The 41924-nt window shown below is 59.4% G+C and carries 39 protein-coding genes and 4 tRNA genes; 13 read left to right on the plus strand and 30 right to left on the minus strand.

Annotated elements, in window-relative coordinates:
- Positions 1-299: 299 nt before the first annotated feature.
- Positions 300-698, plus strand: coding sequence for an EF-hand domain-containing protein (locus tag NTD84_RS28420; RefSeq protein WP_262172378.1), 399 nt, complete (start codon positions 300-302; stop codon positions 696-698).
- A 254-nt stretch (positions 699-952) separates the two neighbouring features.
- Here the strand turns inward: NTD84_RS28420 and NTD84_RS28425 are convergent.
- The 7 genes from NTD84_RS28425 to rluD form a co-directional block, all read right to left on the minus strand.
- Positions 953-1029, minus strand: a tRNA-Pro gene (locus NTD84_RS28425).
- Positions 1030-1124: 95 nt separating this feature from the next.
- Positions 1125-1200, minus strand: a tRNA-Lys gene (locus NTD84_RS28430).
- Between the two features lie 5 nt (positions 1201-1205).
- Positions 1206-1282 (minus strand) — tRNA-Pro (locus NTD84_RS28435).
- 9 nt (positions 1283-1291) lie between these two features.
- A tRNA-Asn gene (locus NTD84_RS28440) sits at positions 1292-1367 on the minus strand.
- Positions 1368-1757: 390 nt separating this feature from the next.
- Complete coding sequence (clpB, locus tag NTD84_RS28445; RefSeq protein ID WP_262172379.1) at positions 1758-4322, minus strand: ATP-dependent chaperone ClpB; 2565 nt, start codon at positions 4320-4322, stop codon at positions 1758-1760.
- A 130-nt stretch (positions 4323-4452) separates the two neighbouring features.
- Entirely contained in the window at positions 4453-5178 is a 726-nt protein-coding gene (pgeF, locus tag NTD84_RS28450) for a peptidoglycan editing factor PgeF (protein WP_262172380.1), read from the minus strand.
- Complete coding sequence (gene rluD, locus NTD84_RS28455) at positions 5175-6137, minus strand: 23S rRNA pseudouridine(1911/1915/1917) synthase RluD (protein WP_140681055.1); 963 nt, start codon at positions 6135-6137, stop codon at positions 5175-5177. Before rluD ends, pgeF begins: the two co-directional genes overlap by 4 nt.
- Positions 6138-6288: 151 nt before the next feature.
- On the opposite strand from rluD, the gene NTD84_RS28460 reads away from it, so the two are divergent.
- The 4 genes from NTD84_RS28460 to NTD84_RS28475 all read left to right on the plus strand — a co-directional run bounded on the left by NTD84_RS28460 (position 6289) and on the right by NTD84_RS28475 (position 10603).
- Positions 6289-7311 carry an outer membrane protein assembly factor BamD gene (locus tag NTD84_RS28460; protein ID WP_262172381.1) on the plus strand — a complete coding sequence of 341 codons (1023 nt, stop codon included), beginning with the start codon at positions 6289-6291 and terminating at the stop codon, positions 7309-7311.
- A gap of 145 nt (positions 7312-7456) precedes the next feature.
- Positions 7457-7690, plus strand: a complete 234-nt coding sequence (locus NTD84_RS28465) for a PP0621 family protein (RefSeq protein ID WP_262172382.1) — start codon at positions 7457-7459, stop codon at positions 7688-7690.
- The gene (locus tag NTD84_RS28470; protein ID WP_262172411.1) at positions 7680-9269 is read left to right on the plus strand and encodes a sensor histidine kinase; all 1590 of its coding nucleotides are present in this window, start codon (positions 7680-7682) and stop codon (positions 9267-9269) included. The genes NTD84_RS28465 and NTD84_RS28470 overlap by 11 nt, the downstream gene beginning before the upstream one ends.
- Before the next feature lie 2 nt (positions 9270-9271).
- A complete protein-coding gene (locus NTD84_RS28475; RefSeq protein ID WP_262172383.1) occupies positions 9272-10603 on the plus strand; it encodes a sigma-54-dependent transcriptional regulator in 1332 nt (443 codons plus the stop codon).
- Positions 10604-10669: 66 nt separating this feature from the next.
- On the opposite strand, the gene thiO is transcribed toward NTD84_RS28475, so the two are convergent.
- Genes thiO through NTD84_RS28510 form a run of 7 tightly spaced genes read right to left on the minus strand, consistent with a single transcriptional unit; the run spans position 10670 to position 17470 of the window.
- The gene (thiO, locus tag NTD84_RS28480; RefSeq protein WP_262172384.1) at positions 10670-11770 is read right to left on the minus strand and encodes a glycine oxidase ThiO; all 1101 of its coding nucleotides are present in this window, start codon (positions 11768-11770) and stop codon (positions 10670-10672) included.
- 55 nt (positions 11771-11825) lie between these two features.
- Entirely contained in the window at positions 11826-12227 is a 402-nt protein-coding gene (locus tag NTD84_RS28485; protein ID WP_262172385.1) for a type IV pilin protein, read from the minus strand.
- 14 nt (positions 12228-12241) lie between these two features.
- Positions 12242-15361 carry a pilus assembly protein gene (locus tag NTD84_RS28490; protein WP_262172386.1) on the minus strand — a complete coding sequence of 1040 codons (3120 nt, stop codon included), beginning with the start codon at positions 15359-15361 and terminating at the stop codon, positions 12242-12244.
- Positions 15348-15830: a PilX N-terminal domain-containing pilus assembly protein gene (locus NTD84_RS28495; protein ID WP_262172388.1), complete on the minus strand. Its 483-nt coding sequence runs from the start codon at positions 15828-15830 to the stop codon at positions 15348-15350. Before NTD84_RS28495 ends, NTD84_RS28490 begins: the two co-directional genes overlap by 14 nt.
- Positions 15831-15840: 10 nt before the next feature.
- Positions 15841-16554, minus strand: a complete 714-nt coding sequence (locus tag NTD84_RS28500; RefSeq protein ID WP_262172389.1) for a PilW family protein — start codon at positions 16552-16554, stop codon at positions 15841-15843.
- On the minus strand, positions 16551-17000 hold the full coding sequence (gene pilV / locus NTD84_RS28505) for a type IV pilus modification protein PilV (RefSeq protein ID WP_262172390.1): 450 nt from the start codon (positions 16998-17000) through the stop codon (positions 16551-16553). Before pilV ends, NTD84_RS28500 begins: the two co-directional genes overlap by 4 nt.
- Positions 16997-17470: a GspH/FimT family pseudopilin gene (locus NTD84_RS28510; protein WP_262172391.1), complete on the minus strand. Its 474-nt coding sequence runs from the start codon at positions 17468-17470 to the stop codon at positions 16997-16999. Before NTD84_RS28510 ends, pilV begins: the two co-directional genes overlap by 4 nt.
- Positions 17471-17600: 130 nt before the next feature.
- On the opposite strand from NTD84_RS28510, the gene NTD84_RS28515 reads away from it, so the two are divergent.
- Entirely contained in the window at positions 17601-18119 is a 519-nt protein-coding gene (locus NTD84_RS28515; RefSeq protein WP_262172392.1) for a GspH/FimT family protein, read from the plus strand.
- A 2-nt stretch (positions 18120-18121) separates the two neighbouring features.
- Here NTD84_RS28515 and ispH read toward each other — a convergent pair whose 3' ends face one another.
- The 6 genes from ispH to murJ form a co-directional block, all read right to left on the minus strand.
- Positions 18122-19069 carry a 4-hydroxy-3-methylbut-2-enyl diphosphate reductase gene (gene ispH, locus NTD84_RS28520; RefSeq protein ID WP_262172393.1) on the minus strand — a complete coding sequence of 316 codons (948 nt, stop codon included), beginning with the start codon at positions 19067-19069 and terminating at the stop codon, positions 18122-18124.
- Between the two features lie 143 nt (positions 19070-19212).
- Entirely contained in the window at positions 19213-19650 is a 438-nt protein-coding gene (gene fkpB, locus NTD84_RS28525) for an FKBP-type peptidyl-prolyl cis-trans isomerase (protein WP_262172412.1), read from the minus strand.
- A gap of 7 nt (positions 19651-19657) precedes the next feature.
- Positions 19658-20170 carry a signal peptidase II gene (gene lspA, locus NTD84_RS28530; RefSeq protein WP_262172394.1) on the minus strand — a complete coding sequence of 171 codons (513 nt, stop codon included), beginning with the start codon at positions 20168-20170 and terminating at the stop codon, positions 19658-19660.
- Complete coding sequence (gene ileS, locus NTD84_RS28535) at positions 20163-22994, minus strand: isoleucine--tRNA ligase (protein ID WP_262172395.1); 2832 nt, start codon at positions 22992-22994, stop codon at positions 20163-20165. Before ileS ends, lspA begins: the two co-directional genes overlap by 8 nt.
- The gene (gene ribF / locus NTD84_RS28540; RefSeq protein WP_262172396.1) at positions 22995-23945 is read right to left on the minus strand and encodes a bifunctional riboflavin kinase/FAD synthetase; all 951 of its coding nucleotides are present in this window, start codon (positions 23943-23945) and stop codon (positions 22995-22997) included.
- 129 nt (positions 23946-24074) lie between these two features.
- Positions 24075-25613, minus strand: a complete 1539-nt coding sequence (murJ, locus tag NTD84_RS28545) for a murein biosynthesis integral membrane protein MurJ (RefSeq protein WP_262172397.1) — start codon at positions 25611-25613, stop codon at positions 24075-24077.
- Positions 25614-25865: 252 nt separating this feature from the next.
- Between murJ and rpsT the strand changes: the two genes are divergently transcribed.
- On the plus strand, positions 25866-26141 hold the full coding sequence (gene rpsT, locus NTD84_RS28550; RefSeq protein WP_008028826.1) for a 30S ribosomal protein S20: 276 nt from the start codon (positions 25866-25868) through the stop codon (positions 26139-26141).
- Positions 26142-26247: 106 nt separating this feature from the next.
- Here the strand turns inward: rpsT and NTD84_RS28555 are convergent, their stop codons facing one another.
- The 5 genes from NTD84_RS28555 to rplU all read right to left on the minus strand — a co-directional run bounded on the left by NTD84_RS28555 (position 26248) and on the right by rplU (position 30008).
- Positions 26248-26712: a CreA family protein gene (locus NTD84_RS28555; protein ID WP_262172399.1), complete on the minus strand. Its 465-nt coding sequence runs from the start codon at positions 26710-26712 to the stop codon at positions 26248-26250.
- A 12-nt stretch (positions 26713-26724) separates the two neighbouring features.
- Positions 26725-27843: a glutamate 5-kinase gene (gene proB, locus NTD84_RS28560; RefSeq protein WP_262172400.1), complete on the minus strand. Its 1119-nt coding sequence runs from the start codon at positions 27841-27843 to the stop codon at positions 26725-26727.
- A gap of 138 nt (positions 27844-27981) precedes the next feature.
- Positions 27982-29205, minus strand: a complete 1224-nt coding sequence (gene cgtA / locus NTD84_RS28565) for an Obg family GTPase CgtA (RefSeq protein ID WP_008028831.1) — start codon at positions 29203-29205, stop codon at positions 27982-27984.
- 195 nt (positions 29206-29400) lie between these two features.
- Positions 29401-29658, minus strand: a complete 258-nt coding sequence (rpmA, locus tag NTD84_RS28570) for a 50S ribosomal protein L27 (protein ID WP_003205738.1) — start codon at positions 29656-29658, stop codon at positions 29401-29403.
- A 35-nt stretch (positions 29659-29693) separates the two neighbouring features.
- Positions 29694-30008, minus strand: coding sequence for a 50S ribosomal protein L21 (gene rplU / locus NTD84_RS28575; RefSeq protein ID WP_003176051.1), 315 nt, complete (start codon positions 30006-30008; stop codon positions 29694-29696).
- A gap of 239 nt (positions 30009-30247) precedes the next feature.
- Between rplU and NTD84_RS28580 the strand changes: the two genes are divergently transcribed.
- From NTD84_RS28580 to NTD84_RS28590, 3 genes are all read left to right on the plus strand, one after another.
- Positions 30248-31216 (plus strand): polyprenyl synthetase family protein, encoded by a 969-nt coding sequence (locus tag NTD84_RS28580; protein ID WP_262172401.1) that lies wholly within the window; start codon positions 30248-30250, stop codon positions 31214-31216.
- Positions 31217-31398: 182 nt separating this feature from the next.
- Positions 31399-31740 (plus strand): zinc ribbon domain-containing protein YjdM, encoded by a 342-nt coding sequence (locus NTD84_RS28585; protein WP_262172403.1) that lies wholly within the window; start codon positions 31399-31401, stop codon positions 31738-31740.
- Between the two features lie 205 nt (positions 31741-31945).
- Entirely contained in the window at positions 31946-32203 is a 258-nt protein-coding gene (locus NTD84_RS28590; protein WP_262172404.1) for a hypothetical protein, read from the plus strand.
- Positions 32204-32355: 152 nt separating this feature from the next.
- On the opposite strand, the gene NTD84_RS28595 is transcribed toward NTD84_RS28590, so the two are convergent.
- The 3 genes from NTD84_RS28595 to NTD84_RS28605 all read right to left on the minus strand — a co-directional run bounded on the left by NTD84_RS28595 (position 32356) and on the right by NTD84_RS28605 (position 34083).
- Entirely contained in the window at positions 32356-32973 is a 618-nt protein-coding gene (locus NTD84_RS28595; RefSeq protein ID WP_017340863.1) for an FKBP-type peptidyl-prolyl cis-trans isomerase, read from the minus strand.
- A gap of 121 nt (positions 32974-33094) precedes the next feature.
- Positions 33095-33406, minus strand: a complete 312-nt coding sequence (locus NTD84_RS28600) for a DUF6482 family protein (protein WP_262172405.1) — start codon at positions 33404-33406, stop codon at positions 33095-33097.
- Between the two features lie 188 nt (positions 33407-33594).
- A complete protein-coding gene (locus NTD84_RS28605; protein WP_262172406.1) occupies positions 33595-34083 on the minus strand; it encodes a TIGR00645 family protein in 489 nt (162 codons plus the stop codon).
- A 169-nt stretch (positions 34084-34252) separates the two neighbouring features.
- Between NTD84_RS28605 and NTD84_RS28610 the strand changes: the two genes are divergently transcribed.
- The gene (locus tag NTD84_RS28610; protein ID WP_262172407.1) at positions 34253-36082 is read left to right on the plus strand and encodes a hypothetical protein; all 1830 of its coding nucleotides are present in this window, start codon (positions 34253-34255) and stop codon (positions 36080-36082) included.
- Positions 36083-36087: 5 nt separating this feature from the next.
- On the opposite strand, the gene NTD84_RS28615 is transcribed toward NTD84_RS28610, so the two are convergent.
- Complete coding sequence (locus tag NTD84_RS28615; RefSeq protein ID WP_259155894.1) at positions 36088-36429, minus strand: hypothetical protein; 342 nt, start codon at positions 36427-36429, stop codon at positions 36088-36090.
- Positions 36430-36746: 317 nt separating this feature from the next.
- Complete coding sequence (locus NTD84_RS28620; RefSeq protein ID WP_262172409.1) at positions 36747-39185, minus strand: Lon protease family protein; 2439 nt, start codon at positions 39183-39185, stop codon at positions 36747-36749.
- A gap of 276 nt (positions 39186-39461) precedes the next feature.
- On the opposite strand from NTD84_RS28620, the gene NTD84_RS28625 reads away from it, so the two are divergent.
- Both NTD84_RS28625 and NTD84_RS28630 read left to right on the plus strand, forming a co-directional pair.
- The gene (locus NTD84_RS28625) at positions 39462-39950 is read left to right on the plus strand and encodes a DUF3015 domain-containing protein (RefSeq protein WP_041065261.1); all 489 of its coding nucleotides are present in this window, start codon (positions 39462-39464) and stop codon (positions 39948-39950) included.
- A 93-nt stretch (positions 39951-40043) separates the two neighbouring features.
- Positions 40044-41897, plus strand: coding sequence for a DUF4105 domain-containing protein (locus tag NTD84_RS28630; protein ID WP_262172410.1), 1854 nt, complete (start codon positions 40044-40046; stop codon positions 41895-41897).
- The last annotated feature ends 27 nt before the right edge of the window (positions 41898-41924 follow it).

The following is a 41924-nucleotide window of genomic DNA, read 5'->3' on the forward strand; positions in this document are numbered from 1 at the left end:
TTTGGAGGTTTATTTTTTTTATAGATCGCCGGCGGGGCCCCCCCCCCCCCCCCCCCCCCCCCCCCCCCCCGCTCCCACATTCTTTTCATCATTGACCTGGATATCTGTGTCGAAGTGTATCCCGCCCCGGCAATACGCCCCTTCGCTTACAAACTCCCCCCTTGCGCGACACAGTAGCGATACACCCCGCCCTTTAAATGGCCACATCCGAGCAAGGCACCCCGCCCGCTCCGGTTATCGCCGCACTGACGTGGCGTCCTTTATCGAATGGTTGTGTCGTACAACCCAGGAGTATTGAAATGTCCCGTACCACCAAAAACACTATCGGTCTGCTCGGCGCTGTTCTGGCTGGCGGCATGATGTTGACTGGCTCCGTTTTCGCTTCGCAGCCGCTGACCCAGGGCTACCTGTTGGCCTCGGCCGAACAGGTGGTGAAAACCCCTGAAGGCAAATGTGGCGAAGGAAAATGCGGTGACGCGTCGATGGCCAAAACCGACACCGATGGTGACGGCAAAGTGTCCCGCGCTGAATTCCAGAAAGTCGCGCCGAAGTCCGACTTCGACAAGATCGACACTAACCACGATGGGTTCATCGACGAGCAAGAGGCTTACAACAACGTGAAAGCCAACTTCGAAGCCAACGGCAAGAAAATGCCAAAAGGCCTGTTCGAGCACCTGAAAGACCAAGACGGCGCCTGAGTCTCAAAAAACAAAGCCGCGCTTTCCCTTCGAAAAGCGCGGCTTTTTTTCGTCTGCAATGTTTCACCCGCTCGCTCGGCCAGCATCAACGTATTCGTGGCACGGGACGCGCTGGCGTTCATCAAGTCCAGCGCAAGGCTCGAACCGTTACGCATGCCATGGGCCCTCCGATCGATCTCGATGACTTGAAAGGATTTGGTTTTTTTTGAAAGCAAAAAAAATCCCCGTATCTTTCGATACGAGGATTTTCAATATGGTCGGGGTAAGGGGATTCGAACTCCTGACATCCTGCTCCCAAAGCAGGCGCGCTACCGGACTGCGCTATACCCCGGTAAAAAAAAGGCACCTTTGAAAGGCGCCTTCTTCGATCAGCGCTTTTGGCCTCTGATCTTAAGATTCGATTCCAGCGCTAACTGGTTTCAAAAATGGTGGGTCGTGTGGGATTCGAACCTACGACCAATTGGTTAAAAGCCAACTGCTCTACCAACTGAGCTAACGACCCAAAAATGGTCGGGGTAAGGGGATTCGAACTCCTGACATCCTGCTCCCAAAGCAGGCGCGCTACCGGACTGCGCTATACCCCGGTTTGAAATTGGCTCCGTGACCAGGACTCGAACCTGGGACCCAATGATTAACAGTCATTTGCTCTACCGACTGAGCTATCACGGAACTACATATTTCAATTTACAACGATAAAGCTTTACTGCGTTCTCTTCGACCCGTTCGCATCGCTGCGTTCGTGTGTCTGAGGCGCGCTATTCTACAATCTTAAGCACCTCTGTCAACCCCTTAAATTGCCTTCAAGTTAATGATTTGCAACTTATTTCAGATTCCTGCTTGGGGAGCAGAAACCCTTCCGGGTGACTTACTGCGGGGCGCACTTTACAAGCCTTTTCCTTTCAGTTCAACAACCTGACGGAAAAAACCTTCGGCCCGCTCACCGCTGCAGGAGCGAGCCTGCTCGCGATGGACTTGAATACAACGCGGGCATTCAGAATGCCCGCGTCATCGTTGACGACCATCGCGAGCAAGCTCGCTCCTACAGGTGAGGGGGTTGTATCAGACGAAGACGATTTCGTCGTTTTCCACCACACCTTTGGCAATATCGCCGGGCATGAAGCGACCCGACAGAATCAGCTGTGCCAGCGGGTTTTCGATCCAGCGCTGGATCGCTCGTTTCAGCGGTCGTGCGCCGTAGACCGGGTCGTAACCCACCGCAATCAGCTTGTCCATCGCCTCTGGGCTGAGCTCCAGTTTCAGCTCGCGCTCGGTCAGACGGCTGCGCAGACGGCCCAGCTGGATCTCGGTAATGCCAGCGATCTGATCCCGCGCCAATGGCTCGAAGATAACCACTTCATCGACCCGGTTGATGAACTCCGGCCGGAAGTGCGTAGAAATCGCATCCATCACCGCAGCACGCTGCGCCTCACGATCGCCCACCAGCTCCTGGATCTGTACCGAACCCAGGTTGGAGGTCATGACGATCACGGTGTTCTTGAAATCCACCGTGCGGCCATGACTGTCCGTCAGGCGGCCATCTTCCAGTACTTGCAGCAGGATATTGAACACGTCCGGATGGGCCTTCTCGACCTCGTCCAGCAGGATCACCGAATAAGGCTTGCGACGCACCGCCTCAGTCAGGTAACCGCCCTCTTCATAGCCTACATAGCCTGGTGGCGCACCGATCAGCCGAGCCACGGAGTGTTTCTCCATGAACTCGGACATGTCGATTCGCACCATCGCCTCTTCGGTATCAAAGAGGAATTCCGCCAAAGCCTTGCACAGCTCGGTTTTACCGACACCGGTCGGGCCGAGGAACATGAACGAACCGCTCGGGCGATTCGGGTCGGACAACCCGGCCCGCGAACGCCGCACCGCGTTGGAAACCGCAATCACCGCTTCGTCCTGGCCGATCACGCGCTGGTGCAACAGGCTTTCCATCTTCATCAGCTTGTCGCGCTCGCCTTCGAGCATTTTCGACACCGGAATGCCGGTCCACTTCGACACAACTTCCGCGATCTCTTCCTCGGTCACCTTGCTGCGCAACAACTGGTTTTCGCTTTTGCCGTGCTGATCGACCATTTGCAGGCTGCGCTCCAGGTCCGGGATCACCCCGTATTGCAGCTCGGCCATGCGGTTCAGGTCGCCTTTACGGCGGGCCGCTTCCAGTTCCTGACGGGACTGTTCAATTTTCTGCTGGATCTGTGCAGAACCCTGGACCTCGGCCTTTTCCGAGTTCCAGATTTCTTCGAGGTCCGAATACTCGCGCTCAAGGCGAACAATTTCTTCCTGGAGTTTCTCCAGGCGCTTGATCGCCGCTTCGTCGCTTTCTTTCTTCAGCGCCTGGGATTCCACCTTCAGCTGAATCAGACGGCGTTCCAGGCGGTCGAGCACTTCCGGCTTGGAGTCGATCTCCATACGGATGCGGCTGGCCGCCTCGTCGATCAGGTCGATGGCCTTGTCCGGCAACTGACGATCGGTGATGTAACGGTGGCTAAGCTTGGCCGCCGCGATGATCGCGCCGTCGGTGATCGCCACTTTGTGGTGAACTTCGTAGCGTTCTTTCAGGCCACGCAGAATGGCGATGGTGTCTTCTTCGCTCGGCTCGTCCACCAACACTTTCTGGAATCGCCGCTCAAGGGCCGCGTCCTTCTCTATATATTGGCGGTATTCGTTGAGCGTGGTCGCGCCGACGCAATGCAGCTCGCCGCGCGCCAAGGCAGGCTTGAGCATGTTGCCCGCATCCATCGAACCTTCGCCTTTACCGGCACCGACCATGGTGTGCAGTTCATCGATGAACAGGATGATCTGCCCTTCCTGCTTCGACAGCTCATTGAGCAGGGATTTCAGGCGTTCCTCGAACTCGCCACGGTACTTGGCACCGGCAATCAGCGCGCCCATGTCCAGGGACAACAGGCGCTTGCCTTTCAGACCGTCCGGCACTTCGCCGTTGATGATGCGCTGGGCCAGGCCCTCGGCGATGGCGGTTTTACCGACGCCGGGTTCACCGATCAGCACCGGGTTGTTCTTGGTACGGCGTTGCAGGACCTGAATAGTGCGGCGAATTTCATCGTCACGACCGATCACCGGATCGAGCTTGCCGTCCTCGGCGCGCTTGGTCAGGTCGACGGTGTATTTATCCAGCGCCTGCCGCGATTCTTCGTGGTTGGCGTCGTTGACAGCCTCACCTCCGCGCAGGTTGTTGATCGCGTTTTCCAGGGCTTTCTTGCTCACGCCCTGACCGAGCAGCAACTTGCCGAGCTTGCTGCTCTCGTCCATGGCGGCGAGCAACACCAATTCGCTGGAAATGAACTGATCGCCCTTCTGCTGGGCCAGGCGGTCAGCCTGGTTGAGCAGGCGCGCCAGATCCTGCGACATGTTCACGTCGCCGGTCGGGTTCTGGATTTTCGGCAGCTGGTCGAGCTCTTTGGTCAGCTCTTTACGCAAGCTGTTGACGTCAAAACCGACCTGCATCAGCAGGGGTTTGATCGAACCACCCTGCTGTTCAAGCATGGCTTGCATCAAGTGCGCCGGTTCGATGGCGGGATGGTCGAGGCCGACGGCCAGAGATTGGGCGTCGGATAGAGCTAACTGCAATTTGCTGGTTAAACGATCTATACGCATGGGTCACCTTCCTTTTGAGCAGGCCGGACCTATAAAACATCCTGAATGAAGAAACCTGCCAGATACCGTTATAGATGCGGTCGATTCTGGGAGTTTCAAGCGTCGATCAGTTGATGCAGATCAGGGAAGTCTAGCCTTCGAGCCAGATAAGGGAGGCAAACCGACCAGTGCGTGGGGAACGGCGGTAGGAAAAGAAGCGCGGGTCGGTCACGGTGCAGAAACCGCCCCCATAGACCGCAGTGACACCGCGAGTGGCCAGACGCAGGCGCGCCAGCTCGTAGATATCCGCCATGAACTTGCCGGCATTGGCGCTGGGCACAAAAGCCCTGGCGGCCTGGGGCAATTGTTCGACGAAGGTTGTGCGTACTTCCGGGCCGACTTCAAAGGCTTGCGGGCCTATGGCCGGACCGAGCCAGACCAGTACATCTGCGGCCGGGACGGCCAAGGTGTCGAGTGTCGCTTCCAGCACACCCGCCGCCAACCCGCGCCAACCGGCATGCGCGGCCGCAACGCGGGTGCCGGCGCGGTCGCAAAACAGCGCCGGCAGGCAATCGGCGGTCATCGCCGCGCAGGCGATGCCGGGTGTTGCCGTCCAGCTTGCGTCGGCGGTGACGACCTGACCTGGGTCGGCGTGGGCCACGGCGATGCCGTGAACCTGCTTTAACCAGGCCGGCTGAATAGCAAAATGATCGGTCAGGCGACGACGGTTCTCGGCAACCGCTTCAGGGTTGTCGTCGACGTGATCACCGAGGTTGAAGCTGTCGAACGGCGCCAGGCTGACGCCGCCCGCACGGGTGGTCACACAGGCTTTCACCCCGGCAGGCGCAGGCCAGTCGGGTATCAGCCAGTCTTTCATCCGATGAACGCCTCACGGTCTTGCTTGAGCAGGGTCAGCAACCAGACGAAATCGTCCGGCAGCGGCGATTCCCAGCTCATGCGCTTACCGGTGGTCGGGTGGTCCAGCTCGAGGAACCGCGCGTGCAGGGCCTGACGCGGGAACGCTTTCAGCGATTCGACCATGGTCACACTGGCGGCCGGGGGAATACGGAAACGACCGCCGTAGGCAGGATCTCCGACCAACGGGAAGTTGATGTGGGCCATGTGTACGCGAATCTGGTGCGTACGACCGGTTTCCAGCTTCACCCGCACGTGAGTGTGGGAACGGAAACGCTCGAGCACGCGGTAATGGCTGACGGCCTGCTTGCCCCCCTCCATCACGGCCATGCGCTGGCGTTGCTGGCCATGACGACCGATCGGCGCATTGATCTTGCCGCCGGCGGTCACGACACCGATCACGATGCACTCATAGATGCGGCTGACGCTGCGGCTCTGCAATTGCGTGACAAGCTGTGTCTGCGCCTGGATGGTCTTGGCCACCACCATCAGACCGGTGGTGTCCTTATCCAGGCGATGCACGATCCCGGCGCGAGGCACATTGATGATGTCCGGCACGTGGTGCAGCAAGGCGTTGAGCAAAGTGCCATCCGCGTGGCCGGCGGCAGGATGCACCACCAGGCCTGCTGGCTTGTTGATCACCAGAATGTCGTCATCTTCATAGACGATGTCCAGCTCGATGTCCTGAGCGATCCATTCGCCCTGAGCTTCCTGCTCGGCAGTCAACTCAAGAATGGCGCCACCGTGGACGATGTCTCGCGGGCGGATTACCGCCCCATCCACAGTCAGGCGGCCGTCTTTGATCCAGGCGGAAAGGCGCGAGCGCGAGTGCTCAGCGAATAATTGTGCGGCGACTTGATCGAGGCGTTGGCCGCCCAATTCGGACGGCACCTCTGCGCGAAGTTCAATTTTATCGGACATGCTCAGACTAGGCGTCGGCACAGCCTTTGGTTTCGGCTGCGCGCTTGTGGTTAAATACGGCGTCTTTTGCCCCGAGGCTATTCAACGGGGCGCTCATCATAACAGGACGGCCCCGCCCAAGACAGCGGCCGTCATAGGGACGCAAGCCGCCATGCAAGTGAAACACCTGCTGCTGATCGCCATCCTCGCATTGACCGCTGCTTGCTCATCGAAGGAAGTCGTAGACGAAAACCTGAGCGAAGTCGAGCTGTACCAGCAGGCTCAGCACGATCTGGACAACAATAGCTACACCGCCGCCACAGCCAAGCTGAAGGCGCTGGAGTCGCGTTATCCGTTCGGGCGCTACGCCGATCAGGCTCAACTCGAACTCATCTACGCCAACTACAAGAACACCGAGCCTGAGGCTGCGAAGTCCGCCGCCGAGCGTTTCATTCGTTTGCACCCCCAGCATCCGAACGTGGATTACGCCTACTATCTCAAAGGCCTGACCTCCTTCGACCAGGACGTCGGCCTGCTCTCGCGCTTCCTGCCACTGGACATGACCAAGCGTGACCCGGGTGCTGCCCGCGACTCCTACAACGAGTTCGCCCAGCTGACCAGCCGCTTCCCGAACAGCCGCTACTCGCCAGACGCCAAGCAGCGCATGATCTACCTGCGCAACCTGCTGGCGGCCTACGAGATTCACGTCGCCGACTACTACCTGACCCGTCAGGCCTATGTCGCCGCCGCGAACCGTGGTCGTTACGTGGTGGAAAACTTCCAGGAAACCCCATCGGTCGGTGATGGCCTGGCGGTGATGACCGAAGCCTACCAGCGTCTGCACCTGGACGAACTGGCGGCCACCAGCCTCGAGACCCTGAAGCTAAACTACCCGAACCACCCAAGCCTGGTGGACGGTCAGTTCGTACCGTCGGTGGCTGAAGCCGACAACCGTTCGTGGTTGAGCAAGGCCACCCTGGGCCTGATCGAATCCCGTCCACCGCTGCCGCCGGGCGAAACCCGCGCCAACCAGGACGTGCAGAAGCAATTCCAGGATGCCAAGGACGCGATTCCCAACGATCTCAAGCCTAAAGATGAAAATGGCGACGTGATCGAAGAAGAAGAGCACACATCCGCAGGCAACAACGACGACCGCTCCTGGTTCAGCTACATGACCTTCGGCGTGTTCGACTGACACACCGGGTTGTGCCAAAAAGGAGCCTTTCGAGGCTCCTTTTTTATTGCCTGAAGTATGTTGAGCGCTATTGCGCGTTATTACGCTGGGCGCTGGTCATGTCCTTGGCTAAACTGCTGGATCACTCGCCATAAAGCAGCTCACCATGCTTCGTTTATTGTTCTGGATCGCCCTGATTGCCGCCGCGGTATGGTTCTGGCGCAAGTTCAAGGGGCAGGCTTCCGCGCCCCGGTCTTCGGCCGAGCTGGAAGCGGCCCCCATGGTCCGTTGCGCCCATTGTGGTGTTCACCTGCCCCGCGACCGCGCACTGAACATTCAACAACAGTGGTATTGCAGCCAGGCTCACCTTGAGCAAGGCCCTGGCCCCAGTGATCGCTGAGGCGTCCAGTCCCCGCAGCAAGCAAGCCCAGCGACTGCTGCGCCTTTATCACTTCTATCGTTTGAGCGTCGGCATCACCCTGGTGCTGCTGATCTCCAGCAACCTCGACAACCAGTTGCTGACCTTCTCCGACGACGATCTGCTGCGCAGCGGCAGCTGGTTGTACCTGGTGCTGAATATTTTGCTGGTGGTGTTCCTTGAGAACATCCGCCGTCCGGCACAACTGTTCACCCTGGCGCTGATCGACGTCCTGCTGCTGTGCGGTCTGTTCTACGCTGCCGGCGGTGTCGCCAGCGCCATTGGCAACCTGTTGGTCGTCTCGGTGGCCATCAGCAATGCCTTGTTGCGAGGACGCATCGGCCTGTTGATTGCTGCGGTCGGCGCGCTCGGCATTGTCGGTTTGAGCTTTATCCTGAGCTTCAACCATCACGCCAGCCCTAACGATTACCTGCAAGTCGGCACGCTGGGTGCGCTATGTTTTGCGGCCGCCTTGCTGGTGCAAGGGCTGATCCGGCGCGTGGAGGTCAGCGAAACGCTCGCCGAGCAAAGAGCCAGCGAGGTCATGGGGCTTGAAGCGCTCAATGCATTGATCCTGCAACGCATGCGTACCGGCATTCTGGTACTCGACAATCAGCGCCGTGTGCAACTGGCCAACCACAGCGCTTTGACCCTGCTGGGCCGGGACACGCTGGAAGGTCAACCGATCGACGACTGCTCCCCCGCCCTGGTCGAACGCCTGCAACTGTGGCTGAACAATCCGACATTGCGCCCTCAAAGCCTGAAAGTCGCCGGCAGCGACCTGGAACTGCAACCGAGCTTCATTGCCCTCGACCAAAGCGCGCACCGTCAGACGCTGGTATTTCTCGAAGACCTCGCGCAAATCACCCAACAGGCCCAGCAACTGAAGCTGGTTGCCCTCGGCCGCCTGACGGCCGGGATCGCCCACGAAATACGCAACCCGCTGGGTGCCATCAGTCATGCTGCCCAGCTGCTGCAAGAGTCGGAGGAGCTCAACAGCGCAGATCGCCGTCTGACCCAGATAATTCAGGATCACTCTCAGCGCATGAATCGGGTAATCGAAAACGTCCTGCAATTGTCCCGCCGCCAGCAGACCGTGCCGCAACGGCTCGATCTGAAACCGTGGCTGGAACAGTTCGTTGTGGAAAGCCGTGAAGGTGCGCTCGACCGCCAGCAGATTCACCTGCGCATCGGTTCAGGCGACTTCAAAACCCTGATGGACCCGAACCAGTTGACCCAGGTACTCGACAATCTGTTGCGCAACGCCTGGCGTCATAGCGCTCAGGCCCACGATCAGGCGCAGGTCTGGCTCGACCTGTTCATCGACCCCGACACCCAGTTGCCGATCATCGAGGTGCTGGACGATGGCGCTGGAGTGGCGCCGGATCAGCAGGTGCATTTGTTCGAACCCTTCTTTACTACCAGCGCACAAGGCACCGGGCTGGGGCTTTATCTGTCCCGTGAACTGTGCGAAAGCAATCAGGCCCGCCTAGACTTCAAACCACGCCAAGGGGGCGGCTGCTTTCGCATCACCTTTGCTCACGGACGGAAACAAGGTTGAACATGAGCCAACAGCAAAAAATCCTGATCGTCGACGACGAACCGGATATCCGCGAACTCCTGGAAATCACTCTGGGACGCATGAAACTCGACACCTTCAGTGCGCGCAACGTCAGCGAAGCCCAGGCCCTGCTGAAGCGCGAGACCTTCGACCTGTGCCTGACCGACATGCGCCTGCCGGATGGAACCGGCCTGGAGCTCGTGCAGCACATCCAGCAACGGTATCCGCAAGTGCCGGTGGCGATGATCACTGCTTATGGCAGCCTGGAAACCGCGATCAACGCCCTCAAGGCCGGCGCTTTCGATTTCCTGACCAAACCGGTAGACCTCGCGCGCCTGCGCGAACTGGTCAGCAGCGCACTGCGCATGCCGGCGCCGGGCGGCAGCGTCGATCGCCGGTTGCTGGGTGATTCGCTACCGATGCGCAGTCTGCGTAAACAAATCGACAAGCTGGCCCGCAGTCAGGCACCGGTGTACATCAGTGGCGAGTCCGGCAGCGGCAAGGAACTGGTCGCGCGACTGATCCACGAACAAGGGTCGCGCGCCAACCAGCCGTTTATCCCGGTGAACTGCGGGGCCATCCCTTCGGAACTGATGGAAAGCGAATTTTTCGGCCATCGCAAAGGCAGCTTCAGCGGTGCCATCGAAGACAAACCCGGGCTGTTTCAGGCGGCCCATGGCGGTACGCTGTTCCTCGACGAAGTGGCGGATTTGCCACTGGCGATGCAAGTCAAACTATTGCGGGCAATCCAGGAAAAAGCCATTCGCAGCGTGGGCGGGCAACAGGAAACGGTGGTCGACGTGCGCATCCTTTGCGCGACCCACAAAGACCTCGATGCCGAAGTCGCTGCCGAACGCTTTCGCCAGGATTTGTACTACCGGCTCAATGTCATCGAACTGCGGGTTCCGCCCTTGCGCGAACGCCGCGATGACATTGAACCGCTGGTCAGTCATGTCCTCACACGCCTGGCCGCAGCGAGTGGCCAGCCCGCCACGACGCTCCATCCGCAAGCGCTCGACGCGCTGAAAAGCTATCGCTTTCCGGGCAACGTACGGGAACTGGAGAACATGCTCGAACGGGCGCACACCTTGTGTGAAAACAATCAGATCGAAGCCAGCGACCTGCGCCTGGCCGAAAGCAACAGCACCGCGGACAGCGGCGTGCCGGACCTGACGCAGATCGACAACCTGGAAGATTATCTGGATAACGTCGAACGCAAACTCATTCTCCAGGCGCTGGAGGAAACCCGCTGGAACCGCACCGCAGCGGCTCAGCGGCTGAATTTGTCGTTTCGGTCGATGCGGTACCGGTTAAAGAAGTTCGGCCTGGATTGAGATGGCCTTCGCGGGCAAGCCTCGCTCCTTGAGGTTAGGCGCCCGCCTCCACGCCGATTTTTTCGACTAGATCCGCCCGCTCGGTGCATACGGCGCCGGATCAATGATCGGCGGCCTGCCCAGCATCATTTCCACAAACAACTGACACGACGCCGGCGCCAGCACCAATCCGTTGCGATAATGCCCGCAGTTCAGCCACAGCCCGTCAAAGCCCGGCACCCGGCCGATGTAGGGAATCCCCTCTGGCGAGCCCGGCCGCAGCCCAGCCCAATGCCCGACCACTTCGGCATCAGCCAGCGCCGGAATCAACTCCACCGCCGACGCTTTCAGACTTTCGAGCGCCGACGCAGTGGGTGCCTTGTCGTAGCCTTCATGCTCCAGCGTACTGCCAATCAGAATGTGTCCATCCCGACGCGGAATTGCATAACGCCCCTTGGCCAGCACCATGCTTGGCAGGAAGTCCGCCGCGCATTTGTAGAGGATCATCTGCCCCTTCACCGGCTCGACCGGCAGTTCCAGCCCCAGGCTTTTCAGCAGATCACCGCTCCAGGCGCCAGCGGTCAAGACCACTTGATCACCGTGGACAACGCCCGTCGACGTCTGTACGCCGACGACTTTATCGCCTTCACGAACGAACCCGCTGACTTCGCATTGCTCGTGGATCGTCACATTCGGTAGCGCCAGCAAAGCCGCCTTGAGCGATTTCACCAACCGTGGATTACGCACATTGGCCACATTGGCCATGTAAATCGCCCGGGAAAAACCGGGGCCCAATACCGGCACGGCGTCGTGGGCCGCCGAGATATCCACAGCCCGCAGCGGACGGTTTTCCCGTTGGGCCCAGGCCAGCGCCTCGGCCTCATCATCCAGATCCAGCCAGTACAGGCCGGTGGTGTGCACCTCGGGATCGACACCGGTTGCGGCGAACAACCGCTCGCCAAGCTGTGGATAAAAATCCTGGGACCAGTGGGCCAGTGCGGTGACCGCTGGGCTGTAGCGCCATGGATAGAGCGGCGAAACAATGCCGCCACCGGCCCAGGAGGATTCCTGGCCGACATTGGAACGATCCAGCAGCACAACGCTATGTACTTCGGACGCGAGATTGAACGCCGTCAACAGGCCAATCACACCACCGCCGACAATCACCACTTGTTGTTGCATGGTCATGCTCTGATCCAACCGTTAGATAGACACAGGGCGCAAGAGGCGCCCGAAAAGAACTTCAGCGACCCCAGCAATCCTTGGTGGTCAGCCCGGCCGTCGCGTTGACCATGCTTCGGACGCCGGTGTTGGTGATGGTGAAATCGCCGCACTTGTCAGTCGCCATGGTGCTGCCGGCCTTGCGCGTGGCGGTCAGCAGGAATGTCTGATCGGCCAGGGTCGGGGTGATGGTGTAATTGTCATTGCCGGCGCTCAGCCCGGTCGCACCGGTGTAGACACTCGACTTCGAGTAAAACCGTTCAAGTATCTGCGCCTGCTCGGTGAGCAGTCCCGCCACTTCTGTCCGACGACCTTTTTTCACGTACTCGGTGAGGCTCGGGTAGCCAATGGTCATGATGATCCCGATGATCGCAACTACGATCATGATTTCGATCAGGGTAAAACCGCGGTTGGATCTGCGCATGCCTCAACTCTCACTTACTGAATTTGTCGCCACATGATGCGACGGCTGCCGCCGCCGGCTTTCTCCACCAGCGAATAAGGCTTCGCACTGGAGTCAGTGACAATCTTGCGGGCGCCTCCGTTGACGATGCCATTCAAACTCGGCATCCCGGTAGCGAACATCGCACCGCTGGTTATCGTATCGGCGCTATCGACCACCCCGTCACCATTGGTGTCGAGCACCGCATAGTTGAGCATCTTACCGCTGAATGCATCCAGTTCGACCAGTTTGCCAGTGCCGAAACTGACACATGGGTCTGTAGTGTCGATGCTGGCGGTGGTAAATACGATTCGTCCCAGCACCAGTGCCGCCTGGTTGATCACCCGCTCACCAGTCAATGCGCTGTTGTAGACCAGTGGCAGGTACCAGCCCTTCTCCGCCGGATACGTCGTTTCATTCTGGCTCGTCGTAATGAACTGCCCTGAGCTTCCCGAGAACACACCCGTCACCGATTGGACCTGCAAACTGGAGGTGGTGATCTGGCCGGAGCCACCATCCGCATCCCACACGGCGTAAAACGCCTGAAGATCCTTGTTGGACTTGTCGACGGTTTCGTTGAATTTGCCGGTGCCGAAAAACACCACCTTGCCGCCCAGAGAGTTGTCCGCCAGCAACGGCTGCGCGGTGATCGGCTGCGTCGCACCGCCTGCCGCGGTGAACAACGGCTTACCGGAAAATGCCACGCCCCAGGTGTCCGTGGTGGCGCCGCTCAAATCAAACTTCCAGAGCCGTCCTTTCAGGTCGCCACCATAGGCGGCCTGCACCACATTCTGCGAGTTGACCTTGAGCTCCACCGACGACAAACCGTTGGTAGTCTCCGTGCTGTCAATGACGATTTTCTTGATCAGTGAACCATCGCGAATGTCCACCACGTACAACGCCGCCACCCCCGAATTACTGCCATAGCCGTTGGAGATAAACGCTGCCCAACGACCATCCGCCAAGCGTGCCACTTCCGGGTGAGCGTAGGCATAACCCAGGTCATTGAAAACGTTCGCCGTATTCGCGGTGGCCGGTGCACTGAATTCCCACAACGCCTTGGTCACGTTACCGGCCGAAGCGTCAAACAGCTGCAACGCGTAAAAGGTCTTGCCGCCCGCCCCCGTCCCGCCGATCGCCAGGGTTTTCCAGGCACCGTTGAGTTGCGCATCGAAGACGCCAACCTGCCCGTCGACCAGAAACTTGTGACTGACACCATTGTTGTAGCCGGTATCGGCGATAAGGCGCAGCGATGGCAATACACTGGAAGGCATGTAGGCATAGCGCCTGGTGCCGTCACTTGAGTTGATGACGCTGACAAAACCGTCGTTGCCGTTGACTACCAGACTGCTTTTCATGCCGCTGGACGTGCTGCTGGCTTTAACGGCGAGATAGTTGCTGTAGCTGGTGTCGTTCACCAGATCGGACGCAGTTTTGTCCGTCGGCGATGCCAACACCAACGGTGAGTTGATGATGTCGCCGAGCAGCACGCTGCGTACTTTCAAACCGGTTTTATTGGTGCCCTTGCTCCACTCCACCAAGTCGTTGCCGGTGATGCCGGTGGGCAGCCCCTGACTGAGCACCGTCTGTTGTGCCGGGGCGAAATTGGTGTAGGCCAGAGTGACAGGCGCATTGCTGGCACTGTTCCACGACTGGTAAATCGGGGCGGTGGCGCCAGGCACGATGGCCGTATCCGTACTCCAGAGCACCGTGTCGGTATTCACCGAACCTGTGGCGGTGAACCCATAGGATTTGACTGTCCCTCGCCAGTCCTTGGGATCGTAGCTGGATTGGTAGTACGAAGATCCAATTCCGACAATTGCACTGCTGACGGTGCCACCTCCGCCTGATCCGGCTTTCGAGGTGATGTCACTCAGGGCTGATGACAGCGCGGTATTGAGGCCTGCACTGTCTGTTGCCTGGTAATACTTGCCCTGCCCGTAAGCCGCCGCGTCCGACAACATCTGATTCGCCGACGTGAAACCCACGGTGTAGGTGTTCATGTTTTGCTTGGGAAAGTCCGGCTCATTCCAGCTTTTGCCGCTGGCATCGGTGCCAGTGGTGCGCATGTCGATATCGAAGGCGAATTTGGCTATGTCGTCCAGGTAAAGGGTGTCGCCCTCGGTGTCCCCGGTAAGGTTGTTACCATCGTTCGCGCTGTTGCCGTCCCAGTTTGGCAAACGGGTCCCACCGAGCGGATCGTTGGTCGGGAAGGTCCGGTCAAACGTCGGCAGGCCATCGGTAATCACCACGCCGTAGTTTTTCTGACACCGATACTGGATGGGGCTGGTATAGGTGGAAGGCGTCGAGTTGTAGTACGGCGCCATGCCACGCATGTAGCGGGTGATCTCGTAATAGGTTTCCGCCAATGGCGTGTTGGCGATGGCGCCGAGGCCATTTATCGAATTGATCAAGGCGTTGTAGTTCGTGTCGGCCTGGGCCTGCGTGACGCTGCCGCTTACTGGAGACAGATCACTGACGGCACGGGCAATGAAGCCGCCGGGGCCGGAGTTGCTGTTGGTGGGCGGGTTGAAGGTCGCCAGGCCTATTCGCAATGACCGGTTGCTGGAGACTAGATTGGTGGACACACCCTGTGCAACGTTGATGCGGTAATCGTTGGGTATCGCACCGGTGGTGTAATCCCGGCTCGCGCCATTCGCTAGCGTCACCAGATAGGACAGGTAGTTCGCCGTGTAACGGGTGTTTTCATTGCCCACCGGGTCGGGTAGCTTCAGGCAGATCGATGACAGCCCCAAAAAACCTCGATAAAACCCGTACCAGTTACCAATGGTGGAGCACCCGCCGCGATTCAAACTCGACAAGGCGATATTTGTATCGGTCATGTCCAGATTCTGGCCACTGAAACAAGAGGTGTTGGAACTGCAGTTCGCAATTTGCGGGCGACTGGCATTCGGATCGAACCCCGACGCCCAGATGATGTTGTTCATACTCCCCGAATCATCGATCAGCAGCATCACGTTTGGCGGTACTGCCGCAGCGCTCAGCAAGGGCGAATCCGATGGCGTAAACGCGTACGCCGGGGCCGACAGGTACAAGCCCAATAGAACGCCGCAAAACATTCTCAAAATGCCGAAGCGTCCCTCAGTACTTCGCATAAATACTCTCCACCACACTGCGAACGTTATTGCCCACGATGGCCACAGCCGTGACCCGGTAAAGCGTCGCAGAGGTGTTGCTCGGCACATTGACGGCATTCAGCGTAACGCCGATGTTCTGTACCCCATAAAAGCCGTTCGCGGCCGCAATCCAGGTGACACCCGACGTGGAATTGAACCCCGCGGCGGTGATCGACGACGACTCCGCCGGCGGCGCGCATTGCGTGGTACTGCTGCAAACCGGCAGGGTGTAGGTGGACACCTGCACCGCACTTTCGCCGATGCGCAATGCGGCTTCGGCGATCTGGAACGATTGATTGCGCAGGGTCACGCTGGTGGCCATTTTTTCCTGCAAGTTGGCGTTCTGCATGGATGAAATACCGATCAATGTCAGCAATAACAGGAACACCAGGCTGACCAGCAGCGCCATGCCACGCTGGCGGTCAGAGGCTATGGAGTGATAATTCATTGGCCCTCCCTCAAGGCAAGCGGTTGCGCAAAGCGGCAACCACGTTGAAGGTTTGATCACGAACCTTAGCGTTCGGGTCGAACAGGGTCAGCGTCAGACGCACACTTCTGATTCGCGCAGGGTCGGGCGGGTTGGTACTGTAACTGGACGCAGAGGTGTCAGTGGCCGATGCAGCGAGACCGAAACTCACATCGAATGTCCTGACGTTGTCGACCAGCACCTGCTGGGCCGGCGTTCCAACGCCGCTGCCCATTGTCAGCTGGTTGTTCTTGAGGCTGTAGATCAGCCGCCGAATCGGAAACGCCAATTGTCCCGCGGCGGGCGCCCGCAAATTTGAATAGGCCGTCGCCGCCGTTCGACAATCCGAAACGACTGTCCAGGTCGGTACACCGCCCCCCGCGCCCACATCGGCAGTCACCAAGGTGAGGTTGAGATTGGCGTTGTCCCAACTGATCGGCGTTACCTGGCTGGCACTGAAACCGGTCCCGTCGCTTGCATCGGCAATGGTCCCCAGGCAGCCAAACATCCCTACCATGCGGATTTCCTGAATCATCTTGCTCAGCACGAAACGCGCGTCTTCCTGCATGTTGGCCGATGCGTTCTGACTGACATAGGTGTTTTTTGCCGCGATGAAAATCTGCACCACTCCGAGCACCACCACCAGACCCAGCGCCATCGCGATCAGCAACTCAATCAGACCGAAACCTCGATTGGAACGATTCATGGCGTCGCCACCGGATCGACGCTGGCGCGACTGGTCAGCACAAAGCTGCGGCGGGCATTGGCCGTGTTGGCGGCCCGCGAGTCGTCCCAAGTGATGGTGATGGTGTAGACCCGCTGATTGAGCGTGACGCTGCCGGTGGCGGTGCTGCCGAGGAAACTGACGATGTTGGACGTGAAGTCGTAGAGGTCCTGATCCCGGGCGACATTCAGGTTGCCCGCAGCGGGTGGTGCGACGGTGTAGTCGGCGCCGGAATTGGCGCGGATGCGGTCCATCATGTCGTAGGCGATAAAACTCGCCTGGCTGGTCGTACGCGAGCTGTCGGTGTATTTCAGCGCATTGAGCTGAAACGCCGCCGCCCCCAGCAGCCCCACGCTCAGAATCAACAGTGCCACCAGGACTTCAATCAGCGTCATGCCTTCCTGTGCACGTTTGCTCCATCCCCTCATCCGCAATTTCCACCCAATAGAATTCGTCCATTCAAACACACCGTCAGCGTCCTGTTCTGTGCCCCCAGCACATAGTTGAACACCACGGCCGAGGCCGGTGCCGACAGCCCGCCGAGATTGTTGAAATCGATGGCGCTCACTCCCAAGGGTAGCGGTAGAGCGGCGCCGCTGCTCATCGCTGGAACAACCCGCAATACATTGGCAGGGTTGCCGGTACTGTCATACACCGACAGCTCTCCGGTCCAGACGCTATCGCCCGCCGTTGGCCGCACCCGAGTGGTAATGCCGCGGTTGATGGCTTCGAGGCGGGCGTAGTTGAGGCCGCGTTGCAGGTCGCTGAGCTCGGTGTCGGCCTTGGTGCTTTGCACCGAACGCGTAAATGTCGGTACCGCAACGGTGACCATAATCAGGAACACCGCGAGCGTGACCATCAACTCGATCAGCGTGAAACCTTTTGTACGATGATCCATCGGTGCCCTCCGTTGTCGTCGGCTATACCTGCTTTAACACGCTAGAACATTCGACTGACCGATGTTCGGTTGTTTTGCCACTGCTCGCGCACGGATTGCGCAAGTCACCGTGCTCCAGGGAGGAGATAGTATGCGTCAGCGAGGTTTCAGTCTGGTCGAACTGCTGATGGGACTGACGATTGTCGGGATTGTTCTGCATCTGGTCAGTCCGGCATTTGCTGCGCTGACTGAATCGAATCATCGGGAGGAAGCGGCAAGGTCGCTGGTCAGCGGCATACGTAGTGCAAGAAGTGAGGCGATCACGCGGAACCAGCCCGTTGTCATTCACGGCATCAACGGCGATTGGGGTCAGGGTTGGCGAATCATTCTGGACTCCAGCGGAAAAGGACAGGATGACCACAGCAATCCCGTTATTGCCGAGCATGCAAGCAACACCGGGTTATCGATTGTTGGCAATTGGTGGTTCAGGCGTTACATACGTTTCAGCAGCCTCGGTGCGCCGCTAATGCCCAAAAAAACCTTCAAGGCAGGAACGTTGCACCTCTGCGATGCCCGCGAGCCAGTGAGCCGACTGCAAGTGGTGGTGGCTCGTACCGGCCGCGTCAGCCTGCGCAATCAAAAGACTGAGCAGGCGTTATGCGAGAAATAACATCAGAGCAACGAACGAACCCGTAACTCTTTGGGCATGGAAAACGTGATGTTCTCTTCGCGACCTGCCAGCTCATCGGCACCGGTAGCGCCCCAGGCCTGCAACTGCTGAATCACGCCACGCACCAGCACTTCCGGCGCCGAAGCACCCGCAGTGATACCAATACGCTCAACGCCATCGAACCAGCTCTTTTGCAGATCTTCGGCGCCGTCGATCAAATACGCCGGAGTGGACATGCGCTCGGCCAGTTCACGCAGGCGATTGGAGTTGGAGCTGTTCGGACTGCCGACCACCAACACCACGTCGCACTCGTCGGCCAGTGTCTTGACGGCGTCCTGACGGTTTTGCGTGGCATAGCAAATGTCGTCCTTGCGTGGGCCACCGATCGCCGGGAAGCGCGTACGCAGGGCGTCGATGACACGGCTGGTATCGTCCATGGACAAGGTGGTCTGGGTCACGAACGCCAGTTTTTCCGGATTGTTCACCTGCAACGCGGCGACGTCTTTTTCGTCTTCGACCAAGTAGATCGCGCCACCATTGCTACCATCGTACTGGCCCATGGTGCCTTCGACTTCCGGGTGACCGGCGTGGCCGATGAGGATGCATTCACGACCATCACGGCTGTAACGCGCGACTTCAATGTGCACCTTGGTCACCAGCGGGCAGGTTGCGTCGAATACTTTCAGGCCACGACCGGCGGCTTCGGTGCGCACCGCCTGGGAAACACCGTGGGCACTGAAGATCACGATGACGTCGTCCGGCACCTGATCCAGTTCCTCTACGAAGATTGCACCGCGAGCACGCAGGTCTTCGACGACGAATTTGTTGTGGACCACTTCATGGCGCACATAGATCGGCGGCCCGAAGACTTCAAGGGCGCGGTTGACGATTTCGATCGCCCGGTCCACACCGGCGCAGAAGCCACGGGGATTGGCGAGTTTGATTTGCATGCTGTGCCTCGTGTCTTGCGCGCAATAAAATAGCGGAACAATGAAAACCACTGTGGGAGCGAGCCTGCTCGCGATAGCGGTGCAACAGACAACATCAGTGTTGAATGTCAGTCAGCATTCGCGAGCAGGCTCGCTCCCACAGGTTACAGCGATTTGACGTCGATGATCTCGACGTCAAAGGTCAATGTCTTGCCGGCCAGCGGATGGTTGAAGTCGATGGTCACCTGCTCGTCATCGAACTCTTTCACCACGCCTGGCAGCTCAGTATTCGCCGCATCGTTGAAGATCACCAGCAATCCCGGTGACAGTTCCATGTCCTTGAACTGCGAGCGCGGGATGATCTGTACGTTTTGCGGGTTCGGCTGGCCAAATGCATTTTCTGGCTGGATGGTCAGCGTGCGCTTGTCGCCAGCCTTGAAGCCGAACAGCGCCGCCTCGAAACCTGGCAACAGGTTACCGTCGCCGACCTTGAAGGTCGCCGGGGCTTTGTCGAAAGTGCTGTCGACCGTGTCGCCGTTCTCCAGGCGCAATGCAAAGTGCAAGGTGACTTCCGTGTTCTGGCGGATGCGTTGCTCAGCCAATACGTGTTCAGTCATGAACGGTTTCTCCGGTTTTCTTGGTTTTGAACATGTCCAGCGCCAGCATCACCGCACCGACAGTGATAGCACTGTCGGCAAAGTTGAACGCTGGGAAATACCAGCGGTTCTGCCAATGCACCAGAATGAAATCGATCACATGGCCCAGGGCGATGCGGTCATACAGATTGCCCAGCGCGCCACCGAGCACCAGGGCCAGCGCAATCGCCAGCCAGGTTTCATGGCGCCCAAGGCGCTTGAGCCACACCACCAGCACCGCGCTGACCACGACCGCAATCAGCGCGAACAACCAACGCTGCCAGCCGGAGCTGTCGGCCAGGAAGCTGAACGCCGCGCCAGTGTTGTAGGCGAGGGTCCAGCTGAAGTAATCGGGGATCACCACGATTTGCTGGTACATCTGCAGCGAGCCTTCGAAGTAGAACTTGCTGGCCTGGTCAATGACCAGGACCAGCAAACTCAACCAGAGCCAGCTCAGTCGTCCGAAACGACCAACGCCATTAGGCATAGTGACGAACCTCGCCAGCGCCGCTGATGTTGTCGACGCAACGACCGCAGATTTCCGGATGCTCCGGGTTCACGCCGACATCTTCACGGCAATGCCAGCAACGGGCGCACTTGGCGAAGGCCGACTTGACGATTTTCAGCTTCAGGCCGCTCACTTCGGTGGCCACCGCATCGGCCGGTGCCTGTACAAACGGCGCCACGCTGGCGGTCGAGGTGATCAGCACGAAGCGCAGCTCGTTGCTCAGTTGGGCCAGGTCGGCGCTCAGCGCCTCTTCGGCGTACAGCGTTACTTCGGCTTGCAGGTTGCCGCCCACGGCCTTGGCCGCGCGCTGGATTTCCATTTCCTTGTTCACCGCTACCTTCACCGCCATGATCCGCTCCCAGTAGGCGCGGCCCAGTTCGACGTTTTCCGGCAGTTCGGTCAGGCCTTCGTACCAGGTGTTGAGCATCACCGATTCGTTGCGTTCGCCCGGCAGGTATTCCCACAGTTCGTCAGCGGTGAAGGCGAGGATCGGCGCGATCCAGCGCACCAGCGCTTCGGAGATGTGGTACAGCGCGGTTTGCGCCGAACGGCGGGCCTTGCTGTTGGCGCCAGTGGTGTACTGACGGTCCTTGATGATGTCGAGGTAGAAACCGCCCAACTCCTGCACGCAGAAATTGTGGATCTTGGAGTAGACGTTCCAGAAGCGGTATTCGCCGTAATGCTCTTGCAGCTCACGTTGCAGCAGCAGCGTGCGATCCACGGCCCAACGGTCCAGCGCCAGCATGTCTTCGGCCGGCAGGATGTCGGTGGCCGGGTTGAAACCGGTCAGGTTGGAAAGCAGGAAGCGCGCGGTGTTGCGGATACGTCGGTAAGCGTCCGCGCTACGTTGCAGGATCTGCTCGGACACCGCCATTTCGCCCGAGTAATCGGTCGACGCGACCCACAGACGCATAATGTCGGCGCCCAGTGTGTCGTTGACCTTTTGCGGCGCGATCACGTTGCCCAGGGATTTGGACATTTTGCGCCCGGACTCATCGACGGTGAAGCCGTGGGTCAGCAGTTCGCGGTAAGGCGCATGGTTGTCGATGGCGCAACCGGTCAGCAGCGACGAGTGGAACCAGCCACGGTGTTGGTCCGAACCTTCCAGGTACAGGTCGGCGCGTGGGCCGGTTTCGTGGCCCATCGGGTGCGAACCGCGCAGGACGTGCCAGTGCGTGGTGCCCGAATCGAACCAGACGTCCAGGGTGTCGCTGATCTTGTCGTATTGCGGCGCTTCGTCACCAAGCAGCTCGGCAGCATCCATCTTGAACCAGGCTTCGATGCCTTCCGCTTCTACGCGTTTGGCGACCTCTTCCATCAGCTCGACGGTACGCGGGTGCAGCTCGCCGCTTTCCTTGTTCAGGAAGAACGGGATCGGCACGCCCCAATTGCGCTGACGGGAGATGCACCAGTCCGGACGGTTGGCGATCATCGAGTGCAGGCGCGCCTGGCCCCAGGCCGGAACGAACCTGGTCTCTTCGATAGCTTTGATCGCACGCTTGCGCAGGGTCTCGCCAGTTGCCGGCTCTTTGTCCATGCCGATGAACCACTGCGCGGTGGCGCGGTAGATCAACGGGGTCTTGTGACGCCAGCAGTGCATGTAGCTGTGTTCGATGATCGTGGTGTGCAGCAGCGCGCCGACTTCGGTCAGCTTGTCGACGATGGCCGGGTTCGCCTTCCAGATGAACTGGCCGCCAAAGAACTCCAGCGATGGCACATAGACGCCGTTGCTCTGGACCGGGTTGAGGATGTCATCGTTGGCCATGCCGTAGGCTTTGCAGGTCACGAAGTCGTCCACGCCGTAGGCAGGTGCGGAGTGAACCACACCGGTGCCGGCGCCCAGTTCGACGTACTCGGCCAGGTAAACCGGCGACAGGCGATCGTAGAACGGGTGACGGAAATTGATCAGCTCCAGCGCTTTACCCGTGGTGGTCGCGATGACGGAGCCTTCCAGGTTGTAGCGGGCCAGGCAGGACTCGACCAGCTCTTCAGCCAGCACCAGCAATTTATCGCCGACGTCGACCAGCGCGTAGTTGAATTCTGGATGGACGTTGAGCGCCTGGTTGGCCGGGATGGTCCACGGGGTGGTGGTCCAGATCACGATCGAAGCCGGTTTGCCCAGTGTTGGCAGGCCGAACGCGGCAGCCAGCTTGGCTTCATCGGCGATCGGGAAGGCGACGTCGATGGTCGAGGACTTTTTGTTTTCGTATTCGACTTCCGCTTCAGCCAGCGCCGAACCGCAATCGAAACACCAGTTCACAGGCTTCAGGCCTTTGAACACGAAACCGCCCTTGACGATTTCGGCAAGGGCACGGATCTCGCCGGCCTCGTTCTTGAAGTCCATGGTCTTGTACGGGTTGGCGAAGTCGCCCAACACGCCCAGACGGATGAACTCGGATTTTTGCCCTTCGATCTGCTCGGTGGCGTAGGCACGGCACAGTTCGCGGGTCTTGTCCGCACCCAGGTTTTTACCGTGGGTCACTTCGACTTTGTGCTCGATCGGCAGGCCATGGCAGTCCCAGCCCGGCACGTAAGGCGCGTCGAAACCCGCCAGGGTCTTCGAGCGGATGATCATGTCCTTGAGAATCTTGTTCAGCGCATGACCGATGTGAATCGTGCCATTGGCGTACGGAGGACCGTCGTGAAGTACGAACTTCGGACGATCCTTGCCAATTTCGCGCAACTTACCGTACAGGCCAATGCTGTCCCAGCGCTGCAGAATCTGCGGTTCGCGCTGAGGCAGGCCGGCCTTCATTGGGAAGGCGGTGTCCGGAAGGTTTAGCGTGGCTTTATAGTCGGTCATTTATGGCTCTTCATTAGCGATTGGCGCTAGGTGCGACAGGGCACGGGCGGCGGCGACATCCGCATTGATCGCCGTCTTAAGCGCCTCCAGAGAGGCGAAACGCTGCTCTTCACGCAGCTTGTGGTGGAAAACCACCGTCAAACGCCGGTCATACAGATCGCCGGCAAAATCTAAAAGATGCACTTCGAGGTGGGCTTTGCCATCCCCTTGGACCGTTGGCCGCACGCCGATGTTAGCGACGCCTGGCCAGGTCTTGCCGTCGATGTCGACGTTGACCAGGTAAACCCCGGTCAGCGGCACGCGACGACGTTTGAGTTGTATGTTGGCGGTGGGCGTACCCAATTGACGCGCCAGCTTCTGGCCGTGCAGGACGCGCCCGCTGATCTGGAACGGACGACCGAGCAGACGCTCGGCCAAGGCAAAATCGGCCGCAGCCAGGGCATTTCGCACCTGGGTGCTGCTGACGCGAATGCCATCCAGCTCGACGGTTTGCGCGGCTTCGACGGTGAATCCCTGCATGACGCCAGCCTGTTGCAGGAAATCGAAATCCCCTACCCGGTCACAGCCGAAACGGAAGTCGTCACCCACTTCCAGATGCTGGACACCGAGGCCGTCGACCAGAATGGTATCGACGAATTCGCTGGCGCTGAGCTTGCTCAGGCGCTGGTTGAAGGCCAGGCACAGAACCCGGTCGACGCCCTCTTCAGCCAGCAGCTGCAGCTTGTCCCGCAGGCGGGCCAGGCGCGCCGGCGCGGTCTCGGGGGCGAAAAACTCCCGCGGCTGCGGCTCGAAAATCACCACGCAGCTGGGCACGCCCAACTCGAGCGCGCGCTCACGCAACCTCGCCAGGATAGCCTGGTGGCCGCGGTGAACACCGTCAAAGTTGCCAATAGTGGCGACACAGCCCCGATGCTGGGGGCGCAGGTTGTGGAGGCCTCGAACCAGCTGCATAACGCGCTTCTTGCTCATAAAGTGGTCGATTATAACCACACCCGGCGGCCGACGACAGGCAACACCGTAACCCAAAGTAATCGAGCCGACAAAACCGCCGGCCCGCCCCTGTTTATTGACGCAAAGACTTCAGCTCAACGCCTTGCGATTGAAGTCGCGCAAACGGAAGCCCATAAGCAGCAACATCCCGAAATACGAGACCACACCCGCCGCCACCAGCACACCAAGACGCAGGAAACGTTCGAGCATATGCCCCTGGTCCCAGGCCGGCATCACATGCATCCCGGCCAGCAATACCGCCGACATCACTAGCACCGCGACCACCAGCTTGGCGCCAAACCTGGCCCAACCCGGTTGCGGCTGATACATCTGCTGTTTGCGCAACTGATAGAACAGCAGCCCGGCGTTGATACAGGCACCGGCGCTGATGGCTAACGCGAGACCAGCGTGGGCCAGTGGACCGATCAACACCAGGTTGAACAATTGCGTAACGACCAGGGTGAAAATCGCGATTTTTACCGGAGTGCGGATGTTTTGTTGCGCATAAAAGCCCGGGGCCAGCACTTTGATCACGATAATCCCGAGCAAACCGACCGAATAAGCGATCAGCGCCCGCTGCGTCATGGACGCATCGAAGGCGTCGAACTGACCGTACTGAAACAGCGAAACCGTCAGCGGCTCAGCCAGGATGCCCAGCGCCAGCGAACACGGCAGCACCAGCACAAAGCACAGGCGCAGGCCCCAATCGAGGATCCGCGAGTACTCGTTGCGGTCCTTGCTGGCGTAGGTCTTGGCCAGGGTCGGCAACAGAATCGTGCCCAATGCCACGCCCAGCACGCCGGACGGCAACTCCATCAAGCGGTCGGCGTAATACATCCACGACACGGAGCCCGCCACCAGGAACGAGGCGAAAATGGTGTTGATGATCAGCGAAATCTGGCTGACCGAAACGCCGAGAATCGCCGGCAACATCTGCTTCATGACCCGCCAGACGCCGCTGTCGCGCAGATTCAGGCGTGGCAACACCAACATGCCGATCTTTTTCAGGTGCGGCAACTGGTAGAGCAATTGCGCCAGGCCGCCCGCCAATACTGCCCAGCCCAGGGCCATGACCGGCGGATCGAAGTACGGCGTCAGGAACACCGCAAAAATGATCATGCTGACGTTAAGCAGGGTCGGCACGAAGGCCGGCACCGAGAAACGGTTATAGGTATTGAGGATCGCCCCGGCCAGGGACGACAGGGAGATCAGCAATATATAAGGAAAGGTCACGCGCAACAGGCTGGAGGTGAGCTGGAATTTTTCCGGAGTATCAGCGAAACCGGGCGCGGTCGCCCAGATCACCCAAGGCGCCGCGAGCATGCCCAACGCGGTGACCAGCGCCAGTACCAGCGTCAGCAAGCCGGAGACGTAGGCAATAAAGGTCCGTGTCGCCTCTTCGCCCTTCTGGCTTTTGTACTCGGCAAGAATCGGCACGAATGCCTGAGAAAACGCCCCCTCAGCGAAGATCCGGCGCAGCAGATTGGGCAGCTTGAAGGCGATGAAGAAGGCGTCGGTCGCCATCCCCGCACCAAATGTGCGCGCAATGAGGGTGTCACGGACGAATCCCAGAATTCGGGAAAGCATCGTGATAGAGCTGACGGCGGCCAACGATTTGAGCAGATTCATTGAAAGAGTTTGTGCCTGTCGATAAACAGCAGGCGAACAACGCGCCCACTTATGCGATACTCCGCGCCGCAGCAGCACAGAGCCAAAGCTCGCGAGTTTACAGGTCAAGCGCCGGAAATAAATATCCCGCCTCTTTATACCTACCACTTAGCGGAACGTCTCAACCGCCCTTGACAAGACATCAACTCATCGGCATGATTCGCGGCCTATTTTGTTTGCTATTTCCTAAAAAGTCTTTCGAGGAGCTCGACGGTGGCCAACACACCTTCCGCCAAAAAACGTGCAAAACAGGCTGAGAAGCGTCGCAGCCACAACGCCAGCCTGCGTTCCATGGTTCGTACCTACATCAAGAATGTAGTTAAGGCCATCGACGCAAAAGACGCTGAAAAAGCTCAAGCTGCTTACGTTCTGGCCGTGCCAGTTATCGACCGTATGGCCGATAAAGGCATCATCCACAAGAACAAGGCTGCTCGCCATAAGAGCCGCCTGAATGGCCACGTCAAGGCTCTGAACCTTGCTGCTGCCTAAGTAACGCGCTTGTTAAAAAACCGACCTCAGGGTCGGTTTTTTATTGCCTGCGATTTAAAGATGCGGGAGCGGGCTTGCTCACCCCCACAATTGGATCTTCGCCAGCTTATTGAGCGTGCGCCCACGGCAGGATAGGAATCGCCGTTACCGCATTCTGCGGACTGCCTTCGATCAAGCGATCGCTGTACACCAGGTACACCAGCGTATTGCGCTTCTTGTCGAGGAAACGCACCACCTGCATGGTCTTGAACACCAGCGACGTGCGCTCTTTGAATACCTCGTCGCCATCCTTAAGCTCGCCCTTGAAGCTGATCGGACCGACCTGACGGCACGCGATGGAGGCCTCGGCGCGATCCTCCGCCAGCCCCAGACCACCCTTCACCCCGCCCGTCTTGGCGCGCGACAGATAGCACGTCACACCCTCGACCTTCGGGTCGTCAAACGCCTCGACGACGATACGGTCATTAGGGCCGACAAACTTGAACACCGTCGAAACCTGGCCAATCTCCTCGGCCGAGGCCAGCAGCGGCACTGCCAACAGCAGACCCAACAATCCTTTTGCCACGCGCATTCAAATATTCCCTCAGACCAGGATCAGGTTATCGCGGTGAACCAGTTCCGGCTCCGCCATGTAACCCAACAGACCGACAATCGCCTCAGACGACTGCCCAATGATTTTCTGCGCTTCCAGGGCGCTGTAGTTAGCCAGACCACGGGCGATCTCCCGACCGTCCGGCGCCACGCACACCACCATTTCACCGCGGCGGAAGCTGCCCTGGACCAGTTTCACGCCCACCGGCAGCAAACTTTTATTGCCCTGAGACAGCGCCGTGACCGCACCGGCATCCAGCACCAGCGTACCGCGGGTTTGCAGATGCCCGGCCAGCCACTGCTTGCGCGCCGCCAGCATGCCGCGCTCTGGCGACAGCAAGGTGCCGATACGCTCGCCCGCCTTGAGGCGATCCAGCACACGCTCGAGACGTCCGCCGACGATGATCGTGTGCGCCCCGGAACGTGCCGCCAGGCGTGCCGCACGCAACTTGGTCTGCATCCCGCCGCGCCCCAGCGCACCGCCGGTGCCACCCGCTACAGCATCGAGCGCCGGATCATCGGCACGCGCTTCGTAGATCAACTGGGCATCGGGGTTGTTGCGCGGATCGGCGTCGAACATGCCGTCGCGATCGGTCAGGATCACCAGCAAATCAGCTTCGACCAGATTGGCCACCAGCGCCGCCAGGGTGTCGTTATCGCCGAAACGGATTTCATCGGTGACCACGGTGTCGTTTTCATTGATCACCGGGATCACTTTCAACTCAACCAGCGCGCGCAGCGTGCTGCGAGCGTTCAGGTAGCGCTTGCGGTCGGACAAGTCGTCATGCGTCAGGAGAATCTGCGCGGTGTGCCGACCATGCTCGGCAAAGCTCGACTCCCAGGCCTGCACCAGGCCCATCTGGCCGATGGCGGCAGCGGCTTGCAGCTCGTGCATCGCACTGGGTCGTACGGTCCAGCCCAGACGGCTCATGCCGGCAGCCACCGCCCCGGAGGACACCAGCACCAGCTCGACGCCCGCCTCATGCAAGGCCACCATCTGTTCAACCCAGACACCCATTGCCGCGCGATCCAGGCCTTTGCCGTCCGCCGTCAGCAGAGCGCTGCCGATTTTCACGACCCAACGCTGCGCACCTGTCACCTTGCTCCGCATCATCTTCAACCTTAGCTTGAGGGCAGCGCGACCTGGCGCTACCCATAACGTTATTCGTGTACCAGTTCCCAGATACTGACGATTTCCAGATACTAAAACGCCGCTCAATTGAGCGGCGCTTCAGTTTATCGCAACGAATCAGTCACGCACGTAAATGATTTCCGGACCGTCTTCATCATCCACATCCTCTTCGTCCCAATCATCGTCGCCGATGTCATGGACCGACTTCACGCCGCTGCGACGCAGGGCACGCTGATCATCCAGCGCCTGCAGCTGAGCACGGGCTTCGTCTTCGATGCGCTGATCGAGATCGGCCAGCTCTTCCTTGTACGCCGGGTCGTTCGCCAGGCGATCAGCACGATCTTCCATGTAACGCATGATGTCGTGGCACAGACGCTCGGTGCCGAGTTTGGAGATCGCGGAGATCACGTAGACCGGACCGGTCCACTCCAGGCGATCGACGATTTCCTTGACGCGAGCATCGTGCTCTTCCTCGAGGATCTGATCGCACTTATTCAGCACCAGCCAGCGATCACGCTCAGCCAGAGACGGACTGAACTTGGTCAGCTCGCTGACGATCACTTCAGCCGCATCCGGGGCACTGGTGTCGTCCAGCGGCGCCATGTCGACGAGGTGCAACAGCAAACGGGTACGCGCCAGGTGCTTGAGGAAGCGAATCCCCAGGCCAGCGCCGTCGGAAGCGCCTTCGATCAGGCCCGGAATGTCGGCAACCACGAAGCTTTTCCAGCGATCAACGCTGACCACGCCCAGGTTTGGCACCAGCGTGGTAAACGGGTAGTCGGCGACCTTCGGCTTGGCGGCCGACACCGAACGAATGAAGGTACTTTTGCCGGCGTTTGGCAAGCCCAGCAGGCCGACGTCCGCCAACACCTTCATTTCCAGCTTGAGGTCACGCGCCTCACCCGGCTTACCCGGAGTGGTTTGACGCGGAGCACGGTTGGTACTGGATTTGAACCGGGTGTTACCCAGACCGTGCCAGCCACCATGCGCCACCAACAACTTCTGACCCGCCTTGGTCAGGTCGCCGATCACTTCCTGAGTAGCCGCATCGATGACGGTGGTGCCAACCGGTACGCGCAGCACCAACTCCTCACCCTTCTTGCCGGTGCAGTCGGTGCTGCCGCCGTTGGAGCCGCGCTCGGCATCGAAGTGCCGGGTGTAACGGTAATCCACCAGGGTGTTGAGGTTTTCGTCGGCGATCATGTAGACCGAGCCGCCATCACCACCGTCACCGCCGTTCGGGCCACCGTTCTCAATGAATTTTTCGCGACGGAAGCTCATGCAACCGTTACCGCCGTCACCGGCCTTTACTCGAATGGAAACTTCATCAACAAACTTCATAACAAAACGCCTCTCGCCATACGGACGAGCCGAAAAAATCCAGACATAAGACTCTTGCAAAAATGAGCGCAGCGACCTCAATCAACGACCGCGAATCCAGCGCGCCGACAGCCCATACAAACAGTTTTGCAAGAGACTCACCCCACAAACGAAAAAGCCCCGTCGCGAGACAGGGCTTTTCCAGCGATCGCGCAATTAAGCGGCGATTACGCTTACGTAACGACGACCGAAGGCGCCTTTTACTTCGAACTTGATCACGCCTTCGACTTTAGCGAAGAGAGTGTGATCTTTACCCATGCCAACGCCGTAGCCAGCGTGGAATTGGGTGCCGCGCTGACGCACGATGATGTTGCCTGCTTTGATAGCCTGGCCGCCATACATCTTCACGCCAAGGCGTTTGGCTTCTGAGTCGCGACCGTTACGGGTACTACCACCAGCTTTTTTGTGTGCCATGAGTTCAATTCTCCTAGTGAGGAATTAGGCTGAAATTAAGCCTGAATACCGGTGATTTTGATCTCGGTGTACCACTGGCGGTGGCCCATACGCTTCATGTGGTGCTTACGACGACGGAACTTGATGATGCGGACTTTATCGTGACGACCTTGGGAGATCACTTCAGCCACAACGGTAGCGCCAGCAACAACTGGAGCGCCGATATTCACGTCATCGCCATTGGCGACCAACAGAACGCGATCAAAAGTTACGGATTCGCCAGTAGCGATTTCCAGTTTTTCAATCTTCAGGTATTCACCTGGGGCGACTTTGTACTGCTTGCCACCAGTAACGATTACTGCGTACGACATGGTATTTCTCCGATAATCCTGCTCACCCAGCTCTTTATAAGAAGAGGTATTGGCTGGCATGGCTGCATGAGGCTGGAAGGCCCGTTGCAATTGCGTAAGGCAGGTGCTGCCCAGGAAGTTCAGGGTGCGCGATTGTACGCAAGGCAGGAGCGCCTTGCAATAGGCCGTCCATCGCGCCTTGACAGGCCCGGACGTGGGTCCTAGCATGCCGCGCAACCCTTCTGGAGCAACTGTCGCTGATGCAACCCCAAGCTTTCTACCGCGCGGTGGCGGACGATTTTAGCGCCGTCGACGGCATCATCAAGAAGCAGCTGACTTCCCGAGTGCCGCTGGTATCGAAAATCGGCGACTACATTACCTCGGCTGGCGGTAAACGCCTGCGTCCTTTATTAGTGCTGCTGTGTGGCAAGGCGCTGGGCCGCGAAGGCGACGACTTGCGTCTGCTGGCCGCGACCATCGAGTTCCTGCACACCGCTACCCTCCTGCATGACGACGTGGTCGACATGTCCGGCATGCGCCGTGGCCGCTCGACCGCCAACGCCATGTGGGGCAACGCCCCCAGCGTACTGGTGGGCGACTTCCTGTATTCGCGCTCCTTCGAAATGATGGTCGAACTGGGCTCCATGCCCGTGATGAAGATCCTTTCGCAGGCCACGCGCATCATCGCCGAAGGCGAAGTGTTGCAATTGTCGAAGGTCCGCGACGCCAGCACCACCGAAGAAACCTACATGGAAGTCATCCGCGGCAAGACCGCGATGCTCTTCGAGGCCTCGACCCACAGCGCCGCAGCCCTGTGCGAAGCGACACCGGAACAGGCCGAAGCCCTGCGCACGTTCGGCGATCACCTGGGCGTGGCGTTCCAACTGGTCGACGACCTGCTGGACTACAAGGGCGACGCGGAAACCCTGGGCAAGAACGTCGGTGACGACCTGGCCGAAGGCAAGCCGACCCTGCCGCTGATCTACACCATGCGCGAAGGCACGCCGGAACAGGCTGCCCTGGTGCGTAAGGCGATTCAGAAAGGCGGTATCGAAGACCTCGAGAGCATCCGCGAAGCCGTTGAAGCGTCGGGTTCCCTTGAGTACACCGCACGACTGGCCCGCGACTACGTGGCTCGCGCGATCAAATGCCTTGAAGCGCTGCCTGCCAGCGAATACCGCGATGCACTGGTCGAACTGAGCGAATTTGCAGTCGCCCGCACGCACTAAACGCGCTTTCTGTAGAGCGAGCAGGCTCGCGATGGGCGTCAACGATAACGCGTGCATTCAGACATCCCGCGTATTCGTTGACCTCCATCGCGAGCCTGCTCGCTCCTACAGCGGTAGCCCCATCCCGGGATAAACCCTATACAATGTGCGCTTTTTAGCGATCCTGAACCCAAGGAGCCTTAGTGAGCACGTTGCCACCCTGCCCGAAATGCAATTCCGAATACACCTACGAAGACGGCACGCAGCTGATCTGCCCGGAGTGCGCCCATGAGTGGTCGGCCAACAGCGAAGCGCAAACGGCGTCCGATGACACCGTGAAAAAGGATTCGGTGGGCAACGTCCTGCAGGACGGCGACACCATCACCGTGATCAAGGATCTCAAGGTCAAAGGCACATCACTGGTGGTCAAGGTCGGCACCAAGGTCAAAAACATCCGCCTGTGCGATGGCGATCACGACATCGACTGCAAGATTGACGGCATCGGCCCAATGAAGCTCAAATCCGAGTTCGTCAGAAAAGTCTGAATGGTTTGTCTTCCATCCCGCGTCAGGCGTGGGATGGTGCTTCGCCCTCCCCGTTTCGCCCAGCCTTCCCTCGCAATAGCCAAACGCCAGCCGTTTTGACCTTACGCAACCTTTACCCGGAAAAAATCACAAACCGCCAATCGACTCTTGCTATTTGATGAATAAGAATTATTCTCATTGAAACCCATCAATGGAGATGAGACCCATGACTTATTTGATCGATGCCTGGCTGGACCGCCCACATCCCTACCTCAGGATCCTGCATCGGGAAACCGGGGAAGTCTGCGCAGTGCTTGAAGAGGAAGCCTTGAACGAGCTGCAGGATCAGGGTGACCTGGACGTCAACGGCTTGAGTTCCAGCGAGCCGGTGGTGCTCAAGGAACTGGTACGCAATCTGTTTCTGTTCTGCTACGCCCGGGCGTTGCGCCCGTCGACTGACCTCGATGGCAAGTTTCATCCATGAGACACACTGCAAAACAAAACTGTAGGAGCGAGCTTGCTCGCGAAGGAATTGAGGGCGCCGCTGGGCATCAGATACCCAGCATTATCGTTAACGTCCATCGTCGGAACGACGCCCGGAGCATGCTCGCTCCTACAGGTAAATCATCAGCCGTCTTACAGAACGTCGAGCAGTTCGACGTCGAAGACCAGTACGCTGTGCGGTGGAATGCTGCCAACGCCTTGAGCGCCGTAAGCCAGTTCGCTCGGCACGTACAGACGCCATTTGCTACCGGCATTCATCAGCTGCAGGGCCTCGGTCCAGCCAGCGATCACGCCGCCAACCGGGAATTCGGCTGGCTGACCACGATCGTAGGAGCTGTCGAATACGGTGCCGTCGATCAGGGTGCCGTGGTAGTGGGTGCGCACGGTGTCTTCACGGGATGGCTTGGCGCCTTCGCCAGCGGTCAGCACTTCGAATTGCAGACCGGAAGCCAGGGTGGTGATGCCGTCACGCTTGGCGTTTTCAGCCAGGAAAGCCAGGCCTTCGCCAGCGGCAGCTTCAGCTTTTGCAGCGGCTTCGGCCTGCATGATTTCGCGGATGACCTTGAAGCTCGCGGACATTTCTTCCTGGCCCACACGGCTCGGCTTGCCGGCGAACGCGTCGGTCAGGCCTGCCAGGATCGCGTCCAGGCTAACGCCCGGCGGTGGGTTGTCGCGCAGTTGGTCGCCCAACTGACGGCCAATGCCGTAGCTGACGCGGGTTTCGTCGGTGGACAGATTTACTTCGGACATGACACTGCTCCGCTGTGCGGACGGCCCTGGAACTTGCCGTGCGTGCACAGCGCGTCCCGGAGCGCCCGGAACCAAAAGGGCCAGCAGACTAGCACAGATGTCATTGCGCTGATAAAGGGTCTCAGTGCTGCCAGGCAGAACGAAGGGCGAGTGGCACTTTCAGGCTTTCTTCCGCACTCGCACCCAACCCGCACATTTCATCGTGAACCGAGGTATGCACGAGGTTGAACGGTAACGTGGGGAAATCGTGCAGCACTTGACGGGCATGCTCCACAGACCGCAGGTGAAACATCTCACCGCGCGCGTCGCTCAAGGGGTACGCCGAACCGTGCATGCGCGCCTCAAGCAGGTAGATCCCGCCTTCCAGAGAGATCAGGTTCAGCTCGTCGACTTTGCCGGCGATGGCATAAGCACGTAACTCTACGAAGTTCATGGGCGCACCTCACGCGGCGGCGAGACAACATCCTTACAGGCATAGGCCGCAAAGCATCAAAGTACAAGCCAGAAACCGTGCCGCCCGTCTGTTTCACACGCCGACTGCAGGGATGCGGCTTGCCCGCGAAGGCGGTGCGTCAACCCTCACGCGGGGTGACAGGACGTCTTCGCGGGCAAGCGAAGCGATCAGTGCTTGGTGAGCTTATCCAGGTAACCCATCGCAAACGCTGACACCACGAACGTCATGTGAATGATTACATACCATTTCAAATGCTCGGGATCGACGTTCTTCGCGTCCATGAAGATCCGCAACAGGTGGATCGACGAAATCGCCACGATGGACGCCGCGACTTTCATCTTCAGCGAAGACGAATCCATGGTACCGAGCCAGTTGAGCTTTTCCTTGTGGTCGTCGATGTCCAGCTGGGAGACGAAGTTCTCATAGCCGGAAATCATCACCATCACCAGCAGACCGCCTACCAGCGCCATGTCGATCAGCGACAGCAGCACCAGGATCAGGTCCGATTCGGCCATCGAAAACACGTTGGGGATGACGTGGATAACTTCCTGGAAGAATTTCAGCGCCAGGGCCAGCAGGCCAAGGGACAGGCCAAAGTAGATCGGCGCCAACAGCCAGCGGGAGGCGTACATTGCATTTTCGATAAAGCGTTCCATTGAATCTCACACATAGGGCTGGAAATGGCCGCGAGTATATCAGCCGTCCGTCCCTACCCAGAAGCCGCCAGAAATCATCGATAAATCCGCAACCTGCGCGTGTACCGCAGTTTTTCTGCTAGTGTCCAAATCATTGACAGCTCAGCGACATCGGACAGGAAGACGGGAAATGGATGTGCGATTGCCTTTAATGAGCGTCGGGATTTGCCTGGCGCTGCTGATGAGCGGGTGCTCCCCCGGCGACGACAAACGTCAGGTCAGCCTCGAGGAAAAGACCGCGCAGTTCGAGACATCCCTGGAAGCGATCCAGGACCCGAAACTCAAGGATGCGGTGGCCGAACTGGGCGGCTCGCTGCTACTGCTCGAGCGCGCGCAACTCAAACTTGACAGTAAACCGGTGGAAACCGAGTACGGCGAAGACGTCCTCGCCGTGCTCAAGCACTACCCCACGCCCCAGGATCTGGTCGATACCTACATCAACGGCCTGATTGTGTTGCACAAGGATTCCAGCTCCGATTACCTGACCGACCTGCAACCGCTGTTCCCCTTCAACTTCAACATTCCGGCCGAGTTCCTGTTTCCCCACGGCCTGGAATGGCAATCGGTAACCCTGAGCAACAAACGCGTGATTGCGTTTCAGCCGGAATGGTCGGAAACCGATCCCGGCATTCAGTTGAGCCCCTCCAGTTCGAACCTGACCAACCCCGACGACCTCACGGTGACCTACCCCTTCATCGACGGCCTGGACGTGGAAAACAAAAACCAGCCGCAGCCGGTCAGCCTGCAGGGCAAGGTGGAAGTCATCGCGCCGCGCCGGCTCTACAGCTTCGACCTGACGAAAAAGGACGTGGGCCAGACCCGCACCAACGACAACCTCAGCGTCACGTTGCTGAAGCTGACGAACAACTACGCCGAAATCGAATACAACAACCGTGCACCGCTGGCGCCCGAGGTGGCAGAAACACCGCTCAACCCGCTGATCGTCCAGGCTCGGGACACCACCGGGCAATTCCTGTCGCGCTCGGGCTCGATCAATGAGACCGCCGCGCAAATCGCCTTCTACCAAAAGCAACTGGCGAAAATGCAACAACAAAAGGCCTGGAGCGAAGCGTTTGAAAAGCAGCTCGATGAAGAGCAGCGCGCGTTTGAGAAGCAGCAAAAAAACCACTACTCCAAGGTGTATTTCAACGGGCCGATCGACACCCTTGAAGTCAGCGTGCTCGATTTCTCGGCGGCCACGATCACCCGCAAGGACCTTGACCTGCCGGTCCGGCGTTTTGACCAGCACACCACCGAAAAAACCATCCAGCCGCTGAGCTTGCCGGTGGTGGTGTACGACGATCAGGCCCCGACCTGGCTCAAGGGCGCGACGCTGGACGAGGAGCAGTTGAAAAAAGGCGTCATTATCCGCCAATCGGTCGATGACCCGAGCGCCGCGCGCATCGAGTTCGATCACACCCGCAGCTTCAACGATGAACTGCTGGGCACGTCATTCAACCCTGGCGACAGCCCGGTCACTTTCTTCACCGAGGACAGCAGCGGCAAACGTGACGAGCCGATCGAGTTGCCGCCGGAGGCGTATCAGATTGATCCGCTGCGCGGTGTCATCACTTACGACCTGAACCTGTTTGCGCAAACGCCGGCCTTTGCGGTGGGTTCGATGCCGCTGTTCCTGGCGACGGTCGACAAGCAGACACTCGACGTTCACCAACTGCCCAAAGGCCTGGAACTGAAAGGCAATGCACTGGTGGTGGACTTGAAGGTATTTCCCGCCCAGGACTGGCGCTTTTTCGCCAAGGACGACAGCGGTCACTACATCAAGGAAATTCTTTCGGTCAGCCATGACGCGAGCAAGGATGGCCCGGCGCTATTCGCCGTGCATTACTTCTACGGTCAGCCGACTCGCCTGGAAACCTATCAGCGAACCGACCTCACCACCGTGCAATATGGGTTCGAGGTCAAGCTCGACAAGGCTGACACCTCCAGCCTTGATCAATAGCCGCCTCAACGGTCGGGGCGAAACTCGAAGCCGCCCAGGTTGCGGCAACGTCCGCCATTGATTTCCCGCAACTGGGCTTGCAAATGCAGGCACCAGATCTGCGGGTCATCGGCCAGCTCGTAGCCATGCAGGGTCAGGCTTTCAACGATGGTGTCGAGGATCGATTCCGCCACGAAGGGGCCATGAAACGGGCCTTGGGCCTTGATCGCTGAAGGTTGTTCGCCGGCCATTCCGGCGGCGAAGAGCAGGGTCCACATGCCCGTATCGCCCGCCAAGGGGCGGATGGCGCACTCGATACGGGTTACAAGGCCCAGGCATTGACGGGTGAGGCAGAGGTTGCGCGACATGGCGGCGACCCTCGGTAGATCCGGTATTCAGCCCCCACGGGAAGGCTGTCTCGATCCAGTGATTACTGTCGATATCCTTGAGCTGAGGATAGAAGAAAAGTGCGGGATGCAGGCGTTTCGATACCAGAAGGCGCCGAGCGGTCATTGTGTGAAGATTGACGCCAGAGTGATGGCACTTTTCAAGCACCACACCAAAAAAATGAGGGAGCGGGCTTGCTCGCGAACGCGGTGTGTCAGTCAACATTGCTGCTGGCCGAAAAACGCTTTCGCGAGCAAGCCCGCTCCCACAGTGAATCGAAGGTGACCTCGGGTGAGTGTCAGGCCGGCTTGGCTTCGGCCAACGCTTCCTGCGCCGCCTCTTTCTCGGCTTCCTTGAGGTCTTCTTCGCTGATCATTTCAGCAATGACGCGCAAACGCTCCACCACCCGCGCATTGACGCTGCCTTCAGGGAACTCGCCATTTTCATCCGGCGCACCCGCCGGCTCGCCGACCAGCAAGCTCAGGGCTTCATCCGCCTGACGCACCGCGTAGACGTGGAACTGCCCCGCGCGCACCGCCGCCAGCACCTTCTCGTCGAGCATCAGCGTGGCCACGTTGGCCTGGGGAATGATCGCCCCCTGCTCGCCGGTCAGGCCGCGAGCTTCGCAGAGACGGAAGAAGCCTTCGATCTTCTCGTTGACCCCGCCGACCGCCTGCACTTCACCGAACTGGTTGATCGAACCGGTGATCGCAAAGCACTGCTTGAGCGGCGTCTTCGACAGCGCCGAAATCAGCGTGCACGCTTCGCCCAGCGACGCACTGTCGCCATCGACGTAACCGTAGGACTGCTCCAGCGCGATACTCGCGGAAATCGCCAGCGGGAATTCCTGGGCGTACCGGCTGCCCAGATACCCGGTGAGGATCATCACGCCTTTGGAGTGAATCGGTTGACCGAGGTTAACTTCGCGCTCGATGTCGACGATGCCACTGCCGCCCGGATAGACCGTAGCGGAAATGCGCGCCGGCACACCGAACGCCGAGTCGCCGACCTCCAGCACCGTCAGCCCGTTGCACTTGCCGACGGCGGCGCCATCGGTGTCGATCAGGATGATCCCGGCCAGCATGTCGTCGAGAATCCGCGCCGAAACGCGCCCGGTGCGGGTGGCCTTGGCCTTGAGCGCACGCTCGATGTGCCCGGCGTCGGTCATTTCGTCGCCGGCAAGGTGACGAATGAAATCCGCCTCGCTGACCAGCTGGAACAGATCGCCGATGCGCGCCGATAAACGCCCCTGATGCTCGGCCAGACGCGCGCTGTACGTCGCCAGACGCGCCACCGCGTCGGCGGTCAGCGGCGCCATGCCTTCTTCGGAGGTGCGGGTTTTCAGCAACTGTGCGAACTGCTCCAGGCTCTCGTCGACCATCGGGATGTCTTCGTCGAAATCCACCAGGACGCGGAACATCTCCTGGAAGTCCGGATCAAGGTCTTGCAGCGTGTAATACAGCTGACGCGCACCGATGATGATCACTTTGACCTGCAACGGAATGTGCTGCGGAGTCAGGGTCACGGTGGCCAGACGGCCCAGCTCGCCCAGCGGCGATTCCATTTTCAGTTTGCGCGATTGCAGGGCGCGCTTGAGCGCATCCCATACGAACGGCTCGCTGAGCATTTTTTCCGCTTCAAGAATCAGGAAACCGCCGTTGGCCCGGTGCAGCGCACCCGGTCGCAGCTGCCGATACGTGGTGTAAAGCGCGCCCTGATCGGTGCTGTATTCGATGCGGCCGAACAGGTTTTCGTAAGTCGGATGCGGTTCGAACACCACCGGCGCGCCACCGCTGGCGGAATGACCCACGACCAGGCTCGGGGCGTATTGCTCTTCGAGCATTTTGCGGGCGATGGCGTCGGCCTTGCTGTCGTCGACCAGTTGCTCGACCACGGTTTTCAGCAGGTACACCTGCATCGCCTGCAAGTAACCGCAGACGGCGGCGTTTTCCGCGTATTTTTCCGACAATGGCGCCAGCAAAGGCTGCAAGGCCAGGGTGATGGTTTCTTCGTTGAGCTGACGCAACTGATTGCTCGATTCACGCTTCCATTGCGGCAGGCTGGCGAGCTCTTCGTTGAGGCGCTCCTCCAGACCGGAAATGTCTTCGTGGAACCGTTCGCGATCGGCTTCCGGCAACTGGGCGAACTCCGCTTCGTCGAGGGCCTTGCCATCGAGCATCGGCGTAAACGCGATATTGCTGGCATCGCGATACAGCGCGACGTCCTTCTCCAGCGCCAACCGCTCGATCACGTCCAGCGCCTTGTCGTAACGCTGGTTGAAGGCGCGGTCGATCGCGCTTTTTTTCTGCTGGTAGGACGGATGTTCGAACACCGCCGGAAAAGTCGCCAGCAGGTTGTCGATCAAACCGTTGATGTCGCCGATGAACGCGCCGGCGCTGCCCGACGGCAACTCAAGGGCACGGGGTTCGCGCGGTTCATCGAAATTGTTGACGTAGACCCAATCCGCCGGGGTCTGCAGGCGTTTGCCTTCGGCCTTCAGGTAGCGTTTGACGAACGAGAACCGGCCGGTGCCCGGCTCGCCCATGACGAATACGTTGTAACCGGGGCGTGGCATGGCCACACCGAACTGCAAGGCTTCGACCGCGCGTTCCTGGCCAAGCACACCGCGGAAGGGCTCCAGATCATTGGTGGTAGAGAAGCTGAACTGTTCAGCGGAAAACGGACGGGTCAGCGCTTCGGGCGCTAGACGCAAGCTGGCAGCAACAGGATCAGGCATCGGGCTTCCTTACATCAGGCGGGGCAGATAGCGGCATTCTGGCGCTGCCCGTACCCCACTGGCAAGGCGCGCCTTAAGCCAAAGCATAGCCAAAACACCCTCCCCAGGCGGGCCGGGTCTAAATCAGCGTTTTCAACGAATATTTCGCAAAAAACAACGGAACCCTTGGAACGTGCCTAAACTCCAAACTGCGCGGCTGGAACAATAACCGGCCCACTGGCGCCAGATCGGGCCAGACCCCTTGTCCATTGGTATGCACATAAAGAGAACAAAGCTATGAAACGGATTCTTCTCGGTACTCTCTTCACCGTTGTTTCCCTCAACGCTATGGCACAAGCGCCAGGCGGTCCGGATTGCGGTTGGGGCAACATGCTGTTCGAAGGTCAGCGTGGCACCCCGGCGCACTTCCTGGCATCCACCACCAACGGCACTTCCGGTAACGCAACGTTCGGTATGACGTCCGGTACCAACGGTTGCTCGACCAACGCGTCGCTGACCTATGGCGGCAAATCCTGGTTTGCGATGAATGGCATGATGAACGAGCTGTCCGAAGACATGGCCAAAGGTAACGGCGAAGCGCTGACGACCTACGCCGTGGTACTGGGCGTGGCGCCGGAAGACCGTGCGCACTTCGCTGCTGTGACTCACGAGCACTTCCAGCAGATCTTCAGCAAAGCTGACGTGACCGCTGAAGACGTGCATACCAACACCCTGGCCGTTCTGAAGAGCGATCCACGCCTGGCCAAGTACGCCACTCAAGCTTAAGCTCGACCCGCCCGTTCCTTTCGGGGAGCGGGTTTTATTTTTTGGACCTGCCCCTCTTTGGGTCTTTGTTTCTTTCGACTTAAGTTGCCCACTATGCTCAAACGCCTTGCCTGGCTGGCGCTCTGTGTCTGCGCCCCGCTGTCCGCCGCGCCTCACATCGACAATCAACGTTTGCAGCAACTGGCCAACGATCCGTTCTGGATTTCCCTCGGTCATTACGAAACCGCCAAACTGGGCGGCTGGCGCAGCTATGTCAGCGACAAGAAATTCTTCCTGGCGCCCGACGGCAACGAACACCCCGACCATGAACTCGCCGCGACCGTGCAGGCGCTGTATGCCCCGGCCAGTGCCGGGGAAAAGCACGCACAATGCGTCTACCCGGCGCGCACCCGCTGGCTCAAGGCTCAGCTCAATCTGACCGATCTGCCGACGCCGGACTGCGCCGAGTTCAAACAATGGTTCAAGGATGTCTCCCCCCACAGCGCGGTGATGATTTTCCCGGCGGCCTATTTGAACAGCCCGTCGTCGATGTTCGGCCACACGCTGCTGCGGATCGATCAGGCGGACGTGCAAAGCGACAAGACCTCGCTGCTCAGCTACGCGATCAACTTCGGCGCCTACATCGAAGGCTCGGACAACAGCATCCTGTACGCCTGGAAAGGTTTGATGGGGGGCTATCCGGGCCTGTTCGCGCTGGTGCCCTACCAGGAAAAGCTCTCGGAATACCGCAGCCTCGAAAACCGCGACCTGTGGGAGTACCGGCTGAACCTGACCCAGCAGGAAACCGAGCGCATGGTCGAGCATGTCTGGGAGCTGAAGCAGATTCAGTTCGATTATTTCTTCTTCGACGAAAACTGCTCCTATCGCCTGCTGGAACTGCTGCAAGTGGCGCGGCCGAGCCTGCGCCTGACCGGGCAATTCCCGCTGACCGCGATCCCGACCGACACCGTCAAAGCGGTGAAAGAAGCGGGCCTGGTGGAGTCGATCCAGTACCGGCCATCTCGCGAGCGTGAGCTGTTGAGCCGCGCCCAACCGCTGAACCCGGAAGAACAGCAGTGGGTGCTGAAAGTCAGCGCCGACCAGAAACAATTGCAGGACCCGGCGTTCAAGGCGCAGCCACGGGAGCGCCAGGCGCTGATCATCGACGCGGCGTACCGACTCGAACGCTATCGTGCCAACGGCCAGGAGCGCGACCCGCAGCGGGCCCAGCGCAGTTTTGAACTGCTGCGGGCGATCAACCAGAACCCGGCGCCGGAGCTGGACATCCCGCAGCCGGGCCTGCCCGAGGACGGCCACGAGTCGCGCACCTGGCAGGCCGGCATCGGCACCCGGGGCGACAAGGCGTTTGGCGAGTACGGCCTGCGCATGGCCTATCACGACCTCAACGATAACGCCGAAAGCTTTCCCCTCGGCGCGCAGATCGAAATCCTGCAGATGAAACTGCGTCAGTACGAAGGCAATCACTGGCAACTGCAGCAACTGGACCTGGCGACCATCCGCTCCCTGACGCCGCGCAACGAGCTGTTGCAACCGCTGTCATGGCAAGTCACCGGTGGCCTTGAGCGCGTGCCGGGCAAACATGACGATGAAACCCTGGTCAGCCACGTCAACGGCGGTGCGGGTGGTACGTGGCAACTGAGCGACGACCTGCTCGGTTTCGCACTGGGCACGGTGCGCGTCGAACACAATAACGACTTCGCCGGTTTCATCGCCCCGGCGGCAGGCTTCAACAGCGGTCTGTTGTGGAAAAACCCCCTGGGCAATTTCAGCCTGGAGGCCAAGGGCGACTTCTTCACCAATGGTGAAGTGCGCCGTAGCGTGAGTCTGAACCAGCAGTGGGAATTGTCGCGCAACCTCGGTCTGCGCCTGAGCGCCCAGCGCGAGTTCAGCCACCTCGCCACACCGGAAAACGAAGTCATGCTTGAGGTGAAGTGGTATCACTATTAACGCGAATCCCTGTGAGCGCGGGCTTGC

Source organism: Pseudomonas sp. 14P_8.1_Bac3, assembly GCF_025466085.1.
In the GTDB taxonomy this organism is placed as follows: domain Bacteria; phylum Pseudomonadota; class Gammaproteobacteria; order Pseudomonadales; family Pseudomonadaceae; genus Aquipseudomonas.

Bases quoted from the DNA above. Each gene is read 5' to 3' on its own strand.
- NTD84_RS28460 (WP_262172381.1), top strand. From the start codon at position 6,289: ATGCAAGTGAAACACCTGCTGCTGATCGCCATCCTCGCATTGACCGCT.
- proB (WP_262172400.1), bottom strand. From the start codon at position 27,843: ATGCGGAGCAAGGTGACAGGTGCGCAGCGTTGGGTCGTGAAAATCGGC.
- pgeF (WP_262172380.1), bottom strand. From the start codon at position 5,178: ATGAAAGACTGGCTGATACCCGACTGGCCTGCGCCTGCCGGGGTGAAA.
- NTD84_RS28555 (WP_262172399.1), bottom strand. From the start codon at position 26,712: ATGCGCGTGGCAAAAGGATTGTTGGGTCTGCTGTTGGCAGTGCCGCTG.
- NTD84_RS28465 (WP_262172382.1), top strand. From the start codon at position 7,457: ATGCTTCGTTTATTGTTCTGGATCGCCCTGATTGCCGCCGCGGTATGG.
- NTD84_RS28630 (WP_262172410.1), top strand. From the start codon at position 40,044: ATGCTCAAACGCCTTGCCTGGCTGGCGCTCTGTGTCTGCGCCCCGCTG.
- ribF (WP_262172396.1), bottom strand. From the start codon at position 23,945: ATGCAGCTGGTTCGAGGCCTCCACAACCTGCGCCCCCAGCATCGGGGC.
- rplU (WP_003176051.1), bottom strand. From the start codon at position 30,008: ATGTCGTACGCAGTAATCGTTACTGGTGGCAAGCAGTACAAAGTCGCC.
- NTD84_RS28625 (WP_041065261.1), top strand. From the start codon at position 39,462: ATGAAACGGATTCTTCTCGGTACTCTCTTCACCGTTGTTTCCCTCAAC.
- NTD84_RS28515 (WP_262172392.1), top strand. From the start codon at position 17,601: ATGCGTCAGCGAGGTTTCAGTCTGGTCGAACTGCTGATGGGACTGACG.
- NTD84_RS28475 (WP_262172383.1), top strand. From the start codon at position 9,272: ATGAGCCAACAGCAAAAAATCCTGATCGTCGACGACGAACCGGATATC.
- murJ (WP_262172397.1), bottom strand. From the start codon at position 25,613: ATGAATCTGCTCAAATCGTTGGCCGCCGTCAGCTCTATCACGATGCTT.
- ileS (WP_262172395.1), bottom strand. From the start codon at position 22,994: ATGACCGACTATAAAGCCACGCTAAACCTTCCGGACACCGCCTTCCCA.
- NTD84_RS28615 (WP_259155894.1), bottom strand. From the start codon at position 36,429: ATGTCGCGCAACCTCTGCCTCACCCGTCAATGCCTGGGCCTTGTAACC.
- NTD84_RS28500 (WP_262172389.1), bottom strand. From the start codon at position 16,554: ATGAATCGTTCCAATCGAGGTTTCGGTCTGATTGAGTTGCTGATCGCG.
- NTD84_RS28620 (WP_262172409.1), bottom strand. From the start codon at position 39,185: ATGCCTGATCCTGTTGCTGCCAGCTTGCGTCTAGCGCCCGAAGCGCTG.
- NTD84_RS28595 (WP_017340863.1), bottom strand. From the start codon at position 32,973: ATGTCCGAAGTAAATCTGTCCACCGACGAAACCCGCGTCAGCTACGGC.
- pilV (WP_262172390.1), bottom strand. From the start codon at position 17,000: ATGAGGGGATGGAGCAAACGTGCACAGGAAGGCATGACGCTGATTGAA.
- NTD84_RS28485 (WP_262172385.1), bottom strand. From the start codon at position 12,227: ATGCGCAGATCCAACCGCGGTTTTACCCTGATCGAAATCATGATCGTA.
- ispH (WP_262172393.1), bottom strand. From the start codon at position 19,069: ATGCAAATCAAACTCGCCAATCCCCGTGGCTTCTGCGCCGGTGTGGAC.
- cgtA (WP_008028831.1), bottom strand. From the start codon at position 29,205: ATGAAGTTTGTTGATGAAGTTTCCATTCGAGTAAAGGCCGGTGACGGC.
- NTD84_RS28600 (WP_262172405.1), bottom strand. From the start codon at position 33,406: ATGAACTTCGTAGAGTTACGTGCTTATGCCATCGCCGGCAAAGTCGAC.
- thiO (WP_262172384.1), bottom strand. From the start codon at position 11,770: ATGACCATGCAACAACAAGTGGTGATTGTCGGCGGTGGTGTGATTGGC.
- NTD84_RS28580 (WP_262172401.1), top strand. From the start codon at position 30,248: ATGCAACCCCAAGCTTTCTACCGCGCGGTGGCGGACGATTTTAGCGCC.
- NTD84_RS28510 (WP_262172391.1), bottom strand. From the start codon at position 17,470: ATGGATCATCGTACAAAAGGTTTCACGCTGATCGAGTTGATGGTCACG.
- NTD84_RS28490 (WP_262172386.1), bottom strand. From the start codon at position 15,361: ATGCGAAGTACTGAGGGACGCTTCGGCATTTTGAGAATGTTTTGCGGC.
- NTD84_RS28610 (WP_262172407.1), top strand. From the start codon at position 34,253: ATGGATGTGCGATTGCCTTTAATGAGCGTCGGGATTTGCCTGGCGCTG.
- rpmA (WP_003205738.1), bottom strand. From the start codon at position 29,658: ATGGCACACAAAAAAGCTGGTGGTAGTACCCGTAACGGTCGCGACTCA.
- lspA (WP_262172394.1), bottom strand. From the start codon at position 20,170: ATGCCTAATGGCGTTGGTCGTTTCGGACGACTGAGCTGGCTCTGGTTG.
- NTD84_RS28590 (WP_262172404.1), top strand. From the start codon at position 31,946: ATGACTTATTTGATCGATGCCTGGCTGGACCGCCCACATCCCTACCTC.
- clpB (WP_262172379.1), bottom strand. From the start codon at position 4,322: ATGCGTATAGATCGTTTAACCAGCAAATTGCAGTTAGCTCTATCCGAC.
- NTD84_RS28420 (WP_262172378.1), top strand. From the start codon at position 300: ATGTCCCGTACCACCAAAAACACTATCGGTCTGCTCGGCGCTGTTCTG.
- rluD (WP_140681055.1), bottom strand. From the start codon at position 6,137: ATGTCCGATAAAATTGAACTTCGCGCAGAGGTGCCGTCCGAATTGGGC.
- NTD84_RS28495 (WP_262172388.1), bottom strand. From the start codon at position 15,830: ATGAATTATCACTCCATAGCCTCTGACCGCCAGCGTGGCATGGCGCTG.
- NTD84_RS28605 (WP_262172406.1), bottom strand. From the start codon at position 34,083: ATGGAACGCTTTATCGAAAATGCAATGTACGCCTCCCGCTGGCTGTTG.